Annotated in this window: 69 protein-coding genes and 3 pseudogenes (2 of these 72 cut by a window edge); 44 read left to right on the top strand and 28 right to left on the bottom strand. The window is 39.0% G+C overall.

The window, feature by feature from the left end:
• Positions 1-118, bottom strand: a pseudogene (locus SOI84_RS08385) (OsmC family protein) (its annotated part extends 227 nt beyond the left edge of the window); the annotation flags it as partial.
• A 402-nt stretch (positions 119-520) separates the two neighbouring features.
• On the opposite strand from SOI84_RS08385, the gene SOI84_RS08380 reads away from it, so the two are divergent.
• Positions 521-814: a hypothetical protein gene (locus SOI84_RS08380; RefSeq protein ID WP_320674080.1), complete on the top strand. Its 294-nt coding sequence runs from the start codon at positions 521-523 to the stop codon at positions 812-814.
• A 218-nt stretch (positions 815-1032) separates the two neighbouring features.
• Here the strand turns inward: SOI84_RS08380 and SOI84_RS08375 are convergent, their stop codons facing one another.
• Positions 1033-1311, bottom strand: a complete 279-nt coding sequence (locus tag SOI84_RS08375; RefSeq protein ID WP_320674079.1) for a DUF3764 family protein — start codon at positions 1309-1311, stop codon at positions 1033-1035.
• Between the two features lie 346 nt (positions 1312-1657).
• On the opposite strand from SOI84_RS08375, the gene SOI84_RS08370 reads away from it, so the two are divergent.
• The 5 genes from SOI84_RS08370 (at position 1658) to SOI84_RS08350 (ending at position 5272) form a co-directional block, all read left to right on the top strand.
• Positions 1658-1900 carry a hypothetical protein gene (locus tag SOI84_RS08370; RefSeq protein WP_320674078.1) on the top strand — a complete coding sequence of 81 codons (243 nt, stop codon included), beginning with the start codon at positions 1658-1660 and terminating at the stop codon, positions 1898-1900.
• Between the two features lie 159 nt (positions 1901-2059).
• Complete coding sequence (locus tag SOI84_RS08365) at positions 2060-2431, top strand: hypothetical protein (RefSeq protein ID WP_320674077.1); 372 nt, start codon at positions 2060-2062, stop codon at positions 2429-2431.
• A gap of 21 nt (positions 2432-2452) precedes the next feature.
• On the top strand, positions 2453-2614 hold the full coding sequence (locus tag SOI84_RS08360) for a hypothetical protein (RefSeq protein WP_320674076.1): 162 nt from the start codon (positions 2453-2455) through the stop codon (positions 2612-2614).
• Between the two features lie 494 nt (positions 2615-3108).
• Positions 3109-4878 carry a gamma-glutamyltransferase family protein gene (locus SOI84_RS08355; RefSeq protein WP_320674075.1) on the top strand — a complete coding sequence of 590 codons (1770 nt, stop codon included), beginning with the start codon at positions 3109-3111 and terminating at the stop codon, positions 4876-4878.
• A gap of 241 nt (positions 4879-5119) precedes the next feature.
• Positions 5120-5272 carry a hypothetical protein gene (locus SOI84_RS08350; protein WP_320674074.1) on the top strand — a complete coding sequence of 51 codons (153 nt, stop codon included), beginning with the start codon at positions 5120-5122 and terminating at the stop codon, positions 5270-5272.
• Between the two features lie 231 nt (positions 5273-5503).
• Here SOI84_RS08350 and SOI84_RS08345 read toward each other — a convergent pair whose 3' ends face one another.
• Together SOI84_RS08345 and SOI84_RS08340 are read right to left on the bottom strand one after the other, a co-directional pair.
• Positions 5504-5788 (bottom strand): SemiSWEET transporter, encoded by a 285-nt coding sequence (locus SOI84_RS08345; protein ID WP_320674073.1) that lies wholly within the window; start codon positions 5786-5788, stop codon positions 5504-5506.
• Complete coding sequence (locus tag SOI84_RS08340; RefSeq protein ID WP_320674072.1) at positions 5788-6192, bottom strand: DUF1499 domain-containing protein; 405 nt, start codon at positions 6190-6192, stop codon at positions 5788-5790. The genes SOI84_RS08345 and SOI84_RS08340 overlap by 1 nt, the downstream gene beginning before the upstream one ends.
• Before the next feature lie 312 nt (positions 6193-6504).
• On the opposite strand from SOI84_RS08340, the pseudogene SOI84_RS08335 reads away from it, so the two are divergent.
• Positions 6505-6678 (top strand): annotated as a pseudogene (locus SOI84_RS08335) (DUF1330 domain-containing protein); the annotation flags it as partial.
• Positions 6679-7281: 603 nt separating this feature from the next.
• Here SOI84_RS08335 and SOI84_RS08330 read toward each other — a convergent pair.
• The 6 genes from SOI84_RS08330 to SOI84_RS08305 all read right to left on the bottom strand — a co-directional run bounded on the left by SOI84_RS08330 (position 7282) and on the right by SOI84_RS08305 (position 10068).
• The gene (locus SOI84_RS08330; RefSeq protein ID WP_320674071.1) at positions 7282-7443 is read right to left on the bottom strand and encodes a hypothetical protein; all 162 of its coding nucleotides are present in this window, start codon (positions 7441-7443) and stop codon (positions 7282-7284) included.
• Positions 7443-7646 carry a DUF2905 domain-containing protein gene (locus SOI84_RS08325; RefSeq protein WP_320674070.1) on the bottom strand — a complete coding sequence of 68 codons (204 nt, stop codon included), beginning with the start codon at positions 7644-7646 and terminating at the stop codon, positions 7443-7445. Before SOI84_RS08325 ends, SOI84_RS08330 begins: the two co-directional genes overlap by 1 nt.
• Positions 7647-7760: 114 nt before the next feature.
• Positions 7761-7922 (bottom strand): hypothetical protein, encoded by a 162-nt coding sequence (locus SOI84_RS08320; RefSeq protein WP_320674069.1) that lies wholly within the window; start codon positions 7920-7922, stop codon positions 7761-7763.
• 148 nt (positions 7923-8070) lie between these two features.
• Positions 8071-8505, bottom strand: a complete 435-nt coding sequence (locus tag SOI84_RS08315; protein WP_320674068.1) for a hypothetical protein — start codon at positions 8503-8505, stop codon at positions 8071-8073.
• Positions 8506-8873: 368 nt separating this feature from the next.
• The gene (locus SOI84_RS08310) at positions 8874-9698 is read right to left on the bottom strand and encodes a class I SAM-dependent methyltransferase (RefSeq protein WP_320674067.1); all 825 of its coding nucleotides are present in this window, start codon (positions 9696-9698) and stop codon (positions 8874-8876) included.
• 241 nt (positions 9699-9939) lie between these two features.
• Positions 9940-10068 carry a hypothetical protein gene (locus SOI84_RS08305; protein ID WP_320674066.1) on the bottom strand — a complete coding sequence of 43 codons (129 nt, stop codon included), beginning with the start codon at positions 10066-10068 and terminating at the stop codon, positions 9940-9942.
• 341 nt (positions 10069-10409) lie between these two features.
• Here SOI84_RS08305 and SOI84_RS08300 point away from each other — a divergent pair, with 341 nt between their 5' ends.
• Both SOI84_RS08300 and SOI84_RS08295 read left to right on the top strand, forming a co-directional pair.
• Complete coding sequence (locus SOI84_RS08300; RefSeq protein WP_320674065.1) at positions 10410-10556, top strand: hypothetical protein; 147 nt, start codon at positions 10410-10412, stop codon at positions 10554-10556.
• A gap of 90 nt (positions 10557-10646) precedes the next feature.
• Positions 10647-10805 carry a hypothetical protein gene (locus tag SOI84_RS08295; protein ID WP_320674064.1) on the top strand — a complete coding sequence of 53 codons (159 nt, stop codon included), beginning with the start codon at positions 10647-10649 and terminating at the stop codon, positions 10803-10805.
• 39 nt (positions 10806-10844) lie between these two features.
• Here SOI84_RS08295 and SOI84_RS08290 read toward each other — a convergent pair whose 3' ends face one another.
• The 3 genes from SOI84_RS08290 to SOI84_RS08280 all read right to left on the bottom strand — a co-directional run bounded on the left by SOI84_RS08290 (position 10845) and on the right by SOI84_RS08280 (position 14896).
• Positions 10845-12761, bottom strand: a complete 1917-nt coding sequence (locus SOI84_RS08290; protein ID WP_320674063.1) for an ABC-F family ATP-binding cassette domain-containing protein — start codon at positions 12759-12761, stop codon at positions 10845-10847.
• A gap of 76 nt (positions 12762-12837) precedes the next feature.
• On the bottom strand, positions 12838-13095 hold the full coding sequence (locus SOI84_RS08285) for a hypothetical protein (protein WP_320674062.1): 258 nt from the start codon (positions 13093-13095) through the stop codon (positions 12838-12840).
• Between the two features lie 166 nt (positions 13096-13261).
• Entirely contained in the window at positions 13262-14896 is a 1635-nt protein-coding gene (locus SOI84_RS08280) for an iron uptake porin (RefSeq protein ID WP_320674061.1), read from the bottom strand.
• Positions 14897-15421: 525 nt separating this feature from the next.
• Between SOI84_RS08280 and SOI84_RS08275 the strand changes: the two genes are divergently transcribed.
• Entirely contained in the window at positions 15422-15793 is a 372-nt protein-coding gene (locus tag SOI84_RS08275; RefSeq protein WP_320674060.1) for a hypothetical protein, read from the top strand.
• 34 nt (positions 15794-15827) lie between these two features.
• Positions 15828-16298: a cupin domain-containing protein gene (locus SOI84_RS08270; RefSeq protein ID WP_320674059.1), complete on the top strand. Its 471-nt coding sequence runs from the start codon at positions 15828-15830 to the stop codon at positions 16296-16298.
• 347 nt (positions 16299-16645) lie between these two features.
• Here the strand turns inward: SOI84_RS08270 and SOI84_RS08265 are convergent, their stop codons facing one another.
• Together SOI84_RS08265 and SOI84_RS08260 are read right to left on the bottom strand one after the other, a co-directional pair.
• Positions 16646-16804 (bottom strand): hypothetical protein, encoded by a 159-nt coding sequence (locus tag SOI84_RS08265; protein ID WP_320674058.1) that lies wholly within the window; start codon positions 16802-16804, stop codon positions 16646-16648.
• A gap of 2 nt (positions 16805-16806) precedes the next feature.
• Entirely contained in the window at positions 16807-16992 is a 186-nt protein-coding gene (locus tag SOI84_RS08260; RefSeq protein WP_320674057.1) for a Signal peptidase I, read from the bottom strand.
• A gap of 472 nt (positions 16993-17464) precedes the next feature.
• Between SOI84_RS08260 and SOI84_RS08255 the strand changes: the two genes are divergently transcribed.
• The gene (locus SOI84_RS08255; protein WP_320674056.1) at positions 17465-19324 is read left to right on the top strand and encodes a B12-binding domain-containing radical SAM protein; all 1860 of its coding nucleotides are present in this window, start codon (positions 17465-17467) and stop codon (positions 19322-19324) included.
• Positions 19325-19495: 171 nt separating this feature from the next.
• Here the strand turns inward: SOI84_RS08255 and SOI84_RS08250 are convergent, their stop codons facing one another.
• On the bottom strand, positions 19496-19786 hold the full coding sequence (locus tag SOI84_RS08250) for a hypothetical protein (RefSeq protein ID WP_320674055.1): 291 nt from the start codon (positions 19784-19786) through the stop codon (positions 19496-19498).
• 698 nt (positions 19787-20484) lie between these two features.
• On the opposite strand from SOI84_RS08250, the gene SOI84_RS08245 reads away from it, so the two are divergent.
• Both SOI84_RS08245 and SOI84_RS08240 read left to right on the top strand, forming a co-directional pair.
• The gene (locus SOI84_RS08245; protein WP_320674054.1) at positions 20485-21771 is read left to right on the top strand and encodes a cytochrome P450; all 1287 of its coding nucleotides are present in this window, start codon (positions 20485-20487) and stop codon (positions 21769-21771) included.
• Positions 21772-21897: 126 nt separating this feature from the next.
• On the top strand, positions 21898-22062 hold the full coding sequence (locus SOI84_RS08240; protein ID WP_320674053.1) for a hypothetical protein: 165 nt from the start codon (positions 21898-21900) through the stop codon (positions 22060-22062).
• A 366-nt stretch (positions 22063-22428) separates the two neighbouring features.
• Here SOI84_RS08240 and SOI84_RS08235 read toward each other — a convergent pair whose 3' ends face one another.
• The gene (locus tag SOI84_RS08235; protein ID WP_320674052.1) at positions 22429-23268 is read right to left on the bottom strand and encodes an FkbM family methyltransferase; all 840 of its coding nucleotides are present in this window, start codon (positions 23266-23268) and stop codon (positions 22429-22431) included.
• A gap of 1069 nt (positions 23269-24337) precedes the next feature.
• Positions 24338-24466, bottom strand: coding sequence for a hypothetical protein (locus tag SOI84_RS08230; protein WP_320674051.1), 129 nt, complete (start codon positions 24464-24466; stop codon positions 24338-24340).
• Positions 24467-24855: 389 nt separating this feature from the next.
• Between SOI84_RS08230 and SOI84_RS08225 the strand changes: the two genes are divergently transcribed.
• From SOI84_RS08225 to SOI84_RS08210, 4 genes are all read left to right on the top strand, one after another.
• Positions 24856-28599, top strand: a complete 3744-nt coding sequence (locus tag SOI84_RS08225) for a BspA family leucine-rich repeat surface protein (RefSeq protein ID WP_320674050.1) — start codon at positions 24856-24858, stop codon at positions 28597-28599.
• Positions 28600-28804: 205 nt separating this feature from the next.
• Complete coding sequence (locus SOI84_RS08220) at positions 28805-28927, top strand: hypothetical protein (protein WP_320674049.1); 123 nt, start codon at positions 28805-28807, stop codon at positions 28925-28927.
• 12 nt (positions 28928-28939) lie between these two features.
• Positions 28940-29125: a hypothetical protein gene (locus tag SOI84_RS08215; RefSeq protein WP_320674048.1), complete on the top strand. Its 186-nt coding sequence runs from the start codon at positions 28940-28942 to the stop codon at positions 29123-29125.
• Positions 29112-30512 carry a S1C family serine protease gene (locus SOI84_RS08210; protein ID WP_320674047.1) on the top strand — a complete coding sequence of 467 codons (1401 nt, stop codon included), beginning with the start codon at positions 29112-29114 and terminating at the stop codon, positions 30510-30512. Before SOI84_RS08215 ends, SOI84_RS08210 begins: the two co-directional genes overlap by 14 nt.
• A 99-nt stretch (positions 30513-30611) precedes the next feature.
• On the opposite strand, the gene SOI84_RS08205 is transcribed toward SOI84_RS08210, so the two are convergent.
• Both SOI84_RS08205 and SOI84_RS08200 read right to left on the bottom strand, forming a co-directional pair.
• Entirely contained in the window at positions 30612-31016 is a 405-nt protein-coding gene (locus tag SOI84_RS08205) for a cupin domain-containing protein (RefSeq protein ID WP_320674046.1), read from the bottom strand.
• Positions 31017-31343: 327 nt separating this feature from the next.
• Positions 31344-32291, bottom strand: coding sequence for an oxidoreductase (locus SOI84_RS08200; protein WP_320674045.1), 948 nt, complete (start codon positions 32289-32291; stop codon positions 31344-31346).
• Between the two features lie 331 nt (positions 32292-32622).
• On the opposite strand from SOI84_RS08200, the gene SOI84_RS08195 reads away from it, so the two are divergent.
• From SOI84_RS08195 to SOI84_RS08180, 4 genes are all read left to right on the top strand, one after another.
• On the top strand, positions 32623-33057 hold the full coding sequence (locus SOI84_RS08195) for a pyrimidine dimer DNA glycosylase/endonuclease V (protein ID WP_320674044.1): 435 nt from the start codon (positions 32623-32625) through the stop codon (positions 33055-33057).
• Positions 33058-33204: 147 nt separating this feature from the next.
• A complete protein-coding gene (locus SOI84_RS08190; protein WP_414153587.1) occupies positions 33205-33336 on the top strand; it encodes a cupin domain-containing protein in 132 nt (43 codons plus the stop codon).
• A gap of 185 nt (positions 33337-33521) precedes the next feature.
• Complete coding sequence (locus SOI84_RS08185) at positions 33522-33662, top strand: hypothetical protein (protein ID WP_320674043.1); 141 nt, start codon at positions 33522-33524, stop codon at positions 33660-33662.
• 44 nt (positions 33663-33706) lie between these two features.
• Complete coding sequence (locus tag SOI84_RS08180; protein WP_320674042.1) at positions 33707-34369, top strand: hypothetical protein; 663 nt, start codon at positions 33707-33709, stop codon at positions 34367-34369.
• Positions 34370-34730: 361 nt separating this feature from the next.
• Here the strand turns inward: SOI84_RS08180 and SOI84_RS08175 are convergent, their stop codons facing one another.
• Positions 34731-34886: a hypothetical protein gene (locus tag SOI84_RS08175; protein WP_320674041.1), complete on the bottom strand. Its 156-nt coding sequence runs from the start codon at positions 34884-34886 to the stop codon at positions 34731-34733.
• 471 nt (positions 34887-35357) lie between these two features.
• Here SOI84_RS08175 and SOI84_RS08170 point away from each other — a divergent pair, with 471 nt between their 5' ends.
• Positions 35358-35552 carry a hypothetical protein gene (locus SOI84_RS08170; protein WP_320674040.1) on the top strand — a complete coding sequence of 65 codons (195 nt, stop codon included), beginning with the start codon at positions 35358-35360 and terminating at the stop codon, positions 35550-35552.
• 195 nt (positions 35553-35747) lie between these two features.
• Here the strand turns inward: SOI84_RS08170 and SOI84_RS08165 are convergent, their stop codons facing one another.
• Together SOI84_RS08165 and SOI84_RS08160 are read right to left on the bottom strand one after the other, a co-directional pair.
• Positions 35748-36230: a hypothetical protein gene (locus tag SOI84_RS08165; RefSeq protein WP_320674039.1), complete on the bottom strand. Its 483-nt coding sequence runs from the start codon at positions 36228-36230 to the stop codon at positions 35748-35750.
• Positions 36231-36538: 308 nt separating this feature from the next.
• Positions 36539-36823, bottom strand: a complete 285-nt coding sequence (locus tag SOI84_RS08160; RefSeq protein ID WP_320674038.1) for a hypothetical protein — start codon at positions 36821-36823, stop codon at positions 36539-36541.
• Positions 36824-36966: 143 nt separating this feature from the next.
• Between SOI84_RS08160 and SOI84_RS08155 the strand changes: the two genes are divergently transcribed.
• The gene (locus SOI84_RS08155) at positions 36967-37173 is read left to right on the top strand and encodes a hypothetical protein (protein ID WP_320674037.1); all 207 of its coding nucleotides are present in this window, start codon (positions 36967-36969) and stop codon (positions 37171-37173) included.
• A gap of 131 nt (positions 37174-37304) precedes the next feature.
• Here the strand turns inward: SOI84_RS08155 and SOI84_RS08150 are convergent, their stop codons facing one another.
• Positions 37305-37484 (bottom strand): hypothetical protein, encoded by a 180-nt coding sequence (locus SOI84_RS08150; RefSeq protein ID WP_320674036.1) that lies wholly within the window; start codon positions 37482-37484, stop codon positions 37305-37307.
• A gap of 354 nt (positions 37485-37838) precedes the next feature.
• Here SOI84_RS08150 and SOI84_RS08145 point away from each other — a divergent pair, with 354 nt between their 5' ends.
• The 6 genes from SOI84_RS08145 to SOI84_RS08125 all read left to right on the top strand — a co-directional run bounded on the left by SOI84_RS08145 (position 37839) and on the right by SOI84_RS08125 (position 40822).
• Positions 37839-38045: a hypothetical protein gene (locus SOI84_RS08145; RefSeq protein ID WP_320674035.1), complete on the top strand. Its 207-nt coding sequence runs from the start codon at positions 37839-37841 to the stop codon at positions 38043-38045.
• 165 nt (positions 38046-38210) lie between these two features.
• On the top strand, positions 38211-38288 hold the full coding sequence (locus SOI84_RS10015) for a cupin domain-containing protein (protein ID WP_414153635.1): 78 nt from the start codon (positions 38211-38213) through the stop codon (positions 38286-38288).
• Between the two features lie 386 nt (positions 38289-38674).
• A complete protein-coding gene (locus SOI84_RS08140) occupies positions 38675-39784 on the top strand; it encodes a fatty acid desaturase (protein ID WP_320675436.1) in 1110 nt (369 codons plus the stop codon).
• Positions 39785-39838: 54 nt separating this feature from the next.
• Complete coding sequence (locus SOI84_RS08135) at positions 39839-39994, top strand: hypothetical protein (protein ID WP_320674034.1); 156 nt, start codon at positions 39839-39841, stop codon at positions 39992-39994.
• 157 nt (positions 39995-40151) lie between these two features.
• A complete protein-coding gene (locus SOI84_RS08130) occupies positions 40152-40373 on the top strand; it encodes a carbonic anhydrase (protein WP_320674033.1) in 222 nt (73 codons plus the stop codon).
• Between the two features lie 107 nt (positions 40374-40480).
• On the top strand, positions 40481-40822 hold the full coding sequence (locus SOI84_RS08125; RefSeq protein WP_320674032.1) for a DUF1330 domain-containing protein: 342 nt from the start codon (positions 40481-40483) through the stop codon (positions 40820-40822).
• A 113-nt stretch (positions 40823-40935) separates the two neighbouring features.
• Here the strand turns inward: SOI84_RS08125 and SOI84_RS08120 are convergent, their stop codons facing one another.
• Entirely contained in the window at positions 40936-41577 is a 642-nt protein-coding gene (locus SOI84_RS08120; RefSeq protein ID WP_320675434.1) for a 2OG-Fe(II) oxygenase, read from the bottom strand.
• 527 nt (positions 41578-42104) lie between these two features.
• Here SOI84_RS08120 and SOI84_RS08115 point away from each other — a divergent pair.
• Positions 42105-42488, top strand: coding sequence for a hypothetical protein (locus SOI84_RS08115; RefSeq protein ID WP_320674031.1), 384 nt, complete (start codon positions 42105-42107; stop codon positions 42486-42488).
• 522 nt (positions 42489-43010) lie between these two features.
• On the top strand, positions 43011-43208 hold the full coding sequence (locus SOI84_RS08110; protein ID WP_320674030.1) for a hypothetical protein: 198 nt from the start codon (positions 43011-43013) through the stop codon (positions 43206-43208).
• A gap of 285 nt (positions 43209-43493) precedes the next feature.
• Here SOI84_RS08110 and SOI84_RS08105 read toward each other — a convergent pair whose 3' ends face one another.
• Positions 43494-43673, bottom strand: a complete 180-nt coding sequence (locus SOI84_RS08105; RefSeq protein WP_320674029.1) for a hypothetical protein — start codon at positions 43671-43673, stop codon at positions 43494-43496.
• A gap of 43 nt (positions 43674-43716) precedes the next feature.
• Here SOI84_RS08105 and SOI84_RS08100 point away from each other — a divergent pair, with 43 nt between their 5' ends.
• The 3 genes and pseudogenes from SOI84_RS08100 to SOI84_RS08090 form a co-directional block, all read left to right on the top strand.
• Complete coding sequence (locus SOI84_RS08100; RefSeq protein ID WP_320674028.1) at positions 43717-43857, top strand: hypothetical protein; 141 nt, start codon at positions 43717-43719, stop codon at positions 43855-43857.
• Between the two features lie 46 nt (positions 43858-43903).
• A complete protein-coding gene (locus SOI84_RS08095) occupies positions 43904-44767 on the top strand; it encodes an LOG family protein (RefSeq protein WP_320674027.1) in 864 nt (287 codons plus the stop codon).
• A gap of 55 nt (positions 44768-44822) precedes the next feature.
• A pseudogene (locus SOI84_RS08090) lies at positions 44823-45002 on the top strand (DnaB-like helicase C-terminal domain-containing protein); the annotation flags it as partial.
• Between the two features lie 396 nt (positions 45003-45398).
• Here the strand turns inward: SOI84_RS08090 and SOI84_RS08085 are convergent.
• Positions 45399-45689 carry a hypothetical protein gene (locus SOI84_RS08085; protein WP_320674026.1) on the bottom strand — a complete coding sequence of 97 codons (291 nt, stop codon included), beginning with the start codon at positions 45687-45689 and terminating at the stop codon, positions 45399-45401.
• A gap of 65 nt (positions 45690-45754) precedes the next feature.
• Between SOI84_RS08085 and SOI84_RS08080 the strand changes: the two genes are divergently transcribed.
• Positions 45755-46423, top strand: a complete 669-nt coding sequence (locus SOI84_RS08080) for a PDZ domain-containing protein (RefSeq protein WP_320674025.1) — start codon at positions 45755-45757, stop codon at positions 46421-46423.
• Between the two features lie 180 nt (positions 46424-46603).
• Here SOI84_RS08080 and SOI84_RS08075 read toward each other — a convergent pair whose 3' ends face one another.
• Positions 46604-46900: a DUF1330 domain-containing protein gene (locus SOI84_RS08075; RefSeq protein WP_320674024.1), complete on the bottom strand. Its 297-nt coding sequence runs from the start codon at positions 46898-46900 to the stop codon at positions 46604-46606.
• A gap of 491 nt (positions 46901-47391) precedes the next feature.
• Between SOI84_RS08075 and SOI84_RS08070 the strand changes: the two genes are divergently transcribed.
• From SOI84_RS08070 to SOI84_RS08035, 8 genes are all read left to right on the top strand, one after another.
• Positions 47392-47799, top strand: coding sequence for a DUF4278 domain-containing protein (locus tag SOI84_RS08070; protein ID WP_320674023.1), 408 nt, complete (start codon positions 47392-47394; stop codon positions 47797-47799).
• Between the two features lie 196 nt (positions 47800-47995).
• Positions 47996-48190: a hypothetical protein gene (locus SOI84_RS08065; RefSeq protein ID WP_320674022.1), complete on the top strand. Its 195-nt coding sequence runs from the start codon at positions 47996-47998 to the stop codon at positions 48188-48190.
• A gap of 377 nt (positions 48191-48567) precedes the next feature.
• Positions 48568-50172: a ferredoxin--nitrite reductase gene (locus SOI84_RS08060; protein ID WP_320674021.1), complete on the top strand. Its 1605-nt coding sequence runs from the start codon at positions 48568-48570 to the stop codon at positions 50170-50172.
• Between the two features lie 249 nt (positions 50173-50421).
• The gene (locus SOI84_RS08055; protein ID WP_320675433.1) at positions 50422-51312 is read left to right on the top strand and encodes a formate/nitrite transporter family protein; all 891 of its coding nucleotides are present in this window, start codon (positions 50422-50424) and stop codon (positions 51310-51312) included.
• Positions 51302-52048, top strand: a complete 747-nt coding sequence (locus SOI84_RS08050) for a HEAT repeat domain-containing protein (protein WP_320674020.1) — start codon at positions 51302-51304, stop codon at positions 52046-52048. Before SOI84_RS08055 ends, SOI84_RS08050 begins: the two co-directional genes overlap by 11 nt.
• Positions 52049-52418: 370 nt before the next feature.
• Positions 52419-52652, top strand: a complete 234-nt coding sequence (locus tag SOI84_RS08045) for a hypothetical protein (RefSeq protein ID WP_320674019.1) — start codon at positions 52419-52421, stop codon at positions 52650-52652.
• 1 nt (position 52653) lies between these two features.
• The gene (locus SOI84_RS08040; RefSeq protein WP_320674018.1) at positions 52654-53223 is read left to right on the top strand and encodes a hypothetical protein; all 570 of its coding nucleotides are present in this window, start codon (positions 52654-52656) and stop codon (positions 53221-53223) included.
• A gap of 285 nt (positions 53224-53508) precedes the next feature.
• Positions 53509-53716, top strand: the 5' portion of a protein-coding gene (locus SOI84_RS08035) for an ATPase (protein ID WP_320674017.1). The gene runs 578 nt beyond the window's last position; the window shows 208 of its 786 coding nt (coding positions 1-208); the start codon lies at positions 53509-53511; the stop codon falls past the right edge of the window.

Here is a 53716-nt window from a genome sequence, read left to right as displayed (position 1 = left end):
CCAACGATGTGGCTAATAAATCAGTAGGAGAAAAATTTTCTCCTTTCCCTGCATGATCAACAGGTGCATCCGTTCTAAGTCTTTCTCCAGAATACTGATGCGTAGCTTCTGTATGCAGATCTCCTAAATAGCGACAAAGGATCTTGTCTACACTTCGTAGATCTTACAATTAGATTTCGTGGGATAAAGCTTGCATTCCTCTTCCCAAAAGTCGCCTTGTATTTCAGCGGGTAACTTGTAAGAAAAATCGTGCAAACGATCAATATCTCTAAGTGGATTTGCAATGATAGTGAAAGGAGTTCTTAGTTTCATAACCGTCCTGTTCGGCTAATTGATTTTTAGCATATTTGTATAAATTGCATGTAGGGCTTTTACGTAAGCATTTAGACTTTACGGTTCTTACTAACTAATGTGCTATTAACCGAATTAGGTGATATTTACCGTATACATTTCTTCGGTTTACAGCATTACTGCTTCTAAAAGCTTGAAGCAAAGTAAGGATGTTCCCGCACAGAACATCATGCACACATCCTTATTCGAATCTGTTTTTTCTGACTCATTCTTTCCTCACATGAGGACTGTTTATGTTGTCTCAGATAGCCAGCTAGATGAGATCAAGCGTAAGCAGCGACAAGAAGAGCTCGACAACCTTGACGCTTCCCGCAAGCGACTTGAAGAGACATATCAATCACGCATCAAAGTAATTGATGAACGTGAACATGAGCTTCAAGAAGAGCTTAAAGCGTTAGCTCCATCAGAAAAAAAAACTGAACTTGCTGTTGAAGAAACTAAAAAGTACGCTGTTAAGACCTAAGACTTTCCACTGGCTGAGTGATGGGGGTTAACTAAGAAGGTATTCAGGGGGCCTTAATTGGCCCCCTTTTTTCAATTTCTAATAGGCACTTTTACAAAAGAAGAAAAGTCAACCGAGCACCTATAAAAATGGGTAAGACTTTGGTCTGAAAGTGCATTGAAACTACTACTTTTCTCTTAGACCCATTAGCAGAAATTCTTCTTCCTTCTATCAAGTTACTAATCAGCAGTCCAAACTGACTTGTCAAAACTGGTCATATCAACATCATGAGTAGAGATCCAATCATGGTTTGCTTCAAGGAACTTATCCAAATCCCCTTCCTGATTCTGATGAATAACAATCACCTGCTGAGGGTCTGCTTTATTAACTCCTCTATATAGAGGCTTTATCCCATAATCTGCATGCCTCTTATTTGCTTCATCACTATCAAAAATCTCTGCCCACTGAGCAAAAGTTCCATTTAGCTTGAAGGTAACAACAGTGGTTTCAAGTGCCATCAAGGAAATTGCAATTCAAGTTAGGATTACATATTCCACCTCAAGTTTCTATGTCAGAGAGCATCTCTTCAGGTTCCTCTGACAAAAGCAGTGAAAATACTTAGGGCCCTAAGTTCAGCGATAAAAAACAAGGCAAGGAACGTTACTGAGCAGGGTTCATTCCCACATCGAAATTGCCAAAGATTAATTGCTATAAATGCAAGGAACTAATAACCTGTAAACAAAAGTCTAAAGTCGATTAATCTGCAAACCCTAGTCATATCAATAGAATTATCAATTTTTACTGACTTCTCATTATTTCTCTTTAACAATAGTTAAAAAGATTGCCTCAACGCCCAAACTCAGTATGGAGACCTCTTTAGACAAGACACTGAAAACAGTTGCAACACTTGCTCTCTGTGTAATTGCTATCGAATTAGTGCCTGTTTCAAAGAAAGCTGCTTATTGGAATCGTTGTCTTGATAGTACCGTCGGATGGATCAATGAAAAACCAGATTTAAATACCTGGAGCCAGAAAGCTAAAGAGTCTCTTGCTGTGGGTGTATGCAATGGCGCTGTGTATGAGCCCAAGTTGAAAACTTCTCTTTAAGTCATGGCAAGCGATCTCAGTGAAATCATGCATTGCGACCCAAACTTAAGGAATAGTGAAAATTTAATAAGGAAAAGATGCGAACTCTCTAAGAGATGGCTACTTCCTTGCAATGTCTAAAAGGAATAGATATACATAGAGGGCTATATCTACCTAGTAATGTTCACTCTGATTACAGTTTCGTGCTCTCTATTCCTTATTGGTCTAACTGGATGGACAGTCACAACTTACTTCGTTAGAAAAGATTCTCAGAAGTTCATTAAAGAAGAACTCAAGAACTTGTCTGATATTTTCAAGATGTTCTTCGTATCTCTAAAGAGCCTGATAAAAGTTTTAGCCAAGGCTTCTTTCTCTTCTGATTCCAGTGAGGACACTCCTGCCGAGTCAACTGGAATGGATGAACAGGCATTAACTTTAGTCGAAGCTCCATCAGTTGAGATGCCATTTAAGGAAGATGAGGACACCGCACTTTCTTCATTTAGTCCAGAACTGGTTGAAGTGATTACTGAAGAAGAAGAAAAAGTTGCTTAGTATTTTTACTTTACGGGAATTATGCGCCGCTTCTTATCCAACACACGGAACAAATGGTTATTAGGTATCGTACTAGCTGCTGTCGTTGCAGGTATTGCTGGAAGAGATGTCACCCCTTACCCAACAGAGTGCATACCTGATGAACCTGTTGATGTAACTAAGCTAATTAGCTCTTTGGCATGAAATGCGATTCCTTGGGACGACAACTCAAATCATTTTCTGCTCTTGAGGATCCTCTGCATTTATCTCTGCTCAGGAAGAAAAGGTTTAAAAGCTCTACACCTCTTATTGATGGACTTTCATAATTTCTATATGCAGCTAAAAAGAAGTTGAGTTTGAGATAATTAATTGCAAATCTCCTTAACCTCACCCTGCCTTGAAAGCACTATCGTTTTGGTGACTAATAAATAAAGCAAACCCTCGAGAAAAGGGTCTATTAAAACTCCTTCTACTTCTACTTCTATCTATTGATTGATGAAACTAAACACCTTTCTTTTAATTCTTTTAGTTATCGCTGCGTACATAAATCTATATCTCACTTTTAGAAGAGGCACAAAAAGGTAAGTAACGCTAAGATTCAATTTCAATTAAGGAAATTAACTATTAGCTCATGAAGACTTCCTTTTGAGTAATCTCAACCGATCTCAGCGAATCAGACATTCCTATCCAAACTTGCATTGACAACCTATAAACCCTTCAAGCTATTTCTCCTTATAACACTTCCCCTACCGCTCATTGCGCAAGTTAACTGGAGAGCACCAGAAAGTATTGATACTAAAAGCACCGGAATATCAACTGCGAGCGGCCGAGCTGTAGTGGTTACTGCCAATCCATTAGCAAGTGATGCAGCTCTTAGGTCGTTAGAAGAAGGTGGAACCGCCATGGATGCAGTGGTCTCAGCTCAGACAGTTCTGTCTGTTGTTGAACCACAAAGCTCAGGTTTAGGTGGTGGATCATTTCTTTTATATTGGGACCAAACAAAAAAGTCTTTACATGCTCTTGATGGTAGAGAAACTGCATCTGCTCAAATTAAACAGAATGTATGGATAACATCGAATGGGAAAGAAGTTCCTTGGCTAAAGGCAACTAAAAGTCTCTCCGCAATAGGAGTCCCAGGAACAACTGCGTTACTGTGGGAAGGACACCAACAATTTGGACGCTTACCTTGGGCAGATAATTTCAAAAGAAGTATTCATCTTTCCCGAGACGGATTCATTCCAAGTCCTCGACTTCTTAGATCAATTTCTTTGGCAAAAAAAATAGGAATTAACCACAGTAAAGCTTTTAAATCCCTCTATCTTCCAAATGGTTCTCTCCCAACTAAAAAGATACCATTTCGCAACAAGAAATTAGCATCCACCCTCAGCCGAATTGCAAAGGGAGGTGTCAATGAATTTTATCTTGGTGAAGTAGCCAATGAGCTTATAGCTGACCTTGAACTACAGCGAAACAAAAACAAGAACGTACAAACAATCACTAATGTGGATTTAGCAAGTTATAAAGTCAAAAAGCGTAATCCTGTCTGTCGAAAGTATAAGTCTTGGCAAATTTGTTGTTTTCCTCCCCCAAGTGGTGGTGGAGTTGCCGTTTTGCAATCTCTTAGAACATATGAAATTCTCTCAAAGAAAAGTCGGTGGAAGCAAAAGCTAAATCGTTGGCATCTTTTAGCAGAATCTTTAAGGTTTGCCGATGCTGATCGTTCTCACTGGATAGGCGACCCTATTGACTTGAGAGTGCCTCTCAAGGGGTTATTAGAAGACAGCTATATTAAAAAAAGGGCGCGCGCCATCAAAACTGCCAATACAACAACAATTAAACCTTTACCAGGGAAGCCAAGAGGTAGCGAATTATTGGATTTAGCAAGTCAACCTCGTACATCAGGTGGAGGAACGACTCACCTAGTAGTAGTTGATGCAGATGGGAACGTCGCAAGCTACACAAGTTCAGTTGAGAATGTCTTCGGGAGCAGACATTTATCTGGAGGAATGGTATTAAACAACCAATTAACTGACTTCTCATTTTTATCAGACGTCTCAGGGAAGCCCATTGCCAATCGAATTAAACCAAACAAACGCCCTATGAGTTCTATGTCTCCGGTCATAGTATTCCGTGATGACCGTCCAGTTTTGGCAATTGGGTCGCCAGGCGGCTGGCTTATTCCCCATTACCTGACAAATGCATTAATAGGAGCACTAGATTTAAAGCTTTCGCCAAAAGACGTAGTCAACCAGAATTTACTGTCGGTCAGACCTGATTACACGTTACTGGAACAAGGCGGTAACTGGTCAGATCCGCATAACAACATCCATAAGAAACTAAAGAGTCTTGGGCACCAAATTAAATACAGTCGTTTTAACAGTGGACTAGCCCTCATCCAATGGGATAATGGAAAGTGGCACGGTGCTGCCGACCCAAGAAGAGAAGGCAAAGCAGTCAGCCTGAAATAGAACTAGTTTCAGAGAATAATGATGAGATATATTGCTATGGCTAAAATTCACTGCTGGCCATTACCGCTTACCTATACATGGAAGCAAGGCATTTGGGTAAATCAGAAATTTCTACCCAAACTTGCATTAATTAAAGGTCTAGAGATAATGGAGCAATAGTGAATAAAGTAGCTAACTTTTAACGAATTAGATTAAAAGAATGACAAGTATTGCCGGATTCTTTTTTTTATTCTTCAAGCCCATGTTGTACTTGACCCTTAAAAAACTGTTCAAGAAACAAATGAAGGCTTGGATCGTTTCCTCCTTGGAATGGTTAGCTCTTCAAACGGACAACGACATTGATGATGCCATAGTCAGGAGGGTGAAAGCAGCAATGAAGTTAGGAGTCGTGTAAAAAGAACAATTTACCTTTATATAAGAGTAAGGCAAAATATAGTTACCTAGAGAAACCGGCGAAGGAGAAACTGAGCAAACTTTATCTAAGCTTGAGACATGGTAAAAAAAGAAGAAGACAGCAAAGAAAAAAAATAAGGGGTCTCTATAGGTTTTGAATATGACTATCTATCAACTTAGATAATTTCTACTTTCAAGCTGATACATTTTGAACAACCCTAGTCAGGGCAAGTTATAAGGCAGTTTCTTCTACACTATTTTCCTTACTATAAGTCAGCTTGAGCATAAGGATTGTCACGTTCAGGATAAAAGTAATTGTGTTGGCTATTAAGACAGGGAGAGCGTGTGTATGTATTGCATAGATAATCCAGAACAAGAGTCCAGTAATGAACATCAAGAGCATCGTTGTTGATACATCCTTAGCCTTCTTAGTCCTACAGGTCTTTATAACTTGAGGCACAAAAGCCACGGTCGTTAGTGCAGCAGCGATAAACCCATAAAAATCCGGACTAATCACTAATTTTTAATCGTTGATAGACGGTAAGCTAAATCATCAACTCTTTTTTGGTTAACTCCCATGTCACCTATCCCCACTCTCGATTCAGACCTAACTTGAATTACCCGTTTTTCTGGGAGTGCTTTGATTAAGAGGTCATCGGTAAATCTTCTGGATTTGGTTTTAGCTTCTGCATGGATATAAAAATCAGTCTGCTCAACAATTTTAGTTCTAGGAGTATTAGAAACTGCCTCTACAACTTTTTTGAATGCAGCCTCTATATCACTAACTTCCCAGTTCACTCGAACGCAATGAGTCACAACAACGCACTTAGGAAGCTCTTCGGTTTCGAAATCTGCCAAAGCAAGGCTGCTATTGAAAATCAAAAGCAGAGAAGCAATAGCAACGAATATGATTTTTTTCATAAGTTGCACCTGAATGCTGAGTGAAACGCTTGGGTTTAATATTCTGCCAACAAAAGGGTAGAAAGCATTAAACATTTGTAAGAGAAGGTATTAATGAATTGATCAGCTGACTATTGAATATTTCAATGTCTTTGCTCCATCCGCTATTTCATAGAAGCAGTAAGCTCTATTTATTGATGTGCACGAAGCACCGACTCTTTAGAACATCAACGCAATTAGGAATGAACCACTTCAAGAACTAGAAGAAGCAATACCCGATAATCGACCTATATGGCTACAGAATCCTTCCATCAAAAGAAATGAAGAGGAGTCAACTTGGCAGTCATTTGTATATTTCCTTCTATGCGAGCAGCAGTAGAGGCTTATGAATCAGCTAAATATCAAGAGTTATCGAAGCTTCACAAGGCTGCTACAAACAACTCGACTTTCACAAGCATGGAAGGTATGGACGAGGCTACAAAACTAAAAAGAGCCATAGGCCTCTAAGAACTAGAGATTGTCCTTTTGGCTTAGGGTAAATATTGAGAGATTACAGAAGTCCCACCCTATGTGAGTAACGATTGCTCAGGAGCAGCTAAGGCTCCATGAATAGAGAAACAAATTTAGGCAATCCTTGAGTTTGAACACCAAGAAGTTAGAAGAAATCCAGAAATACTTTCGGACACAGGTAAATCTCAAAAGAAAAAGAGCCAATGACTCTGTCACCAGCTCTTTAATTAATAGGCCTAAAAAGAAAACCTATATAAACCTATTAATCATGAAACCTTTCAAGGCTGAAGCCATTGAGTGCTCAACTGATTTAATCCCCATTAGCTCCTGACCGATCGGTAGATACGACAATGGATCACCTCCATAATGAAACTGCTTAGAAAATAGCCATAAAAACCATTTCCGGTTCAAAGTATTAACACAATCTTTGGAACAGAGCATGACTGGAAGTAAGACGTGCTAGCAACAAGACTTAAACGTCTTTAATCAGAAGGGGCACCTGATTCCTCAGGGAACCTTTTCAAACCATTTTGAGAAATCTCAAACAGACAAAAAACTAGGCATTACTAAGCCCCACTGGAAGATCTTAATTAGGATCAACTATCTCGGTGTTCTGCCTTCGACTCGATCTATATAAGCCAATGATTGTTTGACGTATTCCATCCTCTTCTCAGTGGCACGAAGAGTGCGTGTTAATTCAAACCTGCGAACCTTACGCCACAGACGCATCACATAGTCAGGGATAGGTTTTGCGAGGGGCATTAGGAGGATCGGAATAAATGAAGCAGAGCCGACACAAACAAACTAATCGTAATACAACTAACGACCGGGAAATAAAAAGTTGAGTTTTCTCCCTTCAAAATTATGTCGCCTGGCAGTTGTCCTAAACCCAATTGCCTTAAGTAAGGGTATAGAACACCTATAGCAGCAATTCCAAGTCCGAGAGTGATTAGAATTTTTTGCATTATTTATTGCCAAAAAATCTCTGAAACTGCCAAGCCAAATAGGCAGAGCTTGCTGCAAACAAAAACAGTCCAGCAGTTCCCACTACTCTATTAGCAGCCTCAACTGATGGCCAGTCATCCATCTTTTTTATCTTTTCCATATAAGGGACCAGTAAATAAAACATAGCCAATGGCTCCAAGAAACAAACCAAATGCAATGAGGTTTAGGAGTATGCCTCCCACAATTTCAGCCTTGGCGAAATAGGTATTGGCTACTTCTAGACCGACGATAGTCATCACAACAAATACCCTCGCCCAATTTTCTGCAAAATTCATTGCCAATCTGGATAGACATAATCATCACCTATCGGTTCCTCATAGAAGTCACCTGAGGAGATACCACTTTCATAAGCGTTAAGGAACGCAATTAGTAATCGGCTCATAATTATTGTCTCAAAGGTGCTTTCTGTCGAACTGAAGGTAAATTCAAACCCTTAGATTTGACAGGAATTTTACTTGCCAATAGAGTTAAATAATCATCAAGCTCTTCTGTAGTAATACCTCCTAGTTCATTTCCACATTTATCAAGAATATTATTGGATACTGAATCAGCTAAGTCTGCTTTTGGAGCAGACATTATTTCATCCATAACAGGTGAGAAAAAAAAGCCTTTTGTAAGTTGAGGTGCAAGTTGAGCCACTGCACTTTCTCCAGCCTTTTCAGGAGTCATTCCCTTTCCAATAGACGTACAGAACTTCTCTGAAAACTTCTTAGTTACATCTGAAACAGCAGGTGATAAATCAGCAGTGTATGCAAAGGTCACAACCGGAGTAAGAAAAAGTGTTGCCGCAATAAAACAAGCAAATAATATACAGCGCATAAAAAACGGCCTGAGCACGATCAGAGCTTACCAGGCCTCTCGTTGAGAGAGAGAGGGGGGGGGAGAACAACTTGTGCAAAAGTGACCCTCTGTCCGTTTTTGTCCGCGAAAGAACAGTGGATGCCTAAAACCTTAGTCGGGAGTTCAGGGTTCGGCCCTGCTACCTAGTTCTCCACAGAATCCCACCGCTTAAAGATATGCTGAAGGTCTTGCTGCATTGGCTATCAAAAACTCTATTAATAAAGAGAAATAGGCTCTTAACGCCTAATAAAGAAAAAACACTCCTTGAAATTGGTTGATATGACTAAGGTTTCCTAGTTTATGATGAATATCTAAAAACTATTGATACCAAATACCAAATCTTGCTTTTAGCGAGATTTTCTTTCACTTTTACACCAGAATCTTGAGACACCTCCGTAAAACTCTGAATCAACTATTCTCCATCCACAATCCAATAAGAGACCTCTTATCGAAATTCTTGAGTACTCAAAAGTGTGATCATCATCAGAATATAAAAGCCTAGAACCCAATTGCAACTTTGCTTGTGCTAACGGGTCAGAATCAAGATAATCAGGAACTTCTACGTAGCTATATTTGAAATATTCAGATAGTTCAGTTAACATAATGCTTGGATAATCAATATGCTCTACTATATGGCTTAGAAATACCAGATCATTTTGTTCTAATATTCTCTGGTCTTCTTTCATAAACTGTAAAGCATCTAAACAGAAGAACTCTAAATCTTTTTTGTTATACCTGCTCTTAGCAGTATTAATAAGTTCTAAATTATGATCGATTCCTATTGTCTTACGACCTGTGATTTTATGCAGCCAAACTGTGTCTGTACCACAAGCACAACCAAGGTCTATCACCCTTCCCACGTTTGATATATTTTTCAGGATAAATTCTCTTTTCTTTTCAAGCCTTAAGTCTCTACCTTCTAATTCTGAATTGGTAATTTCCAAGCAAATTCTTCTTAAAATGAATTCACATTCAAGCGCTATTCCTAGCAAAAATCTCTGTGATAGGAATTTAGCAGAAAATCTATAAAATCTATAAATAGCAGAAGCTATTAATAATCTTTTCTTGCGCCGCTCAAAGGCTATTGGGACATGGGTAATGAAATCTAACGTCAAATCCTTATGCTCCTCTCCTTTGATATTTTGCCGCAGATTTGGTTCTAAAGAACCCATAAAATTTAATTACTCATAGAAACACAGTACCGTAAAAAGGTCTCAGGAACCATTGTATTTGAGGCATTTTTAGCGATATAAGAACGTTCAACTAAAACGACTTGTCCAAAATCACAACAAAAACGACAATCGCTATTGCTCTCACGTAGAGGTTATTTTTTTGATTTCATGAAAAAACTGCTTTTCCCATTTTTTGCAGCAGCAATTATTTTCAGTCCTATTTCTCTAAGTGGATGCGAATCTAAAGTCGAAGACGTTCCCACTGATGGAATACACAAAGATCACGATCACGATCATGACCACCACGATCATGACCACCACGGTCATAGCCATTAAGAAAGGTCTTTAATTCTGATAATTCCCTGGTCACACATACCCATAAGCTCAAAACCAGATAAGTGAGTCAAAATAGGAAAAGAGAGAAACCTGCTCAAATTTCAGCAAAATTTGAGCAGGTCTCTAACCCTCACCAAGCTCTTTAACCTCTTTTTCGCAATGGGTTAAAAAGACATCTCATATTGGCTAATGAAAACTTCCTTTTTAGTGATATCAACTGTTCTCAGCGAATCTGAAATTTCTATCTAAACTCCCTTGTACATTACTGAAAGGAAGATCTAGCCAAACCACTGCAGAACCAATAATTGTGCAGATCAATATCTGAGATAGACATTTCAAGGAAAGCCTTTATCTTTTATTAAAATCGTTTAAAGAATGTCCGTTTCACTAGGCGCAGATGAAGTTTACTCAATAGGTAAAGAACCTGCGGAAGTCTTGGGTTTTGAAAATGAAAGAGAGTTAACGGAAGCCTTGACGCCTTTAATGCAAGAGATAGAGGGAGGAGACTTAATGGCCGCTTAGGTAATCATTTGATATTACTTTGCTTACCAAGCTTGAAATCGCAAGGGATAGACGTCTAAATGGTTCAGGCCTTTGAAATGCTTCCTTGCTATGAACATTGAACAAAAAGTCGAGGTCGCCAAGCAGAGGATCAAAGAACTTCAACTCCTAATCAGATATTGGGAAGCCTCTCAAGCATCATCAAAACAAATCGCTTTAGAAATAATAGAAGGGGTCGTCAATGAAGACTATGAGGCCACTGCTGCTTAATTTGTTTTTCCCTATACGATTTACGATCATCAAACTATCTCAATCAGAGAGTTCACTTAATTCAATCCATCTATCCTCAGACTCTTGAATAACTTCAAGAATTGATGCCAGCTCATGACTTAGTTGATTAATATTACCCTCACTTTCGGATATTCTTTTTTCTAGTAATTTTTTCTTTTCTTCTAGCTGAGGTAATTTTAGGTTAAGATCTTTTAGCTCTCTTGATTCTTTGAAGCTAATCCGATTTGAACTCTTTTTAGGCTTTAATATTTGGTTGAGATCATTCTTTTTAGGTGTGCATTTAATATTTTTAAGTTCCTTTTGTTCTTCTTTGTGATCATCCAAAATCTTCAATTCGAGAAATCTGGTGTAGTTTCCTTCATATCTTTTCAAGCTACCATTTTCAAAATTAAAGATTCGATCTATTGTTCGATCAAGAAAATATCGATCATGTGAAACAACTACAACACACCCTTTGAAATCTTCAAGAAAATCTTCAAGAACACTTAGTGTTTGTATATCTAAATCATTTGTCGGCTCGTCTAGAAGAAGTATATTAGGGCCTTGTATAAGCATTTTACATAGCGCAAGTCGTCTTTTTTCGCCTCCTGAAAGTTTTCTTAAAGGGCTATGTTGCTGACTTGGTGGGAAAAGAAACTTTTCTAAAAGTTGAGAAGCTGTAATTTGTTTTCCGCCGTGATCAATCCTTAGGGCAGCTTCTTCTACAAATTCTATCACTTTACGATTTAAACCTTTACCCTGATTTAATTCATTTGTATCTTGATCAAGATAGCCAATATGAACTGTTTCGCCAAGCCTAATCGTTCCACGACTAGGTGATCTTCTGCCAGCAATTAAGTCTAGAAGAGTTGATTTTCCACTACCATTGGGGCCAATGATTCCTACCCTATCCTCTGGAGAAAAGCTATAAGTAAAGTTATCAAAAAGCATCGGATTATTCTTTCTATTACCACTCAATAAACCTACTCCCTCTGCTTCAATTGCAATTTGACCAATCCTTCTGCTAAGTGAATCTACTTCTAATTTGGCTTTGACTAAAGCTTTTGGTTTCGCTTGCATTTGAGCAATTCTCTGAAGACGTGCTTTCTGCTTAGTGCTTCTTGCTTTAGGCCCTTGTCTTAACCAAGCTAACTCCTTTCTTAAAAAGCCCTGAAACTTTTTCTTTGTCGATACTTCTAATTGCTCTTGCTCGACTTTCTGCTGAAGAAATTGTCGATAATTACCTAAGTATTTATGAACTTCTCCATTAGTGATTTCAACCATACGAGATGTGATTCGATCGAGAACGTACCTATCGTGAGTTATTAGGACAAGTGCTCCCTGGTAATTACTTAGCCAATTTTGAAGCCATTCAACTGCAGAAGCATCTAGATGATTGGTTGGCTCATCAAGAAGTAAAACATCAGGTTGACTTACCAAGGCAGATGCAAGGCCCACCCTCTTGCGATAACCACCAGAAAGCTCTTTGATTGGTTTATCTAAATCTTGAATTCCTAGTCTTCGAAGTATTTCCTGGCATTGCTGCTCTAGATTCCATGCCTCCGCAGCATCCATCATTTCACTTGTTTCACCTAGTTTTTTTAACAGCCTTTCATCTTCTGGGTTTTGAGCTATTTTTCTGCTCAGGTTAGTGAAGTCAAGTAATAATTTCCGTTTTTCTCCGCATCCTTCAAGTACTTCTTCCAAAATACTTTTTTGACTATCGAAAATTGTTTCTTGACTTACAAAAGATATCCGCAAAGAAGACAGAGCTTCCCTTTTACCTTCCCCTAGAGGTTCGACTCCGGCAAGGACTTTTAATAAAGTTGATTTACCCGATCCATTTGGCCCAATCAAACCAAGTCTTTCTCCTTTATTAATATGAAGATGTAGGTTTTTGAAAAGGCTTTTGATGCCAAAGTCTTTTGAAGCGTTCACTAAGCTAATTAAACTCACCAAGAACTCTCCATTTGATCATTTGCCAAAGGTTGTAAAGCAAATCGAGGGTTTATAGCTGCAAAGATGAACCCTTTCATGAGTAATAACTTTTAGCCATCTCTTGTAGCATCTTTCTGATGTGTTCGTCTTTGGCATTGGTTTCTTCCTTTAGTTTCTCGCAAGCACCTTTGACCTGCATCCAGACAGCTTCCATTACTTCTCGTTCTTCTTCTGAAGGAACCCAGTTAGTGCTTTCCATATAAGAGATAATAAAAGCAATTAGAAGTCTTGCTGAGCAAGTTCCATTCTTCGCACGCCTAAGTTCCCTGAACCAGCTTGATAAGACTGACATTCCCCACTGGCTAATAAACAGTTAAGAACTATTGTTACCAATGGATCTGAGCAACTTCTGTAAATCTCTTCTAGGAAATGCAAGCAAAAAAATTGCTCTTACCATCTCTGATAAGAGCAATTATTTAAAAGAGAAATCAAACTGGCCTAAACCAATTTCTCCTGGTTTAGAAAGTGAAGGTAGTCTTCACAAGTGCACCAAAGTTTCTGAAAGTGGAATCCTTTGAACCAGCATCTCCTCCATGAGTGTCTTGTCGTTGATCAGTTTGATCACCAAATGGACGACTTAGATAGAAAATTGCAGGAGTGACTGTAATGTTGTCAGAAACCTGAATTTTATACCACCATTCCATGGCATAGTTGCCATCCTCGGCATCATCGTCTTTAGTTGACGAGTCATAGTCAATTTCAGTCACAAAATTAGGCTGACCAAACGCAAATCCAAAGATGTTCCCATCCATAAAGGCATCTTCCCACTCCATTCCCACAGCCCAAGACTGAGTTGTAGCACTGTCGTATGTCGTATTCTCCCTATCATCATTATCCTCCACTGTATTAATTCCCCACCCTGCACTCAGGGTAGGAATTAAGCCTGTTTCAGCAGGAGACCACCAAGTACTCAAGCTATAAGAATTAGTGGGCCCGATATCGTGTACTGCATTAGCTAAAGATGTCCCTGTAGATCCACCGAGGATATTCTGGTGATCTGTAGAGGCATAATTGTAAGCAACTGCAACACCCCAATTCTCCTTGCTATAGGCAACTTGCATAATAGCGCTACTTCCAGCAGCTTCAGTGAGAAGCCCACCTCCACTAGCGGGATTACTATTTGATGCATTTGTAGAGACGTAGTTTGCACTTACATCTATATCACCTTGATTCCAAGAGAGACCAGCACCACCTCCTAAAGGACGGCCATATGTACCAGGGGCACCTGAATAAGTAAATACATCAAGGATGGTCTCAGAACCATAAAGGGAGGGGTTAACCGCAAGCATGTCTTCCGCCCCGACTAGAGGTCCAGCGATAACTGTAAAATCATCACCCCAAGGGAACGAATACCATAGCTTGTCAACCTTGAGCTGATCCCCACTGTCAAAACCTGTTTCTAAAGTCGACAGTTCTGTATATCCAGCCCCTCCGAAACCGTTACTACCAAAGTTCCCTGCTCTAAGAACAGTATTCAAAAGGTCTTCACCAGTGAAGCTGGTTGCAAGCTCCAACTGAAGGTCATAACTCAAAACAGTTCCGCCATCAGTTTTACCAGCATTCGCATGGCGAGGATTGCTGGTGTCACTACTAGCAAAAGCATCATCACCAGAGAATCCGTTGGCTCCAACAACAAAGGTTGCTACGCCGCTTAGCTTGGTAGTGGTTGAAAACTGACCTGCAGCCATGTCGCCAACGCGAGCTTCGATGCCATCAACTCTGCCCTTAAGAACAGCAAGCTCAGGACCGAATTCTGAAAGAAGACGCTTGACGTCATCACTAACTTCAGTGACGCGATCAAGACATGCATTCAATAATGCAGCTGCCTCGTAACGAGTGATTGAACGGTTACCACCGAAAGTTCCACCGGGGTATCCGGCTACACAGCCGTAACGCTCGGTCAAACTTGAAAGAGCTTGGTATGCCCAATCGGTTGGATAAACGTCAGAAAATTGAGAGACGCTGGTGACCTGCTCGCCGGCTGCTGAATAATCAGACACACCGTCAATGTTGAGGTCTGCGGCTTGTGCAGCCATTGGTGCCATAAGGCCCAATGCAGCAGGAGCCACCAGCAATTGCTGGAAGAGTTTCATTTAGTTCCTCACACGGAATGAATGTGTTCATCAGGAACGATAACCGTTATCGTTCTCACGTAGAGGTTATTTTTTTGATTTCATGAAAAAACTGCTTTTCCCATTTTTTGCAGCAGCAATTATTTTCAGTCCTATTTCTCTAAGTGGATGCGAATCTAAAGTCGAAGACGTTCCCACTGATGGAATACACAAAGATCACGATCACGATCATGACCACCACGGTCATAGCCATTAAGAAAGGTCTTTAATTCTGATAATTCCCTGGTCACACATACCCATAAGCTCAAAACCAGATAAGTGAGTCAAAATAGGAAAAGAGAGAAACCTGCTCAAATTTCAGCAAAATTTGAGCAGGTCTCTAACCCTCACCAAGCTCTTTAACCTCTTTTTCGCAATGGGTTAAAAAGACATCTCATATTGGCTAATGAAAACTTCCTTTTTAGTGATATCAACTGTTCTCAGCGAATCTGAAATTTCTATCTAAACTTGAGGAATGGTGAAATTTGCTAAAAAAAGCAAGAAGACATGGCAATTCAAGAGGACAGTGAAAAAAGAAAAGATGGCTTCAGGGCGATGTCAAGCGATGAAAGAAAAACTCTGATTAGAGAAAAGATGAAAGCCCTAGGGTTACAAGAAGGGAGTGGTGTCCCAGGGAGAGACTTGTCTTCATATGACCGAGATGAGATCTGGGACCTAATTCAACTGACTGGCTATTTCCCGGAGATGCAAAACAAACCAAGGGCAATGAAAGCAAAGGCTCCTAGTAAAAAGAAATCGTTAATTAATTGGATACTGATTGCAATAGCTTTGACCTATGGAATGGCCTTGTATTACCAGCAATATCCATCGCCAGAGACAAGAAGAGAGCTATCAGTAGATGGAATGTTTGCTGATTAATTTTTTTGGAAACGTCCTTAATATGAAAACGGCCATGAACCAATCATTGATCATTAATTCAAAAATGCGACGCTTTTTACTATTTGCACTAACTGCTGGAATTGCTTTACCACTAGTCGCCTGTAATCCAAAGAAAAAAACATCTGCAAATATTGAACCTGTAGTTGTCGAAACTCTAATAAGTGCGACTGAGTCTTGGAATGGAGACTCTTATGCCTATCCAAAAGGCAAACCACAAATGACACTTCAGAGAATTACTGCCCAACCAGGTTTTAAAACATCTCTTCATTTCCACTCTCAACCAGGAATTGCGTATGTAGTGAAAGGGAACCTTTCCTGTGAGGCCCTCAATGGCAAATCATTAAAAGTAGGTCCTGGAGAAAGCTTCGCCACTCCTCAAGACAGTATTCATTATTGCGAAAGCGTTGGTGATGAAGCTGCACTAGTTTTTGTTGCTTCTGCAGGAGTCAAAGGACAGAAATTAACTGTTCCTTATAAGAAATAATAGGTATTTCTTGAACTTAATAACCTAAACCACCTATCTGCCCCAAAACTCTTAATATAACTGAAGCAAACTACTAGCTGATAAGAAATCAAAAGCCATTGATAGCAAGAAGTCTAAGCGATCTCTTTAAATCTATTTAAACAAAATTACAGAAAGAATATTGGGCTCCAGAAAGAAGCTAGTTTGTTCTGAAATTGATCTATCAAATATTTATGTAAGGTTAGATCTGCATTAGGAGAAGTCATCACCCAAAAAATAAAAGCTCCTGCAGATAAAAGAGTAATTAATCTTGGCCAGAAATTATCTGGATAATTTGGATCTGACTTGAGTGTTTTCCTCTTTTTCATTTATTTACCCATTACTCTGCTTTTATTAGTGTCGAGAACAAGTTTTACAACCAATGGAAGGACTAACCAAAAGAGGGTAAGAATTTTAGAAGAAAGTCCAGCATTTAGAAGAAATGCTGCGAATCCAAGCAAGAAAAAGCAAATAAGTTCAGTACTCATTGCTATCCAATCCCAGGGACATCAAAAGGAAGTTTGTCCTCTACGGATACTAAGAATTTTTGAACAGCAGGTATACGTAATAGGGCTAAAGGAAGAACAATGTTCAACGCGATCCAAGCTCCTCCAATGATTGGTGCCCATTTGCCAAACTTTTTGAGAAAGCCTTTTTGTTCTTTTTCTTCTGGCATGGGTTTCAAAAAAGTTAGGGGGTTTGTGCTTTCTGGCTATGTTTAATGCTTCTAGCATGGAATTTGCCTTCTTAGCATTGAGTTCTACAAAGAGTCACTAGAACTTTTTTCAGAAAAGCTAAAAGTGCCTCCTTGTTAAATGATACATCTGACTTGAGCTAACAAATCAACTCCATTACTTCAGTCTGAGAAAATGATTTCCAACTTTCTATGATTTTAACTGCTAAACCATTAATAGCTGATTTAGTATTTCAACCTATTTCTGATCTTGAATTTTAAACAAAAGGTTTTATAAAAAGTAGCCATCTGATTCACATGCCTCAATTCCTTGAGATCACTTGACATGGCAAGATAGCTGTTGGAGTAAACCCAATCCTATAGGTTATACTATCTAACAAGCTTGCCAATACTAGGGGAAGCGTAGATGTACCCCCAAACAATAAGCAAGTGGTAACTTTTATAAGCTCAAGAAATGAACATACTCTTCATCACCACACCAATACGACCTAGGCCTACAGACTTTGCACCAATAGGAGTACTATCTATCCTCCAGGCGATGAGAAAAAATGGTATTAATAACTTCGACTTTTATAATATTGATGCTGAAAGGCCATCATATGAAGATGCTTTAAATAATATCATCAGTAGAAAACCAGACATCTTTGTTATTAGCGCTGTGGTGTCAACAGCTTATGAATATACAAAAAGGATTTCTAACGATGTCAGGGCTTTTTTGCCGAATGTGTTAATTGTTTTAGGTGGGAACATGGCGGCCAGTGCAGAAATAATACTAAAAAAAACTGAAGTAGATGTCTGTGTCACAGGTGAAGGGGAAATAACTAACTGTAATATTTTCAAGCAATACATAAAAACAAAGGATATTCGAGAGCTAGTTCACATTCGAGGCATTGTAATGTATCTCGACAATGAATTGATCAATACAGGCTATGAGGAACAAATACCTAAAGAAGACGTTTATGATGTTAATTGGAATGATCTTGAGAAAGCTTCAGATATTAATCAGTTTTTTTATTCTCCATTCAATAAAGCAGGGGAGCTGCCCTATTGGTTAAGAGAAGATTCCCGAGCATATCAGCCACATCGAAGAGATAAGCTTTTAGGGCAATTAGCTGCCTCTAAGGGTTGCGTAAGTAGATGTACTTTCTGCCATAGATGGACACAAGGCATGAGATATATTCCCTTTGACATCTTAGCAAAGCGAATTGAAGAGCTTATAGAAAAATATAATATGGGGTTTTTAGATATTGTAGATGAGAATTTTGGGACTGATAAAGAATGGCTCGAGGGGTTTTGCGCCATGATAAAAAAGTATGATTTGTTATGGAGGGTTTCTGGCATAAGAGTAACGACTGCCTCACCAGATAAGCTTCAAATGATGAAAAGATCTGGATGCATTTCTGCTACATATGGGATGGAAACAGGCAGCTCAGATATGCTAAAAGTTATGGAGAAAAGAGTTAGGATTGAAGATAATTATAATGCTATTAAATGGACCATCGAAGCTGGATTGCATACTAGTATCCAGTTAGTCTTAGGAATGCCTGGAGAAACAACTAGGACAATTAAAGAAACATCACGCTTTGTTCAATATGGAATGTCTATTCACCCTGATCAAAACCCTTCCCTAATAAGTATAAATTATGCTCAAGCTCTTCCAGGAACTCCACTTTATGAATACGCTAGACATCATAAAATGATTGGACAAACTTTAGCCGAGGAAGAACAATATTTACTTGAGATCTCTGACAGAAATGCCTCTGATACATTAACAACATTGAACTTTACTAACTATCCGAAATTAGAATGTGAGACTTGGCGTCTTCTTATAGCTATTGAATGCAATCATTACTATTTGCAAAAATATGGCTTCAATCACTATAAGAAGAAAGTATTAGAGGGTTCTTATAACCAAATAAATGGAGAATTGCCAAGAAAAGGTGTGATAATGTCTTTAATTGGAAAGCTAATTTTCCCCTTATTAGGACCTACCCACAAAAACCAATTGTTGATTCTACACCGCCTAATCAAGGCTGGTAAAATTGGAACATTATATGTATTCTATCCTAGATTATCTTTTAGACTAAGAAGATTTCTGCCAATATATCTAATGTTTAAATATATTGCCGCTAGGGAGTATATTTACGGAGCCAAATTATTTCTAGAATATTTTAAACACAAAATGAGGGCCCTTCGTTCTAATGGTCTTAGCGAAAATAAACTAGATAAATCCTTGCGTAGTTTAATAAAAGAGAAAATAGGAACTCTTAAAGAGGATAGTCAGGCTGTGAAGGCTTTAAGAGTAGGCCGCTAATTAATTGGATTGCTGGTTTCCCCTGGGGTAGGGTAATGAAAATAGTCTCCAGTTTGTTGCAAGGGAATTTCTCAGAAGCTCCTTAGCTGCCATATCTCTAGCAAGATATGGCTCAGATAATTTTCTATGAATTGATTGTCAGGGGGCATGTCCTGCGGGGTCAGCTATGCATCAAGCAACAATTGGTCCAGAGACTGGATCTGTAACCCCTAGATCTGGTGACAACTCCTCCATAAACCCTCTTACCTCATCAAGATGAGCGAGCATTCTTGGTCTTGCAGCCGCTATAGCCTCCTCACTGTCCCAGAGTCCAACAAAGCAATAATCATTTACGCCTGTCTTTGCAACGTATTTCCCCCTAAGGCCTTCACTGTTGAACTCAGCCAACTTCTCAAAGTATTTATCTACGCAGTCTGGTTTGAGTTTGTAGCGAACTACATTCATAAAGCTAGGTGTAGACATTTTTCAAAAATGAATTCACAGAATTAGATCATATTTTTTTAAGATAATGGTGGATTATTCACCATCTCCTGACATGCAATCTCTGAAATGGAAAGGTCTAGGCAGAACCTAGTTTTTCCTAAATTGAATCTATCAAATATTTGTGCAGAGTTGCATCTCTATTAGAAGAAATCCTAACCCAATAGAAGACTCAATCAAGCACTATTCAACACTTAGGACGATTTGCTTCTTGATCATTTCTTGTCCCTAAAGGATTTTAGTAACACTTTGTTTTATGATTGGCAAAATCCCTTCTTCAAGCTCTTGGATTAATTCATCCTGGAAATCTTTTCGATTTTCTAGTGTTGGCAGTTCATACCCTGACTCTTGGATATCTAAAAGAAAAGCCAAAATCGTTCGATGAAACAGGGGATGAAGTAAGAACATTTTTGGGCATAAAGAAGGCGGACGGATTTCGATGCCCCCCTTTGAGTCAAGCTCTTATTTTTACACCAATGAGCTCAGACTCCTATTTTATTTCTAGCCAACTAAGCACAAGGCACCAAGAGTAAAAACACCTCTTTTTACCTTTACTGGCTAATAAAAAAACGATCCTCAAATCCAGATCCATATTTATGATAATGATCTAAGAGCTTTCTCTTGAAAAACACTCGAACTTTTTGGACCGTTTATCAGTCAGAGGAAAACATTTGATGACTATGTCTAAATTGCGCCCTCTACCAACTACTGGTGCCCTATCTGGAATTTTTGAGGCTCTAGCATTTTTCCGCGACCCTAGCTTCGCCAAAAGGCGGTTTGACCGTCTTGGGAATGTCTTTGAAACATCAATGCTTGGACAGCCAATGGTGTTCATTCAGGGGGACAAAGCTATTGCTGATTTGTTATCTCAACCAGAGGCGATTGAAGGTTGGTGGCCGCAGAGTGTTCAACAACTTTTAGGTAGCCATTCACTCGCAAACCGCAATGGAGCAGCTCATAAAGCAAGGAGAAGGGTAGTAGCACAATTATTCTCATCTTCAGCACTTCAACGCTATAGCCCTGGCATTATCAACTTAATTGATGAGCTCGTGGAAGAACTAAAAACTGCAAACGCTCCTCTCCCTTTAACCGAAAAGATGCGACGTTTCGCTTTTTCCGTTATAGCTACAACTGTTCTTGGACTGGAGGGTAATGATCGTGACAAGTTATTTTCTGATTTCGAGATCTGGACCAAGGCTCTCTTCTCAATTCCCATCACCCTTCCAGGCAGTCCCTTTGCCAAAGCTCTCAAAGCAAGAAAACGTCTACTAGAAAAACTCCAAGAAATACTTAGCCAACCTATCAATGGCAAAGGTGGCTTGGATTTACTCGCAGGGGGTCTAGATGAAGCAGGCATTCCTTTCGCAGATGAAGATTTGGGAGAACAACTACTTCTACTGTTATTTGCTGGATATGAAACCACAGCTTCTGCTCTTAGCTGCCTAATGCGAGAATTACTTCTCAATCCACAAATGGAACCCTGGCTTCGTGAAGAGATAGAGGCACTGGATTGGCCTCCAAGTCCTGAGAAGGCAACTATGGTCTACGACCCTGCAAATGCCCCAAAACTAGATGCCCTCTTAAAAGAAGTAATGCGATTCACTCCACCAGTAGGTGGTTTTTTTCGCCGCACCAAGAAACCCGTGATCGTAGATGACATTGTCGTGCCTAATGATCGTGTAGTACAAATAGCTCTAATTGCTTCTAACCGTCATGGGATTGGTGATCTAGATATCTTTCGACCACAACGTCACCTAGAGAATGAATGTTCTTTAAACCTTATGCCTTTCGGTGGAGGGGAACGTGTATGTCTTGGTAAAGCGTTAGCCGAACTTGAGATCCGACTGATGGTGGTTGGGTTATTTCGTAAATTACGACTTGAAGTTATACCTGATCAAGACCTCACTCTGCGACAAATTCCCAGTCCATCTCCTCGTGATGGGTTGTTAGTAAAAGTAAAAGCATGAGGACTATGCATGTCCAAAATGTTTGAAAAGATCTTAAAAGTAATGGATATAAAAAGTAGAAGGAACAACAAACAAGATAAAGATTAACATAGAGGAAATTATGATTAGCTATCTTTAGGATAAACAATGTCTCTAAGTGCAGATATAAAGCACAAAATTTATTTAGCAGCAACACTGGGCTATGTTCTTGGCTCAAGAGATCTAAAAGAAATTTCTTATTACAAGCAAATCAAAGAAGAGATAAAACAAGATAGAAGAAAAAGGGAAATGGGAGTATCAAGAGCTGATTAATTGGCTCATAAACATTCTTTTCTTTATTTAAGAGACAATACATACAACAAAAAAAGTTCTATTGGCCAAGATCCCAGTTATAGGCCTGTTCAAATTTAAACTTTTAACTTTTAACTTTTAACTTTTAACTCCATATCCGATTTACACTAACCGAATCAGTTCATTTACGCCCTATTTCTATTTCTATTTACTTTTTACTGTTTACTTTTTACCGTTTGAAAGCGACAAGAGAGCATAAAAGTTAGCAACAAGAACTCCAGTACTTTATTTAATTCAGGGAGAGGGGCTATCGAGATCTATATATAAAACTTTTATATAATACTGGATCTGCAAAACAATATTTACTGATGACATTAAAATAATTAGCTAAATAAATAGTCTGTTCTTATATAAGGCTGATAGCCTATAGGGAGGAACATGATTATTAAACAAGATCATCTCGAAATTATTCCTTGTCAAAAAACTTGTTACTTCTGCTATGGTGTTATCTTCATTAACACCCCTCTCAGGACTTAAATCGGCTGCTATATACTCTATGTTTTTCAATGTATTAATTGAACCATAAAGAATTTCAGGCTCAAACCCTTCTGCCTCTAGCTTTAATAGTTTAATGGTTTGATTGCTTAAGCCTGTTCCTTGAACGAAACTGTCAATTGTTAAAACATCTACTTCATAAGTATTTATATAATTTAAAGGCATTATCAATGAAGAATCCCCACGTTCTGGAGAGTAGTAAAAAGTCTTTTTACCATTACTATCACCTAAGGCATTGCTATAGAGGCTAGCCTCAACAAGCGTAGAGGTTTTATTTATCTCAATATTATTTTTTAAGACCTTAAATTCATCTATTCCTGGCTCAATACCATAATACTTAAGATTTAATTCAAGACTATTTAAATATAACCATAGGTCTCCAAAGTTTGCTCCACAGTCAATAATAATGTCACTTGACTGCAATTTTATAGTGTCAACACGATAATCTTTAGCCAAGTAATGGCCTCGAGCTGTTAATCCATCGCTATAACGACCTCCTAAGAATCTTAAATTATTAGGGAAAGACCACTGAACAACCTTAGCTTCTTCTTCCTCAGATAATATAAATAAATCAGACCTTCTTTCAATCTTTAAGTTTTTTATTCCTAATCTTTTAGATTCTAGCCGGTAGAAAAACATATATATTGATGATGGTATACTTTTTTTATTCAAGCCATTGAAAAATCTATTTCTTGCCGAATTCTTGATTCTTTTTATTAAACGTATTAGCATAATTTAAAATAGCATATATTTTTACTATAATACAATGAGATCTCTAAATTTAGGCATGGGTTGAAAGAGAAATTAACTATACCTACGAATCTCGAACTGCATCAACGACTGCTTTGGATGCTTACAATGGCGACATATGATTTTAACTACCTTCTTAATAGAAGGAACGGCAAAGAACAGAAGAGTTATCTGCGATAAGATTTTTAGTAGCCGATAGTAAATGTATTACTCCTGATCAAATATTTCGTACCTGAAAAACAAAAAAGATGATTAATAAGAATTTCAAAGTGCACTAGAAGCACACTCATCACATTACATATTGCAAGAGAGATAGAAGCGACTAAAGTGCTAATATCCTTTTTATCAATTACAAGACAAATATAGATTTAGCAGATGCATTAGCAACTAAAACCCTGAAATTGAGGGTTTATCCAAATCACCCATCTTCGCCCAAATCCCTTGATATGACAGAAATCAACTACTGGCTAATGAACAAGTGCATTTAAGTGGCTAAAAGGGGTTCCAACGAATCAGAAAAATCCATTCGCACATTTTTTGATTTCTATTTGATTAGGAAAGGTGCTCTTCAAAACTCAGGACGATTTGCTTCTTGATCATTTCTTGTCCCTAAAGGATTTTAGTAACACTTTGTTTTATGATTGGCAAAATCCCTTCTTCAAGCTCTTGGATTAATTCATCCTGGAAATCTTTTCGATTTTCTAGTGTTGGCAGTTCATACCCTGACTCTTGGATAACTAAAAGAAAAGCCAAAATCGTTCGATGAAACAGGGGATGAAGTAAGAACATTTTTGGGCATAAAGAAGGCGGACGTATTTCGATGCCCCCCTTTGAGGGATAGCAACCGTTCTGAGCTAATGAGGAATTTCTACTCAAACTTGAATTGATCCCTTAATTCATCAGATGGCGAGCCAAGCCAAGAGCAATACATACACCAACGCCTACATTCCAAATCAAAGCTTTCTTTCTTAAAAGCCAACGCATTTGGTATTCACCATTTAGATGGTGCATCATGCATGAAATACCAACCAATCCATGCCACTAAATTCAAGCCAACCACAAATGCCCATACCCTCCAGGGTTGATCTTTATCAGGCTTGGTAGGACTGAGTTTTGCCATCTTTAACTCCTGGATTGGTTAAGGGATTTTTTGATTTTCATACCATACAATTTTTCTATCGTACAAAGATCAGTAGCAATATCCCATGCCGTACAAGAAGGGTTAGCTGCACACCCTAACTCTGACCATATTCAGATAGTGATTTTTCTGCTTTCCAGGCAAAAATAATAATTCTGTCTTTAGTTCTAGTCATAGAAGTTTTAACGCCTAAGAACATAAGCCTAATCAACATACTGACTTATATAGCTCTACTTTATTCAAACTTGTGTAGAGCGATTAACCCTCCAATCCCACATAAAATATGGCACTACGAAAAGTGTCCAAGGGAAAGGACCTGTTAGACCATGAATCCTTAGATTTCATTTTAATTTTAGAAGGCTGCAAAGCTTTTGGAGAAGAATTGGGGCTCAATAATTGCCATTGCAATAACTGAAGTAGATATTGACAATGAAAGATTTGCCGGGAATATTGTTCAGTCCCAAATAGAAAAGGTTTTGCAATGCTCCAGTCAATCCTTATTAGTCGAATTAAGGAAACAACTACTTAGAAGTTGTTTTGTCATAGCACTTTTATCACCAAGCAAGGCGTTTGCTAATCCTTGCAATACAGAAGTAACAAGCCTGGACAATGCAGTACTGGGAAGTTCGGGAGACTGCAACGGAAAGCTAATAGTTAATAGACAAATATTAGTTGATGCTATTTCAGCGGGAGCAAGTAACGCTACCGATTACACAATAACAAAAGATGTTGGGGACGGAAATGGCGATAAGCAGTATACATTTGGGGACACATCAGGGGATGCCACTAAAGGAGATATTTACACAGGTAATATCAAAAACTTTTCAGGGTTATTTAAAGGTAAAAGGTATTTCAATGCAGATATAAGTCAATGGAATACTAGTAATGCCGAAAATATGAGTTATATGTTTAAAGGGGCTTTTAGGTTTAATAGAGATATAGGAGATTGGAATGTTGCCAAAGTAACTAATATGTATGGCATGTTTGAACGTGCTGTAAGATTTAATCAAGACCTGAATGATTGGGATGTCAGTCGTGTAACTACTACAGCAAAGATGTTTATGAAAGCTAATAAGTTTAATCAAAGCCTAAACAGCTGGGATGTGGAAAGCGTGGAAAATATGAACAATATGTTTAGAGGCGCCAAGGTTTTTAATGGGAATATCTCTAATTGGGTTACTTCTAGTGTTAAAAGCTTCCACCAAACTTTTCGTGGTGCAAAAGCCTTTAATCAAAATATTGGGAGTTGGAATACTGGTTCAGCTAGCGGATTCAATCAAATGTTCCGTGCTGCAAACGCATTTGACCAGGATTTAACTAGTTGGAATGTAATAAAAAGAAGGCAGAAACCAAAAAAGTTTGGCCCAAGCTTATCGAAAAGCAAGCATCCATGCTGGGGCAGTAATGGTTGCGCAGCGGGGCCAATATTGTCATCATCCTCACCTTCTGATGGACAAGTGGGTGTTCTTACAACCGCCAAGTTAACATTAAATTTCGATAGAGATGTTAAACCTAATAGAGGGTATATTGCTTTAAGGGAAAAAAATAGATGGGAAAATCTTAGAAAAGATGTAGCAAGATATAGAATAACCTCAAGCAGAGTTACATTCAGCGCTGACAAGCGATCAATCGAGGTTGACATAAGCAACAAACTTCAAGCAAATAAGGAGTACTGGATTTATATAAAAAATGACGTAATCAGATCAACATCAAATGATAGCTACAAAGGACTAGTAAGCCGAAGGGATTTGAATTTTACAACAAAATCAATAGACACAACAGCACCTACAGTCAAGCATTACTCTCCAGCAAATGAATACACTCAGCTAGACAAAGACAATCCTATATTGAAATTAGTTTTTACAGAAGATGTAAACTTTGGAACTGGTGACATCACACTTCGCAATTATGCGGACGATAGTGAAGTTCAAACTTTTGATGTTGCAAGCAATACAGATGTCTCTATTTCAGACGATGAGCTTACAATTAATCTAGTTAATAGTGATGGAGAGTCTGTTGTTGAAGCCGATACACGATATTACTTAGAAATAGATTCAGGAGCTATTGTTGATAAAGCATCTTCGCCAAATGCATTTACTGGAATCAGTAGCAAAGTTACATATAATTTCACGACTATAGGTACATCATCTTGCGGAAAGATTGAAGGCAAGACAAGAGGTAGAGGGGGACTAGGATATGCAACTACGGAAGTTAATATCTATAAGGCAAATGAAATTACTCCAATTGCTACTCTTCAGTCAGATGGTACAGGAAAATATGAATATTACCCTACAGAGGCTGGTACTTACAAAGTCGAATTCGTTCGACCATCAAGTGGTTCTAGATTTGCTAAAAGTGTTCTAGCAAAGAGCAATGGACAAGTTCAAACTGGGCGTTGGGTAAAAAATATTATTATCACTACAGCCTGTGAAGATGTCGATGGCATAGATGGATTACTGATTGACCCTGCAGGAGTTATTTACAATTCAAGTACTCGTTCTCCCGTATCAGGTGCAACAGTAAAGCTTTTATTTAATGGTGAACTTGTTAACAATGATTGGCTTGACAGTAGTGGTGGTGAAAATACACAAATAACTGGCTCCGATGGCTCTTATAGCTTTATTTTTAAAGCCGATTATGCTTCTGATGGAACCTATACAATTGAGGTTGAACCACCAGCTGCTTATTCATTTGAAAGTACTGAAATAACTTCAGAAGGTACAACATATACATCCGCATTAGGAGGCGGTGTAGAAGAAATCCAAGATCAGGATGAGGCTCCAGCATCAGGTGAAATTACTACCTATTATTTATCTTTTTCTTTCACATTTACGAATGAATCTTCCACTACTTCAAACGGTGTAGTTAATAATCATATACCTATTGACCCTCATTCAGATCCAACACTTAAAGCGGACGTTGTGGGACTTGCAGAAGCTTGGACCAATGCAGCAATTCGTTTTAGCAAATCAAGTATCAATGCAGTAAATAGACGTTTTGACTGGATCAGGAGGAATCAGGCTTCAGAAAAGAAATCGCATCAAGGAATCAAGGTTTCCTTTGTAAATCCATTAATTGAAAAAGCGGTCAATGGAACTTCAAAAGGGCTGAAAGATATGCGCGTTGAAGACTTTTCAAACTGGGCAAAAACAAATTGGTCAAATGAACGGCTTGTAGCTCAATCTGATGAAGTTATCTCCGATTTAAAAGAAGGCTCTATAGATATTGCGATAGCAGAAGTTCGTAATAAAACGGGAAAGCTCAACCTTAACCCAAAAGCAGGAAAGTTGATAGGCAACTGGTCAATGTGGACTGATGGCCAAATCATTTTTGGCAATTCTGATGGAAAATCCGTTTCGTCTAATCAGGAATCAGAGAGCACAGCCTTCACCTTAGGGATTGATAAACCGTACAAAGAAAATGGTTTGTTCGGGATCGCTTTTACGTTTGGCCATGATGATGTTGAGGTTGGAAGTTCAGGAAGTCGACTTGAATCAGACAACTACAGTCTTTCAATGTATTCAGCTAACCAACCTAAAAATTTTCTTCCTATAGAAGCTCAACTTGGTGTAGGCAAGATGCAAATGGATACACGAAGGATTGACAACTCAATCACCCATAAGGGTAATAGGGACGCAAATATGATCTTCGGTTCCATTGCCATACTTGGAGAATCCCTCTCTGAAGGTAATTTTCAAATCACCCCATATGGAAGGGTAGAAGCCGCTCATATTAAATTCAAAGAATTTTCCGAGTCTGGAAGCAACCTTGCATTGACTTTCAAAGAGCAAACACTCAATCGAAAGATGATTTCTTTTGGCATTGACCTTGGCTATGACATTCCCTTTGAGAACTGGAAATTCAGGCCATTCGGGAAAGTGGAATATAGCCATGATTTCACTGATGATTCAAATGTTGATATGAACTACGTTGGCGACTCTCGAAACTATCGATTAACGATTGAGAAAGCAGTTAGCGATTATTGGAATACAGCACTTGGTATTGACTTTTATACAGACAATCGTTTCTCTGCAAGTCTCAGCTATGAGCATGAGCAAGCAGGTACTTCCTTTTATACGAATTCATATCAATTCCACATCGATTGGTATTTCTAGCTTCTTACATAGCCAAATGGGAAATCCTGATCTAACTCTCTATTACCCAATCTAGATATTGCATGGGGCATCAATTTGCCCCATATCAGCCCTTATCCTTCGCTTCTGAATCAGTCAGGCCTTTTTGAGCGACAATAGAAGCAACTAAAACCTCTAGATCGAGGGTCTATCCAAACTTTATCCAAACTTTATCCAAACTAGAGAAATGGTAAAAATGGAAGAAGAAAAGCCTCTTACCAATAAAGAAGAGAAAAAAGAAATCGATGAGAACTCTCTACTTAATTATGAATACGACGAAGATGACGATGGTGTCGACTGGGAGACCTAAGAGAACGAAAGCATGACATATCGCATCACCAGACACGATGGAGAGGAAGACGACATCACCTCTCAGAGATTTGATAACTACGACGATGCCTATGACTTACTCGAGGAGATCTACGGAGATATGTGCTGCTCAGATGCTGACTACGAAGACCGTCCTTACTATGAGATAAGTGAATTTAACAACCGTGAGGAAACATAGTATTGCTATTGCTTTAAGTCTTGGTGTTGCAACTGCTTCAGGCTTCCTCCTCCTGCTAAGTCAAAAGGCCTACACACAAGAACAACAGCAAAACAAAATCAATTGCAGTTCACCCGTTTACAAAAGATCAGAAGAATGTAAGAAAAGCAATAAAGGAACGCACACCACTGATGAGAAGACAGGGTTGCCTGTAATTGAATTCTTAAAAGATATAGATTGGAAGTCTAAGGGTAGAAGTAAAATTCCATGGTCAAAGATTGTCAAGGTAACCTCAGCTTTAGATGGAGAGTATCAACTTGCTGTTTTCGACAGAGATTTTACCGATAGTTTCAACACAGGTGCAAAAGAAGGTGTGGTAACGAAGTGGACAACTGATCTTCTTCGAGGTTATACCTACTCTGCAGGTGGATGTGGTTTTTGGACATGCACATACACAAGAGGTGAAATTAATGATTTGCCTGATGTTGTCGAGCTGTATGTAGCAAGCAAAAGTTTTCGTCTATATGGTTCATCTGGGGAGTTTCCTATCCCTCAAGGGTTTATTGACCTAATAAAAAAAAGCAATGAGAATACAGAGGTTAATCTAAAGTTAAAAGGAGGATCTAAAAGTGTTGTAGTTCCGATAGGTAAAGGAACAATAGAATCTTTAAAGAAACTTTTTAGTAAAGCAATACAAACTTGGGCCAAACCAACAATCAGGATAAAGCCTCAGAGCGTTAGCAAAAGCTCCTTATCAACTGAAGATATTGCGACTAAAAGTCTTCCAGGTGTAGTTATGTTGAAGAATGACAGAGGGCTTGGTAGTGGTTTCATCATTAACAACAATGGTCTTGTAGTTACCAATAGACACGTCGTTGCTGGAGGTGATCGTAAGTTCCAAATAATTGCTCAAGGTGGTTTAAAGGCTGATGGAAAAGTTATCTATGTTGATAGAAAACTAGATTTCGCACTAGTAAATTCAAAGCCATTAAAGAGAATAAAACCATTACCTCTCTGCTTCGCAGACTACCCAATCCCTGGACAACGAGTTGTCGCGCTTGGGTCTCCAGATGGCCTCGCAGGTACTGTTACTGAAGGAATCGTTAGTGCGATTAGATATCCAAGTGGCCAACTCGAAGGTGTTGCTCCTAATTATGTGACTTTAATCCAAACAGATGCCTCGATTAGTCCAGGAAATAGTGGAGGCCCACTTCTTAATAATAAAGGAGAAGTCATAGGAATAAATACATTTAATGTACCTATGGGTGGTCGTGGTCAAAATTTAAATTTTGCAGTTTCTATCGTTGATGTCCTAAGAGCTGTGGAAGCTCAGAAGCCTGAAAAAGCTGACAGAGGATGGTTCAAAATATTCCAAAAGACAGTAAATAGATGTGGTAATTTAATGTGAGTCATATTTAATAAAATCTAAATATTAGCAGGAGAAAACATATCCCTCATCGTTTGCTTACTGAGAACGACTTAGGTCAAGTCGTTCCTTTTGCTCATCTCACATCGCAATATTAACTCCTTCCTTCGTGACTATCTCAACTACTCTTTCCATATCGTCAAGAGAACTTGAATTTGCTTCTAAACTTGTAAATACTGATTCGACTCCTCCTGGCTGTGCAACCATTACATACCTAGTAATCTTCTTTTTAGATATTGGAGCATGAATTGTTCCAGCAGGGACATCAATTGAACGCCCAGCAGAAACAACTGTACTAACTCCATTTACATTAAGATCCAATTCACCTTCAACCACAATGTAAGTCTCATCCCAATTATGAGAATGAGGTGGTTGCCCTACTCCTTCTGGGGTCTCAAATTCCAAGACACTATATTTACTATTCGTATCATTAGAAGTTAGCCTTAGAATTACTTTGTCTCCTAGTACTTCAATTAGTTTTGTCATAACCCTGCAAGAAAATTTAGTTAATTTTATACGCGTAGATGTAAAAAAAAAGTTTCTGATGAGCAAAGGAAAACTTTCGTTGTTGTTAGAAGGTATGAGTGCTATCAAGAACTTCAGAATTTCCTAAATCTCACTCAAAAGCCAGTTATCTACCTTTTTGGGTACAAGACTTTAACTATCGCTGGCTGCGCAATGTACAACTTGCAAAATGAAACCTAATAAAACCTCGAGATCGAAGGTCTATACAAACTTTATTCAAACTTGTAAATCGACTGAAGTGATCAACTTTTTTAGGTAGAGCTGAGTAAAGCTTTATGGGAACGGAACTCATTTGTTTTTGCTCAAAATTTCCTTGGTTGGGTTGATCTGAACTAGGTCTCCAATAAGTTTTTCACTCACTTCCCATAGTCGTTTCCTTTCCTTGTTATTCAAGGCAGACGAAGCCACTTCGCAAAGATTGGGGTAACCTCTGAAATTAAAACGAGGTCCATATTGTTCACCGCTTTTTGCTTTTGGGTCAGTTGCAGCAAGAAGTTGGGAAAGTGCTCCCATACGGGAACTCTGAAAAATTGGATTCATTAATTTATAAGCAATAGAAGCTTGCCAAGATCCATTTGCGGCAATAGTTGTGGGCTGCAAGTTTGTTCTGGCTAGACCTGGATGAGCAGAAAGAGAGGCAATATTTACATCTGATTCCTTTAATCTTTGATCTAGCTCTAAAGAAAACATGACATTCGCCAGTTTGCTTTGAGAGTATGAAGCCCAAGGATCATAGTTCTCCTCTCCCTGAAGATCACTCCAATTTATTTTCCCCATGTATTGAGCCCCAGAGGTAACAGTCACAACTCTTGCGCCAGACTGATTAACCATTAATGGCAACAATTTAAGAGTCAATGCCATATGGCTTAGATGATTCACTGCGAATTGAAGTTCCAGACCTTGCTTGCTACAGGTTCGAGGTGGAGCCATTACACCAGCATTATTAATTAATAGATCTAACTTCTGAAATACGCTTCCAACTTGATCTGCTGCTTTATTTACTTGAACTAAGTCCGATAAATCTATGTTCAATAATTCAATCGTCCCATAACTAGTTTTAGAAAGCAGTCTATCCCTAGCCTCTTTAGCTTTTTTAATCGAACGACAACCGAGAATCACTGTTGCATTCTTTTCAAGCAAGGCTTCTGCGGTATCAAAACCTAGACCACTATTTGCACCAGTAATCAGAGCTATCCGCCCATTTTGTTCAGGTATTGAATCAATTGACCAAACCATTGTGGTCCAACTCTTAAAGCATCACCCTATGCGAAATCTAGGTAACTAACAAACCCAAAGTCAGTTATAACCATATATGCCTACTGCTATAAAAAGTGGTAAATAAGCGTTGCTTATTCAAATCAACGTTACTAGCTCTGCCTTATTCTAATAGAATTCCAGCAAGCCTCTAACCTCTTTTATCGCAATAGCTGAAAAAAGATATCTCATATTGGCTGATGAAAAGTTAAAAGCTTTTGGTCGAATGAGTTCTCGAGTAGGAGTCTAGAGCCATTCGAACTTCATTCGAACCTTAAGAACGCCATAAATAGAGCTTCATGAATTTTTTCTTATGACAAGAATCAACTTGATAAAACCAAGTGAATTATCTGATCAACATCTAATTGCGGAGTATAGAGAAATTTTCATGGTTGGTTCAACACTCCAACGCTCAATAAAATCAAAGAGTTGGAAAAAAACAAAAGAAAACTTACCCAAAGAATTCACCTTGAATATTGGGCACGTCAAATTCTTCTACAACAAAGGGAAGTACCTGCACAAAAGATATTTAGAACTAATAGATGAAATGAAAAGTCGAGGAATGAATCCCAATCCAGAACGCCAATTTAAAAAAGAGCAGTGGCCAAATGAATTATATAAAGACTGGAGTCCTAAAGAGAAGGACTTGCAACTTATAAGAAAAAGAATCAAAGAAAAAATCAATCAAAAGCCAGATTGGTATCGCTGGACAAAGAAAATAGCGAAAAAGAGATTGTGCTCGAGATAATTTCTTGGCAATCTCAATAACACCCCCTACTCTGAAAACATGCTCAATGAACTAGGGATCAACCAATGGCAAATATGGACTTGTGATCTCTGTTCATTCCCTTAGACATATTGCTACAAGGAAACATGCTTCCTGCTGGAAGGCGATGTGACCCTTTCACCTGAAGGAGTGGAGCCTGAAAGGTTTGGCGTCGATGATTTTGTTGTCTTTCCTGAAGGGATGTCTTGTACATGGAAAGTGCAAAAGGTAGTCCGCAAGCACTATCGTTTTGGTAACTAAAAATCTATGCATCCCTGTGATCGAGGATTTCTTCAAACTCTTTTGAAACCGCCCATTTTCACCCAAAGGCCTTGATATGTCAGAAATTAACTACTGGCAATGAAAAAGGCGTTTGAGTGAGTGAAAGCGGTTACAAGGAATTTGCAAAATCCGTTCACACTCTTTTCACACTTTTGAGGCTCTAAATGACTAAAGAAAAAAGACCAAATCCTATGAAGGAGTTTCTAGACAAGTTCTTTGATTTATGTAAGGAATATCAAGAGGAAATCCCACCACAAAAAATGGCAGAGGCTTTAAGAGATTATGCAGAAAGGTTGGATGGGTGATGAAAGACCTACCAATTCTCCTGTCTTGTATTCAATAAAAAGTAATGCCCAATAAGCCTTCGAAATGGATTACCTCCCTGCGCGAAGAAATTCGACAGGAATGTGGAGAGGGATGGATGGTTCGCGGCATAGGGAAAGGGCTTGTTCAAAAGGTTCAGCTGACAGTTCGTTTTGAGGATGGCAACCGAACCAGCATTGTTCTTGGACCAAAAGCCAAGAACAATCCAGATTTTGTTCCATGGGTAGGAACAAGTGCCGGATGGATATTGAAAATCTCCACAGATATTTCGCTAATAATGAAATCTCAAGGAAAGGGTTTAGCTGAAGCATATGAGCTAGTGAAACAAAAGAACGAGTCTGGATTAAATGGTGCACTCGACTGGGAACAACTAGCTAGAAAATTCAAATCACATAAAACAAGTAATGGGAAGAAAGGATCACGAGTTTGGAACCGCAACTACCGAACTCCTATTGCCCGCACATTGCTTATCCTTACTGGCGAAACTTCTGTATCCAGTGGGTACTCAATTTTAAAAACCCTTGTTGACCGTCATGGAGGGGAACCTGGCTCAGCAAGCCGACGACTCCGGATCCAATACGCAGCGGAATTTCTACGATTTGCCTTTAAGAATGGGGCTAATAGAAGTTGGCTACCACCAGAGGATCTGAATATATTCATTGGAAAGAAGGCAACACTGAATAACTAGCCATCCCCTCTGCAAAAAAGAAAAGCCCCCGTTGCAGACAAGAGGCTCTTTTTATTCAGACCGTTTGATCCCCATCACCCGGCCGTTGAGATGACACTAGTCGCTGTCAAGAGATTTGTCATCGGCAGAAACACACTATTTATAGTGTTCTTTATATCAACCATAAGAAAAAACACTATTAGTGGGGGTTGATTTTGAGTTGAATCCCCCTTAGAAATAAGGTCCCCATCACCCAGGTCCGGCGCGTTTCGCAAGGGCCTTTTTTATTGCCTAGGCCTCATCACCATCCAGGCAATGAAAGTGAGCCCTGTCAGGCTCACAACTACATAAATCCAATCGGCATAGGGCGTCCAAAACATTTTCAGCTGTGGAGATAATCGATCAGTTTTTTGATGTGCTCTTTGTTTAGACAGCTAATGCGCGAAGTTGCAGGTATTTCAAGAAGTGCGCAAATAGCCAATAACTCATCTGTGCCTACCTTCAGTTTTTCAGATAGCTCTACAACTCGGATCGTCATAGCCGTATCCAATTGATTTCCGAACTTTTCATCTGATCGACAGTAGTAGCCGCAGTTAACTAATAATCAAAACCAGCAAGGGCTGAAAGCGAACCTATCGATTGGTCAGCAGCATCAATGCCAGATAATGGAATCAACTAAAAACCCTCGAGATTGAGGGTTTACCCAAACTTTACCCAAACCGCCCATTTTTGCCCAAATCGATTGATATGACTAAAATTAACTACTTGCTAATGAAAGCTTCCATTTGAGTGATATCAACCGTTCTAAGCGAATCACAAATCTCTATTCAAACTTTATCCAAACTAGAGAAATTATGATTTCACATAGCTTTTGTGGTCAATCTAAGAAACCTGTTCCTATATGAACGGCAAGCTAAGGAGTATTTATTTGCACATAAAGAGTATTTCTCCCCATTCCAAAATTGATATCCCTAACTATCTATCTAATAGAAGATAAGTTCATTCATTAATGGATGCTGATTCACAACTAAAAGAGATCTTGAAGATAGCGGTTAAAAATGCTGTATCAAGAATGGAAGCATTAGAAGAACCTTCTGATCGACGTTGCATTTTCCATGAGTACAAGGAATGGTTAGGAGAAAATATTAATGACGAAGTTTGGGCAATCCCGACAGAGCCAATTCAAGAAGATCTCAATAAGTAGATCTTGCACTGAATAGAGAATTAGTGCATTCAGCCTTCAGAAATAAATAAAAAGGGTTTGCTCAAACCTTAACCAAAGCGACCACTTTCGCCCAAACGCCTTGATATGACTGAGATTAATTACTAGCTAACAAAAAGAGGAATTTGAGTGGTGGTAATAGATTAGAAGAAATCAATGAAATCCATTCACACATTCTCAAAGAAAAGAAGGGTCTAGAAGTGATGGTCTATAAGAAAGCAAAAAAGGTCTTTGTTCACTCTTCACTGCAGTAATCACATCTTCTCCTGTGTGCCAAATCCATTGTTGTTGAGAAGATCTTCCATCAACATCAACACTTGTGCCAACTGGAGGACCAAAACGATGTCTTAAACCTGCCAAGACTTCGGTCATGTTTTCATAGTCCATTTCATAAGCAAGCTGTTTCAAGCCATCCTTGTCTTCAACACGAACACGAAGACTATTCACAGGTAAACCGCTCATCTGAAAATCTCTAACTTCATAAAGGCCCCTATTTAAATCTTCCTGAACAGGAGTTAAGGAAACACCAAGATGTCTCTCTACACTTGAAAGATCCATCCCCCACGACAAACCTTCCACGCAAGCTATCGCAGGTTTAGGCGTTAATTGAATAAACAAAAGGAGAACTGCTATAGCAACGTATCTAAGAGCCTTCGTCATTGAGTGTCATTGCGTCTTTCTCCTAAAGAAACTAGTCGGATCTATAGGGAAAGCATATCTTTTGTGAGCTATCAAACTTAAAATGATCAACAACTCCTAATGGGGAAGACCCCTCGCTAACTGATCTCTTTAAAAGCCAATAGCCTTCTCATTCACACACCAAAATTCCTGGAGATCCATTGATATGACTGAAACCAACTACTGGCTAATAAAAACTTCCCTTTAGGTGATATCAACCGATCTCAGCCAATCAGGGTTTCTATCCAAACTTTTTCCAAACTGGCTAGAGAAATGAATAAGAAAAGAAGTTAATCACTTTTCGCGAAAATCTTCTCGAGTCTGTTTTTAATCTCCTCAGTCTGGTTTTGATTTACTAGAACTCGTTCATTTTTGCCATTCCTAATAGTCATGCTTATCCACCAAAACTGAAGTCCAAAAAAAACGATTCCAACAAATGCAAGTGCTAGATATCCTCCATTAATGCTGTCAATCATTAGTTGTGACCTTTCATTGTGTCGCCAATAACTGTTGGTGTCATAAGTAAGAAGGGATTGAAAGTTCTCGGGTTCTGCTTTAATCGATCCATCATCCACGATTTCTTAAACCACCAAGGATTTCTTACCTTTCTAGAAAAACACTGATGCGTAACACAAAGACAAAACAACATTGCTCTCAATACTGTACTCCTTAAATAAATGCGCTAAAAAAAAGGTATGACAATCTTTCCCATCACTAAATGGCATCTTTTCGCGACAGAGTGAATGCTCATCTGCCGATCGTTCTTCAATTCCTTAGCACAGCTTCATTGGTAGTTATTGCACTTAGTGCGATTTGCGGTTCAAAGTCTTTAAAGCAACTAGCCGGCAGCCATGAGGTTCAAGGAGCTAGTCAAATGCATAAAGGGCAGATGATGCATAAGCACCATCTGCACAAAAACCGATAGGAAGAGAAAGCTTTATTAATAGAAAAGAAAAGCAAGTTTCTCTTGGGTCTAAACACCCTCAAAGACTCATACTGGCAAAAAATATTAGGCTCAAGGGATCTGAGATATTGACCAAATGTCCATTCGAACTTTTAAAACGCCATTAATTGAGCGTTATGTAAACGCTTAGCCTTTTCCTTTCTTGCAGCTAAATTGGCATTTAAATCTGACTGATCCTGAAACTTACTTCCACGGGAAGTGGCAATTAACTGAGCCTTGTGAATGCGATCTGATTTTTTGATGTGGGAGCGAATTAATGGGAGAGTGTTCATGACGTTCCTCCGAAGTGACAGCCCCGTTCCCTGCTGCCAAAACATGCATCCCAGCCAAGGGACGAACGTACTAAAACGGTAGCAACGGATACTAAATCTTGGCTTGGTAAGAATTACCTATTCGATTTTTTTGAAACTAGAGAAATGGTGAAAAATGGAAGAAGTGGCGGCAGCATGAAAGATCTTCCACCTCACTTCCTTCGAGGGAAAAGAGAAAGAAGTTGTCTTCCATATTCCTGGTGCATTCCCAACACCGATGGTTGATGAACTAATGCAGGAATGTTTCCCTGAATACAAGACTGTTCTTATTCGCTGTGCTGAAACCTTTTATCGGATGCGTGAGGGGGCAAGGGTATGACTGTTGATTGGAAAGAATCAGATGGAGCAGAGTGGCGGGAAGAATTCAAGCAACTCAAAGGGACTGTCTCTATTGATGACCTCAAATTGCTGGATGAAGGAGCAACAACCATGAAAGAGGCATGGCGACTAGGCGCTCTTCATGCTGAATACAAACGACTGAAGAGAAACCAACCACCAGACCTGCCAGATATAAAGCGATGAACTATTCCGATGCGCTTTTCATATTTGCTCCCACCATTGGATTAGTGATTTTCTTTGTGGTGATGAATATCGTGATTACAAGGATCTTTAGCAAGGATCGCAACCAATAAAGATCAAAGTAAACCTCATTCATGGTGGCAAGATCTTTGAAGACATAGTGATCTAGTGCTCTACCCTCAGGGGATGTCTTGTACATGGGAGGTACATAAGGCAGTGCGAAAGCACTATCGTTTTAGCAACTAATAAATCAATCAAAACCTCGAGATCGAGGATTTAATCAAATCACCCATTTTTACCCAAACCTCTTGATATGAAAGCAATTAACTACTGGCTAATGAAAAGTTATAAACCAATGAAACTCAGCGATCTCTTTAAATCTAATCTAGAAAAATTCTAGCAAGCTATTTTCAGGTTTCTAAATCCTGCTCTCAAAACAAATAGTAGGCAAAACTCCATCTACAAATATTTTTGTTTTTAAGTGAAGGGTTTTTGACCTCCTTGAGAGAAGACCCTTTTGATTAACAAAACAATTGATCAGCTTGGATAACACACAACCATCTATCCCAAACCAGAAAAATTTTAGGACTATTCAGTTTTCTGGTCTCAAGGGAAAGGCTCTTGGAATAAAGATGAGTGATATCCCAAGCATGAAAGCCATTACGGAAGTTGTTCCTAAGCACTGTTTCGCACGTAAGACATCAACTTCCTTGGCCTACCTTTTGCAAACAGTCGCAATCCAGGCAGTAATTGTCGCGATAGGACTAGCCATTCCTTTCACGCAAGCAATGATTCCAGTTTGGATTCTCTATGCCTTTATTTCAGGGACTACCGCAATGGGCTTCTGGGTTATCGCTCACGAATGTGGGCATGGAGCCTTCTCTGATAACCGGACTTTGCAAACAGTGATTGGTTATCTGCTGCACTCGTTCTTGCTCGTTCCATACTTTTCTTGGCAACGGACACATTCCATTCACCATCGTTTTACTAATCACATAACTGATGGCGAAACTCACGTGCCAATAGTGGTCGATGGCAATGGAATCAGCGAAAAAGTCGGAGGAGAGAACGAATTAGCTCTCTCAACTGCTCTAGGAAAAACTATATACGGGCTAATGCAACTCCTATTGCACCTTGGCTTTGGTTGGCCTGCATATTTGTTGACTGGCAGCACAGGGGGACCTAAATACGGGACTTCGAACCACTTTTGGCCAAGGGAACCCTTCTCTACAAAACTGTGGCCTTCTAATTGGGTAAAGAAGGTTTGGATCTCAGATCTTGGGATAGCTTTGGTATTAGTAGGACTTTTTATATCGGGGCTTAAGTATGGGATAACTCCTTTAATAGCAATGTATTTAGGTCCGTTATTAGTAGTCAATTGCTGGCTAGTTATATACACCTGGCTTCACCATACGGATACAGATGTTCCCCACCTCTCCAACTCAGACTTCTCTTTTATGAGAGGTGCCTTCCTCTCAATTGATCGGCCTTATGGAAAAGTTTTGAATTTCCTACATCATCAAATTGGCTCAAGTCACGTAATTCACCACATTTTTCCAACAATTCCTCATTACCACGCTAGAGAGGCAACTATTGCAATAAAAAAAGCTTTCCCTAAGGCCTATCTTTTCAACCCAGTCCCAATACATAAGGCTCTCTGGAATATCGCTTGTAATTGCATTGCTGTTGAGGCAGAGAAAAATGATGGTCGATATATATGGCAAAACTCTTACATAAATTAGGATTGATTTCCCCATGGAAATTGGAAATATTTTTTACGTTCCAAAAGGAAATAAATGGATTTAATCGCATTAGACAAGAAGGCTGCCCAGGCCATCCAGAAGCGTTTCGGGCTTAGCAACTATCAAATGCTCAACTTGAGCTGGGTCTTTGGTTTTGGAGCGGGAGTTATTGCCACATTGGTTTTGCACTGGCTGTTCTCGCCTAATTAATCCTGCGCCGCTTAACCCTTAAAACCGAAAAGGCGAGATAATGAAAACAACGAAACCCTCGAGATCGAAAGTTTATCCAAACTCTATTCAAGCCACCCATTTTTCGCCCAAATCCCTTGATATAGCTGAATTCAGCTACACACTGATGAACACTTAAATGTCTTTGCGCCATCCTTTATTTCATAGAACCATTAAGGCTCTATTTATTGATGTGCAAGAAGCAGGTTATGAGCACCCAACTCTTGAGAACATCAACGCATTTAGAAATGAGCTAGTTCAAGAACTAGAAGAAGGAATCCTCCCGATCATCGAACGATGTTGCTATCAGAATCCATCCATCAAAAGAAATGAAGAGGAGTCAGATATTCCTCAATGCTGAAATCAGCTTCATTGAGTGTCTTGTCGAGAGGTAGAAATCAAGAAACTCAAGGCTCATAGATAAAGCTAATAGACTAGAACTTCAAAGCTCATTGATAAAGAACTTTTATGGACAAGAAAGGAGCAAAGGGTTACTGGATTTCCACGGCAACGGTAACTAATCCAGAGTTATTTGCTGAATATTTAGAAAAAGTGGGGCCATGGTTAAAAGAAGTTGGTGGGGAAGTATTTGCGAAAGACACAGAGCCTCAAGGGAAAGAAAGAACAGAAGGAGCAAACTTGGCAGTAATTTGTGAATTCCCTTCTATGCGAGCAGCAGTGGGAGCTTATGAATCCGCTAAATATCAAGAATTATCGAAGCTTCGTAAAGCTGCTACAAGCAACGCGACTTTCACAATCATGGAAGGTATGGACGAGGCTACAAAACTAAAAAGAGCCATGGGACTTTAAGAATTAGAAATTCTGCTTCTGCCTGTCCTGAAGTATTAAGAGATTGCAGAAGTCCCCCATTGGGTATCTAACGATTGTTCAGGTGCATCAAAAGCTCTATGAATATATGACTGTCAATCTTTAGCAGTTGCTAAACGAGAAAGATAAGCATCTCTCGTGCCTGCATTAATCCACCCTGTAGCAATTGTTTTAGTCCCTTTAGCATTCACTTGCCCACGGTGAATATGAGATGGACCTGCCGGAAAAATCAAGAGTTTCCCTCTTTCTGCAGATTCATTATGTTCTTGCCAATAAAACTCAGTGGCAGCTGCATCAATGTCATTGCAATAAAGGATCCAAGCAAGAACTCTATGAACAGGCTCTGTTAACTCATCGCTGATAGTCCAATCACAGTGCCAACGCTTGAAACCTTCCCCAGGGGCATAACGTTGGATGTTGAAAATTGGGATTACAAATAAAGACTGGTCTGGAACACACTCTCTCAATAAAGGACGGTCTTGAAGATATTTGTTGAGAGCAGCAGTAACACCTCGAACAATTACATCTGAAAGAGCAAATGCCTCTGGATCTGAACGATCAATTGCAACCAGGCTTATATCTGTAGAAACTTTGGCTGGTTTCGACTCAGCTGAAGATGAGTGATTACCGAATGCAACTCCATTACGTTGAAGATCATGACGGCGATCAAAGAATGACATAACCCCATCGGCAAGAGATTCGAAACCGGGGTTGCGATAAGAAGCAATCAGGTCCAAAGACACTCCTTTTCTATAGTGGTTGATATCAAACCAGGTACCTTTCCAAAGATATACCTCTGTAGCTCAATGAGCTAGAAAATAGAAAAAGGGGGTTTCAACCTTTATTCCAACCACCCATTTTCGCTGAGATCCCATGGCACAAAGAGATTCGTAAATGGGTTTAGTTATCCATCGTTGAAGCATGAACGCTCATACTGAGCTTCTGTGTGCAAATCTCAAAGATATCGGCAAAGAATTCTGTCTACACTTCGTAGAGCTTACAGGTGGATTTTGTGGGATGAAGTTTGCATTCCTGGTCCCAAAAGTCGCCCTGCCTTTCATTAGGTAACTGATAAGAGAAATCGTGAATGCGGTCAATATCTCTAAGTGGGTTCGCAACAACAGTAAAAGGAGTTCTTAGTTTCATAATCCTCCTATTCGGTTACTTCCTTTCTAACACATCTATAAGAATTAGATATAGGGTTTTTACTCAAGTATTTAGGCTTTACGGTTCTCACTAACTAAAGTGTTATTAACCGAAACAGGTGATATTTACCGAATCAATTTCTTCGGTTTACATCATTACTTTATCTGAAAAGTTAGGACAAAGTAAGAGTGTTCCCGCACAGAACATCATGTACACATCTTTATTCGATACTTTCTTTGCCGACTCTTTCTTCTCACCTACCAGGACTGTTTATGTTGTCTCTGATAGTCAACTAGAAGAGATCAAGCGTAAGCAGCGGCAAGAGGAGCTCGACAATCTTGAGGCTTCTCGCAAGAGACTAGAAGAAACTTATCAGTCACGCATCAAAATCATTGATGAACGAGAGCATGAGCTTCAAGAAGAGCTAAAAGCTCTAGCGCCAGCAGAAAAAAAAACTGAACTCGCTGCTGAAGAAACTGAAAAATGCGCTATCAAGGCTTAATCCTTTCGACTCACTGAGTGATGGGGATCACTAAGGACGTATTCAAGGGGCCTTAATGGCTCCTTTTTCTTGTCCAGTTTTTAGAGAAACATTCTTTTATCAATAAAGAGTTAAAAAGCCCCCATGCAGAAAAGAGGCTTCTTGTATTAAGACCGTTTGATCCCCATCACCCGGCCATTGGGTTGACATTAGTCACTGTCAAGCGATTTGTCATCGGTAGATACACGCTATTTATAGTGTGACTTATACAACTGATAAGCAAATACACTACTAGTGGGGGTTGATTTTGAGCTGGATCTCGCTTAGAAAATAAGTCCCCCATCACCCAGGCCCGGCGCATTTCGCAAGGGCCTTTTTTATTGCCTAGGTCTAAGCACCATCCAGTGCTCTGTGATCCAGACACCCTAGTTAGGACAGTCGATCCCGTCAGAAAGCAGTACGTTTTGAGTATGAATTAGTAGAAAATTCTCTAGCAAAATTGCTGAGATGCTTTAGTTTTTATTTGCCAGCAGGAATTATCTAATGTCTATTGATCCTGAAGTCATCCCTCCTTCTAGTTCAGCAGGCAAAAATGCAGTCAGCTTTGTGCCTAAATGGGCTATTTACGGAGCTGTTGGGTTAGGAGTATTAGTTGTCGTTGGGATACTGAAAGCTCTTCTCCCATTGATCTTGATGGGACTACTAATAGGTTTTATCTGGAAACAAGCCAAGACTTACTAAATCGAGATAGAAGCAAAGACTAATGACTGAAAAGAAAACAGCGGCAAAAAGAATCCTTGAACTGTTAGGAGATTCCATGAAGAAGGGGGACGTATTCGATGTCCCCCTTTGAGTCCAGTTCTTATTTTTTACACCAACGAACTTAGACTCCTAGTTGATTTCTAGCCAACCAATAACCAAGACCCAAGAGTAAAAACACCTCTTTTGCTCTTCACTGGCTAATGAACAGTTAAAAGCTATTGTTACCAAGGGGTCTGAGGCATTAACCAAAATCCATTCGAACTTTTAAGACGCCATTAATTGAGCGTTATGTAGACGCTTGGCCTTCTCCTTTCTTGCAGCAGAATTGGCATTTAAAGCTGACTGGTCGTGAAATTTACTTCCATGGGAAGTGGCAATTAACTGAGCCTTGTGAATGCGATCTGCTCGTTTGATGTGCGAGCGAATTAATGGGAGAGTGTTCATTACGTTCCTCCGAAGTGACAGCCCCGTTCCCTGCTGCCAAAACATGCATCCCAGCAAAGGGACGAACGTACAGAAATGGTCTAGCGATGGAGAACTCTCAGCAGTAGACATGGCAAGAATTCTTGATCGGCTTGCAAACCCAGAACTCACAGAGTGTCATCTAGCTTGCAATATCGACGACTAATGATTCAATCTACTATCCTTCCAAGAGGAAATTCTATTAGGAGAAAATGGTGGAATCTCAAGAGCGCAGTGATGATATTCAACTTGTTGAGAAGAATCTTCAATTAATACTCAGTTCTAATTCTTATGACTTAGCACATGAAGATTTAGAATTATTGAATAGTGATGAAATGCGCGGAGTCCGCATGTTACTTGAAATTAGCAAGCCAGAACAAATACTCGAAAAAGAAAAGATTATATCAACTATAATTGTATTCGGAGGAGCGAACATTTCAGACAAACTTTCTACAAAAAGAAAGCTTGAGGAAGCAAGCAAAATTTTAAAAGAAAATCCAGACTCAAGTCAACTAAAACGAAAAAAAGACAGGTTAGAAAAATTATACTCAATGGCTCATTACTATGATTCTGCAAGAGAGTTTTCTAGAATTATTTCTAGAGAAAATCAAATCAAAGAATGTCGTTCTCATGTAATCGTGACTGGTGGTGGCCCTGGCATTATGGAAGCTGCTAATAGAGGTGCTTTTGACGCAGACTGTAAATCAATTGGCTTAAATATCAGTATTCCTAAAGAGCAACATCCAAATCCATTTATCACGCCTGGACTTTGTTTTAAATTTAATTATTTTGCATTACGCAAAATTCACTTTGTAATGCGTTCGATTGCAGCTGTTTTTTTTCCTGGTGGTTTTGGAACACTTGATGAACTATTTGAGCTCTTAACACTTCGCCAAACTGGCATGAAAAACGATATCCCTATCATTCTTTTTGGGAAAGAATATTGGTCTAAAACGATTAATTTTCAACTACTTGCAGATTCTGGACTTATTGCAGATAACCACTTAAAACTCTTTCGATATGCAGATACTGCAGTAGAAGCCTGGGAAATAATCAGGCAGGAAGCTTCGATCTAAATGGATTTGCCAGGAATGACCTTTCGTAATGAGGGAAAGCCCAGTCGGGACGAAAGCACTCGAAAGTCATGCGGACATGGTGGTGATGATTTATCGCGATGAGTACTACAACCCTGAATCAGATGAACGAGGCATAACAGAACTGATCACTTGCAAGCATCGCAATGGTCCCCTTGAGACCGTGAAACTCCTGTTTGAACCTCAGTACACACGATTTAGAAATTTGGCGGCTTAACCATGGAAGACTTAGGCGAATTTAAAAAATATTGCACAAATATCTGAGCTGATATAACGAGATAGGCAGGGCATATAAGCCCCCATATACCCCTCGAGAAAGTCACCATGAGGATGAATGGATTGATTCATCGACCTAGTTTCTAAAGTCTTGGAATCGATCCTCAACGTCGGAGAGAAAAGGAAAGCTTGAATACTCTATGCAGAAACACGTACCGCCTTGGCATCACTCCATCAATGAGCGATGTGTGGATAGGTTTTGAATATTGTGTGGATAGAAAAAATTGGAATAACTCAGATCTGTTGCCGTTACTGGATTTCTCAACAGACTCTTCTTATTGGGAATAGATATGTTTTCTGTCAGTTGTGATCTGTTTGTTATTAATAATAGAAATTATTATTTTTTATTCTGCACTAACCAATAAGCAAAAAGAATTGAGCCCCAAATTGGCAGCAAATAAAGTGCTGTAATAAAGCCCATGAAAATAACTGAAAGGACAAAAATAATCACGCTAAAAATCCCAGCTCTGATCAGCCAATTTCTTATGCGTTCAGGCCAACTTTCTTGACTCAGAAAATTTACTCCATTTGAAAGATGCCTTGTTCTTTCTAGGCGAAAATCCTCAAAATAAGTATAACTACTATCCCCGTCGGGGTTAATTCCCCTTTTGAGAACCCAGACTCTCATATCAAGAATCCCCAAGCTACCTATGTAAAACTACTATCAATACTCCAATAGAAGATGGCTCTGATATGGACGGATCTCCGAATATAAAGGACTTCAATGCTAAAACAAATAAGCTAAGAGCAGTCAAGTGCCAAGTTGGTCAAATGAAGAAGATTAGGGCTGTAACTATAGCTTTAAGTTTTGGGCTGATTTTCCCTACAGCATCATTAGCTGAAGTGCCAGAAAAAATCCATCAACGCTGCCTTGAGGCAAGGGATTATATGGGTTGTGTCAAAGCCATGCGAAGGAATCCAGGGCTGAAGAAAAATGGGTTTATTGGAATTGGAATACGAATCTTTTTAGACCAAGAGACTGCAAACCTAATTGTTCATTCTTCTATAAAAGGATCACCAGCAGCCAAATCCGGAATCAAATCAGGTGATGTGATTCTCTCTATCGATGGTAGGTCAACAAAAGGGATGGGTCTCAAGGAAGCCATCGAATTAATAAAGGGAGAAGAAGGGAGCAATATCAGAATCGTCTTTGAGAGAATGAATGACTCAGGCAAAAGAAATAAGATCAAACGGCGTCTTAAAAGAGAAAAGATCTTGATTTCTAATCAACCAGTCTCATTACAACCACAATTTAGACAATGGATATATAAAGGATTTCCAGATGATTTCTCACCATTTTTTCCTAAGACAGATTGCAAGCCAACAGAAGAAAACGAAGATAGACTTGGTTTACAAACCTAATTCAAAGAAATCCGCCTTAATAGCAACTTTGTTTCGCTGAAGAGGATCTCAAACAAGAGAGAAGTTGCCAGAATCTTTTAATTATTGGAGCAAAAGCTCATGGCAAACGTCCTAATTTGATTAAATTACAAACCTCGTTATCTAATCATCATCTAAGCCTTGGAGTGAATGAGATGTTTCTTAATGAGTTACACCACCATCCATAATTGTGATATTGGTATCACTAGAATTAGCCCAACGCAACTTGCTCAATTCTTGATATTCAGCACTGTTATAAGCCTCAATAGCAGCTTTTTTGGATGGGAACTCGATAATCACTGCTAATTTTCCACCTTGTCCTTCTACAGTTTTTGACTCCAAATCTTTAGCAAAAACTGCTCCTCCTACTGATTCAACCCAAGGTTGAAATGCTTCAACATATTCAGCAAATGCTGGATTAGTAACGGTTGTCGTGACAATCCAGAAACCCTTGGCCATCAGAAAAAATCAATTCGAAACAGCATTACATGCTCCTTGCAATTTGGAAATGTACGTCAGAAAATAAATACAAAAGTAACTCGGCAAGGGATAATATAATCTTTGCCTTATTAGTAATAGAAGCTTGATTGAAATAGAATAGACATAAGAGGGTGAGAATGTTAAGCCATCCACACATTGCAATATCGCTGAGATCCCATGGCACAACAGGAAATCAACTACTAGCTAATAAAAAGTTCCTTTTGAGTGATAGCAATCGATCTCAGCGAATCAGAAATTTCTATCCAAACTTTATCCAAACTAGAGAAATGGTGAAAATGGAGGAAGAAAAGACAAAAAGCCATTTTTTGTGCCGTTATGAACTACATCTTTAGTCCTTAGTAGCTATCTATAAAGAGGGCATCTGAGTAAAGCGCATTCAGACGCATTCCTCAAAGAGCCTCTTAATCAAGGCCAAAAAATGTGCTTTGACCATCTTCAATCTCTAAGCAATGGAAAAACTTCTTTATCGTGGCAGCAAATATACCCAACACAAAGAAATTGTGTCTAAAAAGTCTGTCCAATTAAAGTACAGGCGGAGCATTTACAATCAAAGAAGACAATTAACATCTAAAGTTCAAAATAATTTAATCTACCGTGGTATCAAATACTTGTCTAAAGGGTCTACTAATAAGCCTTACAGCTCTGAAGCTAATAAAAAAGTCTTCTCGTTAGCAAGGGATATTATTAATGCACAGTTTAATCTGGCCAACGATGAACTGAGTCGCAAACTATGGAATGAGGTTGCAGCTCTTAAAATTGATCCACAACGTATTATTAATCTTATGTATAGATGCTGCTCAAATGAAGATAACCAAAGCATGTTAGAAGCTGATTTAGATTATTTCTCGAAAGAATAATTACAATAGATCCCTCCAAGGCAAACAATTGCAAACACAAGCTAATAATCAAATCTAACGTTTAAATTAAGAGCTAACCTTATTCAAGAAAGGCATATTTGGATTGAATATTATTTTTTGTAGCAATTGCAACATATGAATAGTATGGATCTCTGCTGTAATGGTCATAAATTTATTTTCAAGAAAAGGGCTTTAAATGGTCAACCGCCTCTATAGTCCAAAATCAAAAAGAAGATTAATAACAAGATCTTCTAAGCAAATAAATGATTTAAGCCACCTCAGTAATTTGAATAATGGACTAGATAGAGACATTGCTGCAATGAAGAAAGTTTGGGGAATGCTATTAGAAGGTTCAATCCGTTGGTTTGGCGAAGTAGGTCGTCAATATTAGTTTTCCGATTTGGCTTCTAAAGAGAGATAAAAGAGCCAAATGACTATTTCTTGTATCTAAATATACATAGCATAATCTTCTGATCTACTATAGGAATAGCAGATTAGCAATATTTTAAATACGTCAATCAATCCAAATTCATCTTGGATGTAATAGTGCTGTATCTAAATATACTAAACTTTAAATTCAAGAAATTTCCATTTTGGTTTAATCTGATACATAAAGAGTGAGCCGCTAAATGCATTAATAGGAGATGAATTTTATTCCTTTTGAATGAATAGAAGTCTGGCCTCAAAAAATTTACAAGGCTGAGGTATTCCTCAGTTGATTATTCTCTTTTTTTCACATACCAATCAATAGCATTACACATCTAAACCATGCAACCGTATCTAGAAGGGAAGAAATTAAATAAAATAGAAAAGAATAAGGCAATGAAAGATGGGCTTCTACTAGGTAGTCAAATAGAAGAATTTGCCAAGATTGGTTGGGAGAAAATTGACAAAACTGACTTAGAACTTCGCTTGAAATGGTATGGAATGTTCTGGCGGCCTAAAACACCAGGAAAATTTATGCTCCGTTTACGAGTAACTAATGGAATACTAAATGCACATCAATTAAATTTAATTGCATCTATTGTTGCTCGTTATGCAGAAGATGGAAGTTGCGATATCACTACAAGGCAAAACCTTCAACTCCGTGGAATTCTTATTAGTGACCTACCTGAAATTCTTAGACGTCTAAAAGATGCTGATATAGAAACTATCCAATCAGGGTTTGATAACCCAAGAAATGTCACAGGTAATCCATTAGCAGGAATCGATCCAAAAGAAATTATAGATACCCGGCCATATACATTGGAGTTGGAAAATTACTTAACTAAGAATGGAGAAGGAAATCCTGAATTCTCTAATTTGCCGAGAAAATGGAACACTGCAGTAGCAGGTTCTCATGACAACTTTCTTTTGCATAATGACATTATTTTCCACCCAGTTATAAAAGAAGGGGAACTTGGTTTTAGTGTTTGGGTTGGAGGGATTCTTTCTTCTCAATTAAATGACTACGCTATTCCTCTTAATGTATGGGTTAAACCACATGAAATCTGTAATTTCACAGGTGTAGTTATATCTAGTTGGCGTGATGGTGGAGAACGTTATAAACGACCTAAAGGACGATTTAGGTTCTATTTAAATGAAGTGGGAGTAGAAAATTTTAGGAATCATGTTCAAGAAAAATTTGGAAGACTTATTCCAGACCCTGGTTCTATATTTTCACAAAAACCACGTTCTTTCTTTGGGATTCATCCTCAAAAGCAGTTAGGACTTAACTATGCAGGCATACATATTCCAGTAGGTCGGCTTTCAGCAGAAGAACTTCAAGATTTAGCCAGCATAAGTGCAACCTATGGGAGCAGTGAAGTTCGTCTTACTGAAGATCAAAATGTGGTTATAATTAATATCCCAGACAAGCAAATTGATAATTTTAAAGCTGATCCTTTATTAAAGAAATTTCCTCTCAACCCAAAAACAATAGCAGCAGGGACTGTCTCATGTACAGGTAATACCTACTGCAGTTTTGCTTTGACAAATACTAAAGATCAGGCTCTAAAGATATCTAAAGAGCTTGACTCAGAAATTGATTTACCTGAAGAACTAAAGATTCACTGGACAGGATGTCCCAATAGTTGCGGTCAAGCTTATATGGGCGCAATAGGCCTAACCGGGACAAAAGCTAGAAATGCTGACGGGGAAATGATTGAGGCTTATGACATATCAATTGGAGGAGAACAAGGCCCAAATCAAAAAATAGGAGAGTTAAAACATAAATCAGTACCTACTGCTGAATTGAAGAATCTATTAAAAAGATTATTGATTGAAAATTACTCGGCAATTCCAAAGACCAAGAATTCCTCTGAGAAATTTATTACTTTAAAGCAGATTATTGGTTGGATTCGGCAATTAGGTAAAAGCAGTAATTCTCCATAAGCTGCTTTTACCAAACCAAAATCATTTATTAACTTCTCCATGCAATTTAAATCAAATTCAACTGATTTCTTTAGTCGCATTGTCAATTGGCTAAGTGAATTTGGGAGTGACCGTCCACTCATTAATCGTCAAGGTGGAAGTAAAGATCCTTTTTCAAGGCTAATGAATCGCATTAGTAGGTAAATCAATCAATTTAAAAACATCTTCAACACAATCATTTTCCCAAACATGGATGCAAACACCTCACAAATGGATTATGTCCTTCCTAATGAATTAGTCGATGGAATGATCGCAGCGGGTGGAAAAAAATCTACTGTAAGTACAAAAAACTTACTGGTAAGAGGTTTTTACTCTGGGGCAATACTTGGCTTGGCTACATGTCTAGCAATAACTGTAGGTATTCAATCTGGGATGCCTTTCCTTGGCTCAGTTATTTTCCCGTTTGGATTTGCAAGCATAGTGCTTTTTGGTATGGAGCTAGTTACTGGAAATTTTGCTCTATTACCTATGGCAACATGGGCGGGTAAATCCTCCTGGAAAGCCACATTTAGAAATTGGGGTTGGGTCTGGATAGGTAATTTCTTAGGCACATTTCTTGTAGCAGTTTTACTTTCAATTAGTTTGACAAGCGCAGGCACTATTGACCCTTTATCTGCAGCTGAAGGAGGTAAAGGATGGGCTGTTGTTGCATCAAAACTGATATCTATAAATCAATCAAATGTTCTTACCAAGTATGAGTCTCTAGGGAGTACTGGACTTTTCCTAGCATTTATACGAGGTGTTATTGCTAACTGGCTCGTATGTCTTGGAGTCACAATGGCTCTTGTAAGTAAAAGTGTTCCAGGAAAACTTCTTGCTTGTTGGCTACCAATTACTGCATTCCAAACAATGGGCATGGAGCACATTGTTGTAAACATGTTTTTGCATACAGCAGGTCCTCTTCTTGGCTCTGGAGTGCCCTTCATTAAGGTTATTTTTTGGAATTTCCTGCCAGTTACTGTTGGCAACATTATTGGAGGAATGGTTTTTATAGGCATGCTCTTCTACAGCACACATCGCACCAAGATGCCCAATGTCCTGCCAACAGTTCATGATGAAAAGCTGGAACGAGAACTAGCAGCAGAACTTGGTGCACGCTAAGGCCAAAGGACTATCTATGGCCATCAATGAAGACTCAATCTGGGAAAGACTCAACCAATCCCGCAGGGTTCCCCTCGAGCCTTGTTGGTTGGGTGAGGTTTATTCACTCAATCTTCAGGCAGACCTTCGCTTTGCAATAACTGAGCAACTCGGATTACTAAGCAATAAAGGTTGGCCAGTTTTAGAGTTGATAATCAAAAAAGCAGGAGCTCAACCAGAGTTAATTCATGCAGCAGGACTTTGTCATCAGACTGAGGCAAAAACTTGGTTGCTAAAGCTGCTCAAAGAAGAGAAACAACTCAGGCTGCCAGTTCTGCAAGCACTTGCCTGCTGGGGAGGTGAACTTTCAATCATGCTCCTTAGGAATGTCTTAAGCGAAAAATCCCAACCCCTTCTTTTAGCAGGATTGGAATTACTCAAATTCAAAGTTCATCAACTCAGTGATGATCTTCTTCTTGATCTTGTTCAGAAACCATTAAAAGATTTTCGCGATCCAATTGTGTTATCAACCATTAGGGTTTTACAACGGCGCAATAGTGCAGCCGTCAACTCACAAATTGCAGAAATTGCTAAGAACGGATCAGAAGCAACAGCTCGAGCAGCTCTTCTTGCCCTCAGTTGTATAGCTACTCCCCATAGCCTTGCAACCCTGTCAAATCTTCTCAATGAGCTCCCCCAAGGCCCCCTAAAAGAGATGGCCCAAAAGCAACTTCAACTTCAACTTCAATACAAATAGGTCAAGATAGAAAAAATTGGAATAACTCAGATCTTTTGCCGTTACTAGTTTTCTCAACAGACCCTTCTTATTGGGAATAGAGGAGTTTTTCTGTCAGTTGCGATCTGTTTGTATTAGTAATCAAAACTTGATTGAAATAGAATAGAAATAAGAGGGTGAGAATGTTAAGTCATCCACACATCGCAATATCGCTGAGATCCCATGGCACAACAGGAAATCAACTACTGGCTAATGAACAAGTGCATTTGAGTGATAGCAAGTGCTCTCGGCGAATCGTGGACATTTACTCAAACTTTACTCAAACTCCTTTTTACTTCAAATAAGTGGAATATTGACCTAGAACAACTAGACAAAGGAAAAACAACCAATCATGCGCTGCTTACTTCTTGCCCCACTTTTATTGACATTTTCCATCCCTGTTCAAGCAGCCGATCCAGCTGTTCATTTAGTTCTCTCTTTCTCTAGAGGCACAGGGTCACAGTCCTCTGTATCCATGCCAATGGCTTCTATGGACGTATGCCAGGAAGAAGGAGCATTAGCCACTAGCAGAAACACAAAAGAGTACAACACATTCTTCTGGTGCATTGATGGAGGAGTTCAATAATATGAAACCAAAGCATGCTTTGATTCTTCTTCCATTTTTTGCCTCTCTATTTAGCCCAGCCTTTGCGGACTTTGGAGATGCTGATTTCTCAGAAGAACTTTTTAAAGATGGGCCTAAGAGTTATCACGATGCTTGGTGTCGAAAAATACGAAATAAATGTCGTGTTCGATTTCAAGGATCTGGGATGTGGGTCGAAGGCCAAGGAGGGATTCAAGCTTCTCAGTACATAAAGTATAGAAATGACCAAGATGGCCGAGAACACTACAACTACATCACATATAGAGCAAAGAATGGCCGAATAAAGCAGGCCCTATTTCTTTTCTCTAAAGACAAAGCTCAAAGAAACTTCGTAAAAGCTTTATTTCGCTGGAAAAAACAAGATTCTTTGCCCTATCCCAACTTCCGATTCCCAAATAGCCAAGGGCCACAAGATACGCAAGGTAGAGATAAAGGGCTGAACCCCTATGACAATCCACCTATTACTGACTGGTCAAAGAAAACCAGAGAAATAGATGAAATGTGCGATTCACGTGTCCATAGAAACAATCCTCTTTGTAGGTCTTACAGATAATGGTACTGAGCTGAAACCCTGAGATCGAGGGTTTATTCAAACTTTATTCAAACCGCCCATTTTCGCCCAAACCCCTTGATATGACTGAAATTAACTACTGGCTAATGAAAAGTTCCCTTTAGGTGATAGCAACCGATCTCAGCGAATCAAGAATTTCTATTCAAACTTTATTCAAACTAGAGAAATGGCAGAGATGAAAGAAGAAAAAATCAGGGTTACGTAATGAAAATGGTTATCGTTCTCGCCTTCTGATATTTTTATAGAGCGATTGTCATTGTCCAAAGAATGAGCCAAACATGGCTGATCTCGGGTTCGCCAGGCTGCGGCAAAACCAGCTGGATACTCAAAACAATGCAAGGCCATCAAGGTAAATGCGGATATTTGCGACTAGATGGCTATCCCTCTAAGGGACTAGAGCAGGTGTCTGACTCAGGAATCGATAAGGCATTTCTCAAGGATCAATTCCCTCAACTCATAGATCTATCGGATTCCC

The sequence above is a fragment of the Prochlorococcus sp. MIT 1341 genome (assembly GCF_034092415.1).
Taxonomy (GTDB): Bacteria; Cyanobacteriota; Cyanobacteriia; order PCC-6307; family Cyanobiaceae; genus AG-363-P08.
The sequence above is the reverse complement of the archived record's forward strand: the minus strand, read 5'-3'. Positions and strand labels throughout refer to the sequence as shown.

What these genes read in the sequence shown, in the direction of transcription:
- SOI84_RS08300 (WP_320674065.1), top strand. Translation starts at nt 10,410, where the DNA reads ATGTCCGTTTCACTAGGCGCAGATGAAGTTTACTCAATAGGTAAAGAA.
- SOI84_RS08370 (WP_320674078.1), top strand. Translation starts at nt 1,658, where the DNA reads ATGGAGACCTCTTTAGACAAGACACTGAAAACAGTTGCAACACTTGCT.
- SOI84_RS08380 (WP_320674080.1), top strand. Translation starts at nt 521, where the DNA reads ATGCACACATCCTTATTCGAATCTGTTTTTTCTGACTCATTCTTTCCT.
- SOI84_RS08205 (WP_320674046.1), bottom strand. Translation starts at nt 31,016, where the DNA reads ATGACAAAACTAATTGAAGTACTAGGAGACAAAGTAATTCTAAGGCTA.
- SOI84_RS08065 (WP_320674022.1), top strand. Translation starts at nt 47,996, where the DNA reads ATGGTCAACCGCCTCTATAGTCCAAAATCAAAAAGAAGATTAATAACA.
- SOI84_RS08080 (WP_320674025.1), top strand. Translation starts at nt 45,755, where the DNA reads ATGGACGGATCTCCGAATATAAAGGACTTCAATGCTAAAACAAATAAG.
- SOI84_RS08185 (WP_320674043.1), top strand. Translation starts at nt 33,522, where the DNA reads ATGACTAAAGAAAAAAGACCAAATCCTATGAAGGAGTTTCTAGACAAG.
- SOI84_RS08105 (WP_320674029.1), bottom strand. Translation starts at nt 43,673, where the DNA reads ATGAACACTCTCCCATTAATTCGCTCGCACATCAAACGAGCAGATCGC.
- SOI84_RS08275 (WP_320674060.1), top strand. Translation starts at nt 15,422, where the DNA reads ATGGCAATTCAAGAGGACAGTGAAAAAAGAAAAGATGGCTTCAGGGCG.
- SOI84_RS08165 (WP_320674039.1), bottom strand. Translation starts at nt 36,230, where the DNA reads ATGACGAAGGCTCTTAGATACGTTGCTATAGCAGTTCTCCTTTTGTTT.
- SOI84_RS08330 (WP_320674071.1), bottom strand. Translation starts at nt 7,443, where the DNA reads ATGCCCCTCGCAAAACCTATCCCTGACTATGTGATGCGTCTGTGGCGT.
- SOI84_RS08220 (WP_320674049.1), top strand. Translation starts at nt 28,805, where the DNA reads ATGGTAAAAATGGAAGAAGAAAAGCCTCTTACCAATAAAGAAGAGAAA.
- SOI84_RS08085 (WP_320674026.1), bottom strand. Translation starts at nt 45,689, where the DNA reads ATGAGAGTCTGGGTTCTCAAAAGGGGAATTAACCCCGACGGGGATAGT.
- SOI84_RS08145 (WP_320674035.1), top strand. Translation starts at nt 37,839, where the DNA reads ATGACTGTTGATTGGAAAGAATCAGATGGAGCAGAGTGGCGGGAAGAA.
- SOI84_RS08255 (WP_320674056.1), top strand. Translation starts at nt 17,465, where the DNA reads ATGAACATACTCTTCATCACCACACCAATACGACCTAGGCCTACAGAC.
- SOI84_RS08280 (WP_320674061.1), bottom strand. Translation starts at nt 14,896, where the DNA reads ATGAAACTCTTCCAGCAATTGCTGGTGGCTCCTGCTGCATTGGGCCTT.
- SOI84_RS08055 (WP_320675433.1), top strand. Translation starts at nt 50,422, where the DNA reads ATGGATTATGTCCTTCCTAATGAATTAGTCGATGGAATGATCGCAGCG.
- SOI84_RS08130 (WP_320674033.1), top strand. Translation starts at nt 40,152, where the DNA reads ATGTCTTTGCGCCATCCTTTATTTCATAGAACCATTAAGGCTCTATTT.
- SOI84_RS08320 (WP_320674069.1), bottom strand. Translation starts at nt 7,922, where the DNA reads ATGACTATCGTCGGTCTAGAAGTAGCCAATACCTATTTCGCCAAGGCT.
- SOI84_RS08180 (WP_320674042.1), top strand. Translation starts at nt 33,707, where the DNA reads ATGCCCAATAAGCCTTCGAAATGGATTACCTCCCTGCGCGAAGAAATT.
- SOI84_RS08350 (WP_320674074.1), top strand. Translation starts at nt 5,120, where the DNA reads ATGTTGTACTTGACCCTTAAAAAACTGTTCAAGAAACAAATGAAGGCT.
- SOI84_RS08125 (WP_320674032.1), top strand. Translation starts at nt 40,481, where the DNA reads ATGGACAAGAAAGGAGCAAAGGGTTACTGGATTTCCACGGCAACGGTA.
- SOI84_RS08315 (WP_320674068.1), bottom strand. Translation starts at nt 8,505, where the DNA reads ATGCGCTGTATATTATTTGCTTGTTTTATTGCGGCAACACTTTTTCTT.
- SOI84_RS08170 (WP_320674040.1), top strand. Translation starts at nt 35,358, where the DNA reads ATGGATGCTGATTCACAACTAAAAGAGATCTTGAAGATAGCGGTTAAA.
- SOI84_RS08150 (WP_320674036.1), bottom strand. Translation starts at nt 37,484, where the DNA reads ATGAACACTCTCCCATTAATTCGCTCCCACATCAAAAAATCAGATCGC.
- SOI84_RS08175 (WP_320674041.1), bottom strand. Translation starts at nt 34,886, where the DNA reads ATGACGATCCGAGTTGTAGAGCTATCTGAAAAACTGAAGGTAGGCACA.
- SOI84_RS08250 (WP_320674055.1), bottom strand. Translation starts at nt 19,786, where the DNA reads ATGTCTACACCTAGCTTTATGAATGTAGTTCGCTACAAACTCAAACCA.
- SOI84_RS08325 (WP_320674070.1), bottom strand. Translation starts at nt 7,646, where the DNA reads ATGCAAAAAATTCTAATCACTCTCGGACTTGGAATTGCTGCTATAGGT.
- SOI84_RS08100 (WP_320674028.1), top strand. Translation starts at nt 43,717, where the DNA reads ATGCATCCCAGCAAAGGGACGAACGTACAGAAATGGTCTAGCGATGGA.
- SOI84_RS08045 (WP_320674019.1), top strand. Translation starts at nt 52,419, where the DNA reads ATGCGCTGCTTACTTCTTGCCCCACTTTTATTGACATTTTCCATCCCT.
- SOI84_RS08365 (WP_320674077.1), top strand. Translation starts at nt 2,060, where the DNA reads ATGTTCACTCTGATTACAGTTTCGTGCTCTCTATTCCTTATTGGTCTA.
- SOI84_RS08265 (WP_320674058.1), bottom strand. Translation starts at nt 16,804, where the DNA reads ATGAGTACTGAACTTATTTGCTTTTTCTTGCTTGGATTCGCAGCATTT.
- SOI84_RS08070 (WP_320674023.1), top strand. Translation starts at nt 47,392, where the DNA reads ATGGAAAAACTTCTTTATCGTGGCAGCAAATATACCCAACACAAAGAA.
- SOI84_RS08200 (WP_320674045.1), bottom strand. Translation starts at nt 32,291, where the DNA reads ATGGTTTGGTCAATTGATTCAATACCTGAACAAAATGGGCGGATAGCT.
- SOI84_RS08230 (WP_320674051.1), bottom strand. Translation starts at nt 24,466, where the DNA reads ATGGCAAAACTCAGTCCTACCAAGCCTGATAAAGATCAACCCTGGAGG.
- SOI84_RS08295 (WP_320674064.1), top strand. Translation starts at nt 10,647, where the DNA reads ATGAACATTGAACAAAAAGTCGAGGTCGCCAAGCAGAGGATCAAAGAA.
- SOI84_RS08135 (WP_320674034.1), top strand. Translation starts at nt 39,839, where the DNA reads ATGGATTTAATCGCATTAGACAAGAAGGCTGCCCAGGCCATCCAGAAG.
- SOI84_RS08215 (WP_320674048.1), top strand. Translation starts at nt 28,940, where the DNA reads ATGACATATCGCATCACCAGACACGATGGAGAGGAAGACGACATCACC.
- SOI84_RS08110 (WP_320674030.1), top strand. Translation starts at nt 43,011, where the DNA reads ATGTCTATTGATCCTGAAGTCATCCCTCCTTCTAGTTCAGCAGGCAAA.
- SOI84_RS08095 (WP_320674027.1), top strand. Translation starts at nt 43,904, where the DNA reads ATGGTGGAATCTCAAGAGCGCAGTGATGATATTCAACTTGTTGAGAAG.
- SOI84_RS08375 (WP_320674079.1), bottom strand. Translation starts at nt 1,311, where the DNA reads ATGGCACTTGAAACCACTGTTGTTACCTTCAAGCTAAATGGAACTTTT.
- SOI84_RS08040 (WP_320674018.1), top strand. Translation starts at nt 52,654, where the DNA reads ATGAAACCAAAGCATGCTTTGATTCTTCTTCCATTTTTTGCCTCTCTA.
- SOI84_RS08075 (WP_320674024.1), bottom strand. Translation starts at nt 46,900, where the DNA reads ATGGCCAAGGGTTTCTGGATTGTCACGACAACCGTTACTAATCCAGCA.
- SOI84_RS08360 (WP_320674076.1), top strand. Translation starts at nt 2,453, where the DNA reads ATGCGCCGCTTCTTATCCAACACACGGAACAAATGGTTATTAGGTATC.
- SOI84_RS08340 (WP_320674072.1), bottom strand. Translation starts at nt 6,192, where the DNA reads ATGAAAAAAATCATATTCGTTGCTATTGCTTCTCTGCTTTTGATTTTC.
- SOI84_RS08060 (WP_320674021.1), top strand. Translation starts at nt 48,568, where the DNA reads ATGCAACCGTATCTAGAAGGGAAGAAATTAAATAAAATAGAAAAGAAT.
- SOI84_RS08140 (WP_320675436.1), top strand. Translation starts at nt 38,675, where the DNA reads ATGAGTGATATCCCAAGCATGAAAGCCATTACGGAAGTTGTTCCTAAG.
- SOI84_RS08155 (WP_320674037.1), top strand. Translation starts at nt 36,967, where the DNA reads ATGGCATCTTTTCGCGACAGAGTGAATGCTCATCTGCCGATCGTTCTT.
- SOI84_RS08195 (WP_320674044.1), top strand. Translation starts at nt 32,623, where the DNA reads ATGACAAGAATCAACTTGATAAAACCAAGTGAATTATCTGATCAACAT.
- SOI84_RS08285 (WP_320674062.1), bottom strand. Translation starts at nt 13,095, where the DNA reads ATGTCAGTCTTATCAAGCTGGTTCAGGGAACTTAGGCGTGCGAAGAAT.
- SOI84_RS08310 (WP_320674067.1), bottom strand. Translation starts at nt 9,698, where the DNA reads ATGGGTTCTTTAGAACCAAATCTGCGGCAAAATATCAAAGGAGAGGAG.
- SOI84_RS08270 (WP_320674059.1), top strand. Translation starts at nt 15,828, where the DNA reads ATGAACCAATCATTGATCATTAATTCAAAAATGCGACGCTTTTTACTA.
- SOI84_RS08240 (WP_320674053.1), top strand. Translation starts at nt 21,898, where the DNA reads ATGTCTCTAAGTGCAGATATAAAGCACAAAATTTATTTAGCAGCAACA.
- SOI84_RS08245 (WP_320674054.1), top strand. Translation starts at nt 20,485, where the DNA reads ATGTCTAAATTGCGCCCTCTACCAACTACTGGTGCCCTATCTGGAATT.
- SOI84_RS08260 (WP_320674057.1), bottom strand. Translation starts at nt 16,992, where the DNA reads ATGCCAGAAGAAAAAGAACAAAAAGGCTTTCTCAAAAAGTTTGGCAAA.